Source organism: Saprospiraceae bacterium (assembly GCA_016712145.1).
Classification (GTDB): Bacteria; Bacteroidota; Bacteroidia; order Chitinophagales; family Saprospiraceae; genus Vicinibacter.
In genome coordinates this window covers 173,015-230,685 of the sequence record JADJRO010000001.1, presented here as the reverse complement: position 1 = coordinate 230,685, position 57,671 = coordinate 173,015, and the positions used below count along the sequence as shown (strand labels likewise).

Below are 57,671 nucleotides of genomic sequence, written 5' to 3'. Positions count from 1 at the left end.
TCAAACTTTATATCAAAGCCTCTGTTTATTTGCGATTTGGTTTTTTCGTTGGATGTCTCATATTAATTAGTGCGGGTCAAATGCCTTTGAGTTTACTAATGCTGGCAATTGTTGATGGATTGGGTGCTACGTGGACGGCATTTGCATTAAAATCAGAAGCAACAACATAAAACAAGCAGTTTAGTTTCCTCTAAAGCTCCTCTAATTATAAATATAAAAGATTGGAAAATTTACCACTCTCTATAAGTCTGGTCTTCGGATTGATCACTTTCTGTCTGGTGGGTCTATTCTACAAAGCAAGTCACTATTCTAAATCTACTTTGTTGTTGTTGATTAGCTGGCTCATAATCCAATCCATTCTTGGCCTCTCTGGATGTTTTCTTAAAACAGATGCAATGCCACCCCGGTTACTGCTTGCCGTTTTACCCACACTTTTGTTAATCTTTGGACTTTTTGCAACTACCACCGGAAGACAATTTATCGATCGCCTGGACCTTAAAACCTTGACCTTGTTGCACACCCTTCGAATTCCAATTGAAATGGTCTTGTATGGATTGTTTGTTTATAAAAAAGTTCCTGAGCTCATGACCTTTGCTGGAAGCAACTATGACATCCTTTCTGGAATTACAGCTGGCTTTGTCTTTTACTTTGGATTTATCCAAAAGAAATTAAGTACTAAAATTATTTTAATCTGGAATTTCATCTGCCTTGGACTTCTCTTGAATATTGTGATGCATGCGGTTTTAGCGGCACCTTTTCCATTTCAACAATTGGCATTTGAACAAGCCAATGTGGCTGTATTGTATTTTCCTTTTAATTGGTTGCCAACCTGTGTGGTACCGATGGTGTTATTTTCACATTTAGCGGGCATCAGAATCCTTTTAAACACAAAAAGTCAATAGTATATAATTTTAAAATTTTGATTCGAAACCTTTTCAATTAAAACCCAACAGCTCTATTTATGAAAACCTATTTTGTAGATTCATTTACCAATCAAAAATTCAAAGGAAATCCTGCAGCGGTTTGTTTATGCGAGCATGATTTAGAGCCCGGTTTAATGCAAAACATTGCAACCGAGATTGGATTTTCAGAAACTGCTTTTATTAAACAGCTGCAGGGGAATACTTACGGCATCCGATTCTTTACACCCAAACAAGAGATTCCTTTGTGTGGGCATGCCACCCTGGCAGCATCTAAAATAATTTTTGAATACAATTCATTTGAAACAATCGTTTTTATTAATTGCGAAAACATTGAACTTCCAATCAGCAAATACGAAGGTAAAATCGTCATGCAATTTCCAGTATATGATTTAGGACCTATAAATGTTCCCCAATCCGTGTTGGATGCTCTTGGTATACAAAACATAACAACCAGTTTTTATAACGAAAAGACTAAAATTATCTTAATTGAAATTGAAGATTCAAACGTTTTGGCAAAACTAAATCCGGACTATTCAGCCTTGTTAAAATCTCATTCAGGCATTAACGGAGTTTTGGTAACTTCTGTTTCCGCAACTCCGGATTACGATTTCCACTACCGCTATTTTTGGCCCTGGGCAGGAACCAACGAAGATCCAGTGACAGGAGGTGTCCAAACCTTTCTTACAAAATATTGGGCAACCAAACTACACAAAACGGAGCTGCAGGTTTATCAATCTTCACAAAGAAGCGGAACCATGTCGACAGCCTTAATTGAAGACAAGGTCTTCATATATGGTGAAGCGGTAATTGTTTTTGAAGGAGATTTTAAAAATTAATAACAAACAATTACCTTAGTTGGAGCTAGGATTGAGAAGTTATCCTTTTTTGCCTATATATGTTACAAATAAAAAGCAATGATATGATCAACCAACTAAGTCAACTTTGTTCCCGTTTACTTACCCTCAATCGAATTACCTTGCTCCTGCTGATCGCATCTCCTATAAGTATTGGACTCTATACAGCTACATCCGTTGAATATATTAGAACATACCCTGTTCTAGCCAGCCTGGGAGGACTCTTCCTATTAGCCTGGATCGTTGCTATTGGGCACAAAGCAAATGAAAAGCTTGAATCGCAAGGTATTGCTTCACCTCTATTTAAGTATTTCAATTTTAGTATTATTTCTGTTGTACTTAGCTATTTGCTTGTACTTATTTTTACAACTGATAAAATTACCAGTTCGAATGGCTTTCAAATTCATAGGTTAACACCTTGGTACTTTCCAGTTTTATTTGTACTATCTTATCTGATTGCTGTTCTCATTACATCAAAAACCTTGGTAAGTGCTGAATTGAAACGTGAAGCAAAATTCTCTGATTATTATTCAACATTGTTTTTATTTTTAATTTCTGCAATTGGTTTATGGTTTATTCAACCCAGGGTGCAATCGCTTTAATGACAAATTTGATTCAATAATTTTCAGCAATTCCAAATGCAATGTTTGAGAGTGGAATTTTTTCAACTAATTATTAGATCAACAATTAGTTTAAATAAACTATTTTTTATTCAATCCTTAATAAATCCGATATTTGATTGATTTATATTGTAAGCCAAGCAAAATAGTGATAACATATGAATGAAATCTAGCCCATGGAATGGTCCCTTATAATAAAAATTTTAATTGTCCTTGCAATTGCTAGTTTTTTCTACAGCTGTTTTGGAAAAAAGAAAAAGGCCGAAGGATTAGAAGCCTGGTTAGATACGCATTTTAATGATCAATTGTATATTGTAACCACGCAAACTGCAGATCCGATTCGCCATTTAAGTTTTAAGGTTAAAAACACGGTAGTGGCCCATAAGGATGACAGTTTGTTACAGATCTACATTCGTTGGGACAAACGACAAGCTGACTTAGGAATATCGCTTGAAGAAGTAAAAAATTCTTTGGCAAAAGCCGAAACCGAACTTGCAGATGCTCGTGCTTTGTTAAAGCTCATTAAAGAAACGGGTTTGACTTCATTCAGCTGCAGCATCCGCAATGGGTATATTCGAATCCTAATTTTTGAAGAACCAACTCCTGAAATCCGTTTACAACGTCTTGAGAAAATAGCTCCCGCACTCCAAAATTGGCCACAGGCGAAAGATTATGGTTTGGCCATCGATTTCATGGAACCCAAAACATTAAACACTGAATTTGGAGACATTGTCCCCTTAGCTCATTGGGAACGTGGAGACCGCTGGCAATTAAGAAATTCTATACTGTACCTTCGATCAGAAGTTGCTTACCCTGTAAATGTCAAAACAATTAACCAAGAATGGCAGTTTAACACGGAATCAGACCGCCTGTTGGAATGGATTGAACAATCCCGTATCCATGCAGCGGCATGGGCAAAAGACCACTTAAAAAAACCACATCAACTGCTTTCACAAGCTCAATACAGCGCACTGGACAAGCAACTGGGTGTTGAAATTCAAATTCCTTTTAACTATTCTACAAACTCAGAAGATTCATCCAGCATCGATGGTTACATCACCGGAAATTACTTGTTCGATGCAGGAAAATTAGGCCCATTGAAAGTCGTCAAAGAATGAGTGTGATAGATCAGACTAAATCAATTGGAAATTTTGAAATTATAATTCAATTTAAATCTACAGACTAAAAGGCTATAGACTTTATAGACATATATATAATTTCCAGATTATATTAATTAACTAAATTGGTTTGCAGCATTTTAGAATTGTAGAATTGTAACATTTTCTAAACGGACTCATCTCCTCTCTTCAAGGTGATTTCTGTAATCTCTGGCCATATTCCTACCCTACCTCTAAATCCTAATACCCCAAAGCCTCTGTTGATGTACAAGTTGCGGCCTGCTTCCTGGTAAAGGCCGGCCCATTTCGGGTATCGGTATTGGATAGGACTCCATTTAAATCCCGGTATTTCGATTCCCATCTGCATGCCGTGTGTATGTCCGCTGAGTGTTAAATGAATGTGTTGTGGGTGCATCTTAACTTCATTTTCCCAATGGGTTGGATCGTGGGATAGCAAGACTTTAAATTCTGATTCAGATACTTGACTCAATGCTTTTTCCAGATTTCCTCTTTTTCCAAATCCAACACCCCAATTTTCTACTCCAAGCAATCGAATCGATTGATTGTTTTTTTCGATTTTTATTGATTCATCTAAAAGCAAGCGAAAATCCATATCCGAGTGGTGTGCTTTTATAGCTTCAAAATTTTGTTGTTTGGCTGCTTCTGTTTCCCATTGGGTATATTCTCCATAATCATGATTCCCTAGTATAGAATATTGTCCATAAGGAGCTTTTAAATTTTTAAAATCTGCCACCCAAGGATCAAATTCAGTGGAAAATGTATTGACCAGATCTCCTGTAAAAACAATCAGGTCGCTGTTCAAAGATTTAATCAAATCAAGCCCTTTGATCACCCCTTCACGATCTTCAAAACTGCCACTGTGAATATCCGATATCTGGCAGATTCGGAATCCGTCAAATGCCTCTGGCAAATCTTTATAATAAACTGTTTGCTTGTGAATTTTGTATTGATATCGGCCTCGCAACAAACCATAGGTAAGTGACATAAAAGGGATGGAGGCTAAAAACAAGGCACCTTGGCTTACAAATTTACGCCGGGAGGCCATGGATGGACTTTGTTCTGTTAGTTCGTTACTAAAATAGTTGCTTAGCTTAAAATAAATCGCCTCAAAAAACCGATAGATGTCTTCTCCAAACAAGACTAAAATAAAGACCAACTTGGTCATCAAGAGTATAAACCAAATATTACCCAGAGTAACCCAAATGACTGGCATTTGATGGTTACGACGCATCTCAATCATACCAAATACAAACAAAGCCGGAAGCACGATCGAAATCAACCAATAACTCAGGTAAATATAATTTGCATGCTGCACGCTACTCGACAACAGGGTCTTTAAACCTTGGAAGGCATAAAAGTCGATAGCCAATATCAATAAAATTGGGATTAAAAAGCCCATAGATTAAGCGTATTAATTACGAGAAATAAAACACGAAAAACAACAGAAAGTTCCAATTTCAAAATGATTCTATCGTACACACAGGATCAAAACAAAGACTATTTTAGATGCCAAATCAAAATAAAAATGGATTACAACTATAAGTTCAAAACGGCTCTTTACATTTTATTTCAGAATAAATAACAAGTTGTAGATGCATCCAGATTGCCAGAATGAGCCTAACCGATCTAGCAAGTGTTTAATTTTTTATTACATAAAACTCAATCGGTTGAGCGAGAAATGAAATAGCCTCTTAAAAAATATGAATTCTAACTTTCCTTTTGACTTAAATACTTAACCCGATCATCAAATCCTGTTTTTTCTATTTGAACAAGATTGTCTTCTAACATCGTTTGGATTTCTGGTGGATGGGCTGTTGTCTTTTTTAATACTAAATCAATGTGCAAAAATCTGGACCACAATAAGGCCTTAAGCTTTGTTTGTTCATCATTCCACATTTGGTATTCCACAAGAATATCTTTCTCTGAACATCGAATGATCAGAGAACGAATCCACACCCATTCATTTCGTTTTGCTTCCTGCAAATAAGCTATTTCATGCTTAACCAATACCCAGGACTTTTTATTTTGCTCAGCATAATCCATTAAGTTTAATTGGTAATGCTCAAGAATTTGATCTTCTCGTGCTTCCAACATATACTCAATAAATCGCGTATTGTATAAATGGCCTAATGGATCGCAATCCTTAAATCGAATGCGATGTCTGGATTGTGGAATGGTTGTCATGGAACGGGCTTAAGTAAGGCAAACAATCCCGGCTTCAAATAGTTTAATGCTGTTAAGCTGTTAAGCTGTTAAGCTGTTAAGCTGTTAAGCTGTTAAGCTGTTAAGCTGTTAAGCTGTTAAGCTGTTAAGCTGTTAAGCTGTTAAGCTGTTAAGCTGTTAAGCTGTTAAAATTTGTTAGCAGTTTTTGCTTGTTAGCTTTTTAGCTTGTCAGCTTAACAGCTATTCCCCCCTCCACCAACACTACCAACATGTTGGAACAAAACTTTCCGAATTTGTAATTATTGCAGAATCGCCCGTTGCGCGAATTACAAACAAACCATTACGTTCAGCATAGATTGGACTTTCTTCGCTGGCATGTAAATAGGCAACTGCACCGTAAATTTTATAGCTGGCATATTCATCCAACCATTCTTTTGCATGACTTAATTCTTCTAAAAAATCTTTTATAGCTTTAATATTTAAATTAGACTTGACTTCGACAATAACCAATTCATTGCCATTCTTCGCAACGATGTCAAATTCAAATTGACGACCCATGTGAATACCAGTCCGACGCTGTGAAGTGTCATGCACATCAATTCCTTTGCCACGAAGCAATTGAATTAAATTTCCACTGACCAGACTTTCAACAAATTTTCCCCATTGGCTTTCAAATTGGTGAATCATTTTATTTAATTTCCGATCGGTTTCCTTAAACTGGAGTTCTGTCTCTTTAAATTTTAGATCGGTCTCCTTTTGGCTAATGACTAAATCCTTCAACAATTGTTTGATTTCTTCAAAGCTTACTTGCATTTCCATAATTATTTTTTTTAGGTGTTTTCAATTAAATATAGAGTAAAAATAATTAAAATTTAATGACAAAAATTAAAATTAGCCCTTAAATTCATTGGTACTATTAACAAATCATTTTGTCTTGGAGGGTCGGAAGCATTGAATCTGTAAAACATTCCCTTAACTTTGCACAAAATAAGGGCATGGAATTTTCACATAGGGAAATTGAAGAAAAATGGAAGCGATACTGGAATGAAAATCAGGTTTATAGAATAACCGATGATTTTAGTAAACCAAAATTTTATGTGCTTGACATGTTTCCTTATCCTTCAGGAGCAGGTTTACATGTGGGGCATCCGCTGGGTTATATTGCCTCTGATATTGTGGCACGTCACAAACGCATGTCTGGTTTCAATGTGTTGCATCCAATGGGATTTGATGCATTTGGATTGCCTGCTGAACAATATGCAATACAAACAGGAATTCATCCATCTGTTTCTACAGCACAGAACATACAACGCTATCGCGAACAACTTGACAACATCGGATTTAATTACGATTGGTCCCGTGAAGTGATTACTTGCGATCCTTCATATTATAAATGGACCCAATGGATCTTTTTAAAATTATTCAATTCCTATTACAATACCAGCGAACAAAAAGCAAAACCTATTGATGAACTGATTCAGTTATTTGAGCGCTTTGGAAACAATTCAATTCCAGCGCATCATACAGAAGATACTGTGTTTGATGCTGCTGAATGGAGTGCAAAAAGTCGCATCGAACAAGAACGCATCTTAATGAATTATCGCCTGGCCTTTCGCAAAACAGCTTATGTCAATTGGTGTGAAGCTTTGGGTACGGTATTGGCTAATGACGAAATCAAAGATGGGGTATCCGAACGCGGCGGGCATCCCGTTGAGAAAAAAGCCATGTTGCAATGGGCTTTACGGATCACTGCATATGCCGAACGCTTGCTGAAGGATATGGAAAATTTGGAATGGTCCGATTCATTAAAAATTATGCAAAGCAATTGGATTGGAAAATCATTGGGCGCTCAAATCTTTTTTAATATAGAACATCATCCAGATTCCATAGAAATATTCACCACGCGTCCAGATACAATTTTTGGTGCCAGCTTTATAGTGCTTGCTCCTGAACATCCTTTAGTATCATCTATCACTATTCAATCACAAAAAGACGCAGTTGAACAATACATCAACCACAGCAATTTGAAAACAGAACGGGAACGGCAAGCTGATAACAAATCGGTTTCGGGTGTATTTACCGGAGCATATGCCGTTCATCCATTAACCAATGATAAAATACCTATCTGGATTGCTGATTATGTTTTAATTGAATACGGCACCGGCGCCATCATGGCAGTACCCAGCAATGATAAAAGAGATCGGGTTTTTGCAAAACATTTCAATTTACCCTTCCAACAAGTTATAGATCAAACTGAATTCCCAAATGCCGATTTGGAAGATAAAGTGGGCATGTTGATTAATTCTGATTTCTTAAATGGAAAATCTGTTGAGCAAGCAATCACTGAAATTTTAAATGTATTGGAATCCAGAGGAATCGGCAAAACAAGAATTCAATACAAATTGCGCGATGCCAATTTTAGCAGGCAGCGCTATTGGGGAGAACCCTTTCCAATTTATTACGATGCTCAAGGACATACGTATCAGTTAGATGAATCAGATTTACCACTTGAATTGCCGCATATCGAACAAATCGAACCTGGCAAATCAGCAAAATCTCCTTTGGCTGCAGCAACCGAATGGGTAAACTGGCAAGGTTTTACACGTGAAACAGATACCATGCCTGGATATGCAGGTTCTTCCTGGTATTTTCTACGATATATGGACCCTAACAATCCCAATGAATTTGCTTCAAAAGAAGCATTGAATTATTGGAAAGAAGTTGACTTGTATATAGGCGGCACTGAACATGCAGTTGGACATTTGATGTACTCTCGGTTTTGGCATAAATTTTTATACGATTGCGATTTTGTAAATACCAACGAACCTTTTAAGAAATTAGTTAATCAAGGGATGATCCAGGGAATAATTGAATCTTTGCTTTTTGTCAAAGACAGTCATCCTCCCCTATTTATAGACGTAAATTTAAAAACAAACTACACAGACGATCAATTAGCGCGCATTCCGGTTCATATTGATTATGTTAGCGATTACAATACAGATCATTCCCATCTTTCCAAAGCTGGTATTTTGCAATTTGTAAAATGGAGGCCAGAATTTGCAGGAAGTTTATTTAAAAATGAAGAAATCACTTATTTGTTAAATGAGATTTCTGATGATTTTAAAATACATACACTTTCTGAAACCGGTAAAATGTCCAAGCGTTATCACAATGTGGTAAATCCAGATGATGTGATTGCGGAGTATGGTGCAGATTGCTTCCGGATGTATGAAATGTTTTTAGGACCGATTGATCAAGCTAAACCCTGGGATACCAAAGGAATTGATGGCGTTAGTAAATTTTTAAGAAAGTTTTACAATCTGTTTTACAATGCAACCGATCAGTTTAATCTTACGGATGAACCAGCGAATGCAGACGAACTAAAAATATTGCATACCTGCATCAAAAAAGTAAATCAGGACATCGAGCAATTATCATTTAATACGTCTGTCAGTGCATTTATGATTTGTGTTAATGAATTGAAACGAATCGGTTGTGCAAAAAGAGACGTACTAATGCCATTAGCGCAATTACTCGCTCCATTTGCCCCATTTATCACAGAAGAAATCTGGCATGCCGCAGGAAATACCGGAAGCATCCACCATTGTACCTATCCAATGGCTGATGAAAATCATTTAATAAAAAATGAAGTAAATTATCCTGTCAGCATCAATGGTAAAAAACGGTTTGAATGGATTGTTGCTAAAACATTAAGCCAGGATGAGCTACTGCAACAAGTTGTTGAATTGGATGAAATAAATAAATGGTTGGAAGGACAAGAAATAAAAAAAATTATTATTGTTCCCAATCGCATGATTAATATTGTTATCTAATAAATATGTTCGAAAATAAATCTAAAGCGGTCGTTAAATCTCAAATCTTTTACAGAAGGTTATTGAAATTTTGGATACTTGGCACTCTTATGATTTCTATTTCACTTGTTCTAGGTACCCTTGGCTATATGCATTTTGGAAATTTAAATTGGATCGATGGCTTATACAATGCCAGCATGATTTTAACCGGCATGGGTCCGGATGTGGAAAAACCATGTGATGAACTTAAATTATTTGCCTCCTTTTATGCCATGTATAGCGGCATCATTTTTCTTTCAAGTGTAACCATTGTTTTTGCTCCAATCATCCACCGATTTTTCCACATAATTCATGTGGAAGGAAAAGATTAGTTGTGGCTAACTTAGATTGCTCAGGGTCGCTGGAAACCGACTGAATTTTGGAGCAACGACCAATTCTTTAGAACCGGGAGTATAGCTATAAAATCCTTCACCGGATTTAACGCCCAATTTATTGGCAGTTACCATTTTAACCAATAATGGACAAGGTGCGTATTTAGGATTTCCAAAACCATCTTCCAAGACTCGCAATATGGCTAAACAAACATCCAGACCAATAAAATCTGCCAATTGCAGAGGACCCATAGGATGCGCCATTCCCAATTTCATGACGGTATCTATTTCTTCTACACCGGCCACTCCTTCATATAAACAATGAACGGCTTCATTTATCATAGGAATCAAAATACGATTGGAAACAAATCCAGGATAATCATTGACTTCAACAGGAACTTTATCAAGTGCTCTGGTAAGATTCATAATGGTTTCACACACTTCATCAGATGTATTATACCCACGAATGATTTCAACCAATTTCATTATAGGCGCCGGATTCATAAAGTGCATTCCAATGACTTTATCCGGTCTTTTGGTAATAGATGCAATTTTTGTCAATGAAATGGCGGAAGTGTTGCTGGCTAAAATCGTATTTGGTGCACACATTCGCTCGAGATCTGTAAATATTTTTAACTTAAGAGACTCGTTTTCGGTTGCAGCTTCAATCACCAATTCAGCATTTTCAACAGCAGATTCCAGATCTGAATTTAAGGTGAGCCGATTTAAGGTATTGATTTTATCCTCTCCGGTTAATTTGGCTTTTTCTACCATGCGATCCAGATTTTTAGTAATCGAAGCCAAGGCTTTTTCCAATGCCGGTGCTGAAATATCATTTAAGACAACCTGATAACCATATTGTGCAAATACATGAGCGATGCCACTTCCCATGGTTCCTGCTCCGATAACTGTAATATTTTTCATGATTTTTTTTGAATATTGCGCGCAAAGCTAAGCTTTGAGCAGTATTTAACAAATTGTAGAGTAAAAATATAAATCCTATCTTGCAATCCTATGGCATATAAATTAGTTGCTGATGCTGGATCAAGCAAGACAGATTGGGTGTTTTTTGGTGCAAAACAGAGTACCCATTTTGAAACCGATGGCATCAATCCAACAACGCAAGATCCAAGTTATTTGGATACCATTTTAGAAAAAACCAAATTCAATTGTCCGGATCTGCCCGCTGACATTATTTTTTATGGCGCAGGATGCAATTCACAATCGGCTAAAGATATACTTACTCTTTTGTTTGAAAAGCACTTTCCGAATGTACATCTGACGATTCAGTCAGACATTTTAGCGAGTGGTCGGGGGCTTTGTGAAGGAGCGGAAGGCATCGTTGCAATTTTAGGAACTGGCAGCCATGCAGCACATTGTGATGGCCATGCGATTGTCCACCAACTTCCTTCTCTTGGTTATCTTCTTGGTGACGAAGCATCCGGTAACTATTTTGGGAAAAAACTGCTCCAGCTTTATTTTTTAAACAAAATGGATGCCCAATTAAGACAGCATTTTGAAAATCAGTACCCGACATTAAATCATGATTTTATTTTTCAATTATATCATTCCCAAAAACCGGCTTCCAAATTAGCAGACTTTGCTCGATTTGCAATTCAACATAAAAATGCAGAATCATTAAAACCAATCATTAAATTTGGAATTGAAGAATTTATTGAAAACAGAATTTTAATTTACAAACCACTCCAGTTACCGGTACATCTATGTGGCTCGATCGGATATTACCTGCGAGATGAATTTAGAACAAGTTTGAATAATTATGGTTTACACTTTGGAAATTGCAGTCAGAAATTAATTCAACATTTATTGGCCTACCATTTAAAATATGAAACCCATTAAACGCATTGGTATTTTTACATCCGGAGGAGATGCTCCTGGAATGAATGCAGCAATTCGGGCGATAACCCGTACGGCAAATTATTATGATCTACACGTTTATGGAATCTATAGAGGTTTTGAAGGAATGATCGATGGAGAAATAAGCCGTTTGGAAACTACCGATGTCAGCAACATCATTCATCAGGGAGGTACCATATTAAAAACCGCACGGAGCAGCCGTTTTTTAGAAACTGCCAATCGCCAAAAAGCATTTGAAAATTTGCAAGCAAATGATATTGATGCAGTTGTTGCAATTGGTGGCAACGGTACGTTTACAGGGGCTTCTGTCTTTTTCAAAGAAACCGAATTTCCCATGATCGGCTTGCCTGGAACCATCGACAATGATTTATATGGAACCGATTTTACGATTGGTTTTGATACTGCGGTAAATACTGCAATTGAAGCAGTGGATAAAATACGCGACACTGCAGATTCTCATGATCGTTTGTTTTTGATTGAAGTTATGGGAAGGCATTCAGGTTATATTGCACTCTTTACTGCCATTGCTTCTGGCGCCAGTGCCCTATTAATTCCAGAACATGATGAAAACATTGATCAATTGGTTGCTGAGATTAAAAAAACCCTTAAGCGTAAAAAAGTTATTCAGCTTAGTCATTGTTGCGGAAGGAAATAAAATTGGCCCAACCCCTGTTATTGCCGAATTGCTAAAAGAACGGGTTAAGGAATATGAAATTAAAATGGCTATCATTGGACACATTCAACGTGGTGGATCACCCAGTGTTGCAGATCGAATACTTTCCAGCCGACTGGGACATGGTGCCGTCGAGGCTTTATTAAAAGGGAAACACAATTGCATGGCAGGCATTGTCAATGATAAAATAGTTTTTACTGATTTCGATCAAGCCGTTCAACATCAAAACGCTCCGGACGAAGAACTTATCAAATTAGCAGACATTCTTGGAAGATAATCATTCAGATTCTTTTTATAACTAACGAATCTTATTTTCCTTTTGCATTTAAAATTATGAGTATCTTATTTTCCTCCGCCTATATTACTTAATAAGGCCAATCGAATGCTTGACTTTTGATAGTCCGAACCTTCAAATGCATGAACCCAATCCAGGCGAAAGACTCTAAATACTTTATAACCTATATTTCCAAATCCAATTGAATATTCTGAATACGGCTTATTTCTGTCATTGATAACTGATGAACAACGTATCAATTCTTTTAAACCCAATTTATTAATTAAAGGAATCCGGTCTAATAACTTTCCTTGTAAATCCCATTCAAGAAACCAGGACACTGCATGTTTATTCGTACTGTGTGCATATGGATTTAAACTTAAAAATACATCCGGATCATTCGGTTTGTTGTAAAAAATATAAGGATTCCCTTTTTGAAAAATCCATTCAGATGGATCCAATGGTTTTTTATGGAAAATTTTTGTCGCCTTCACTAAATAGCTTAGTTGGCCCCAATTCTGCAAGGACTGGTCATTATAAATACTGGTGCCAATTACATGAAACTGTTCTTTTGAATTTGGATAAACACCCCAAGTATGTCGCAACCTTACTACCGGCCATTCACTCTCAAGATAATCCGTTGCATTTGGGGCTAACCACACTTTAGTTCCCCGACGCCACCGAATCCGATTGGTAAAACTGATGTATTCTTTATGATTGATCTTCAAACTATCATTGAAATCATCACTGCTGCTATTTGGAGCATACAATCGATCTTTTTTAGCAATGCTGTAATTTGAATGATTTGTCAAATTAAACCTGGCATTGTAATTCCACTCGCCAAACCATAAAAAGTCATAGGCTATATACTGTTTATAATTTAAACCGATCATTCGATTCTCATAAAATTTGTTGTAGTTTTTCTTAAGCCACAAATTTGCAATTTCCTGAATTATAAGAGAACCGGGGTTATGATCATAGGCTTCCAATTCGATGCCTGTCCTAACTGAAAACTCAGCTTTTCTAAATTCATTAAATCGTTGCATATAACTAAAGGTTGGCCTGAAAACCTTCTCTGCAAAACCATAATCCAGTTTAGATTCGATACGGTATTCGTTGTATTCATTTTTTAAATGTTGTTGTTGATTAAACCGAAGAATGGTTCCTAAACTCCAACCTTGCACTGGATTAAAATGGATAATTTCCAAAGGGGAGGCAATGGAATATGAACGCTTCTTATAGGTGTTGTGAAACGTATAGCCAGTAAGAAAATGGATGGTTTTAAACTCATTCCGTTGTTGGTCTACTGAATCTTTATAAACTTTAGAATCTCGGATTATTTTCAAACTATCCTTGGATTGATAGTCGGTGATTTCTTCAGTTGTTAATGGAACCGGTCGGATTGAATCCCAATAAAGGACTTCCTTTGTATTGGCTCCATCCTGAATTCGCAACAGCACCCTTTCATCTTGTGGCTCTGAAACTTTTTCAAAATCATAATCTGAAAACACTACAGCAAATTTGCCTTCTAATTTTATAACAAACAATGCGGCTTTAAATCCAAAAACCTGCGATTGCAATTCAAAACGATCGGATCCTGTCACAGGGATAAATACCTGGCTGAGATAAATGCTATCAAACAATTCCTGTTGCACCTGTTTGCCTGAAATATGCAGATTTAATTCATACAAATTCCAGGAGTTTTCTTGTATCGTAATGACACCCGACCAGGCTGGAAGGCTGTTGTTTTTTGGAATGATCCGAATCCTATGTAAGATTACCTGATCCGTCTGAAGTGTGTCTGTACTTAATAAATTGTATTTATAGTAATCCAACGCAAAATCTGCAATCGGTGAAACAATGGCCCTTCCAAATTCATTTGTATTTTCATACAAATTAAACAAAGCTGAAGAAGCTCTATTAAATGAAAAACCATTATCCCGACCTGAGATTCTCGAAGATATCATTTCTTCATAAAAATGATCTGGTTTCTTAAAATTAAGTTTAGACACGGTCTCAGACAAATAAATGATCCCTTTTCTATTTGAATCCAGATTGCCATCCAAATTGCCAATTTCTTTTCCCAATATTTTTTTTGGGATATCCAGAATTTTAATTGACCCTTTTGTATATGCATTGCATTGAAAATCTAATTTTCCGGAATAATATAAATTTCGCTTTGCAATAGCTTTTCGAATGATTGCATAGGCCGGGTCTTCCTGATCCGAAGAAATAACAATTTCGTTTAAATTATATGTTGAAGGTTTTAATTGAATATTCAAGAGCAAGGGACCGGATAGATAATCTATTTCTCGCTCCTCAAGTTGATATCCTAAATAATGAAACACAACGATATTCTTGCCAACAGGCAATTCCAAGGTATAGGATCCGTCTTTATTGCTGATACTTCCTTTTGTTGTGTATTTAATATAAATTGAAGCAAAGGCTAATGGATTTCCTTCAGGATCCGAAATTGTTCCTTTCAATTGGGTAAATGAACTATTCAAAAAAGCAAACCAACAAAATACAACGAACAAAATCTTCATGTTGCCAACCAATTTTCCAGCAGTTCTTTGCCAAGTTTTGTTAAAAATGATTCCGGGTGAAATTGAATTCCTTCAATATTGTATGTTTTGTGTTTTATACCCATAATGATCTGATCTTCAGATATGCAGGTAACATGTAATGAATCAGGCATGCTTTCTGCATCAATTGCCCAGGAATGATACAATCCAACGTCAAATACTGCAGGCATGGTGCTTATTATAGAATTTAAATGCGTAGCCTTGTTAATGACTTGTTTTACCTGACCGTGTTGCACCACAACTTGTTTAAATAATTTTGCCCCATAAAATTCTGCGATGGCTTGGTGCCCAAGACAAATTCCCAAAATACGTTGCTTGCTTTGATAATTTGACAAAATAGATTTCATGGCAGGAAAATGATCTGGTATGCCCGGCCCCGGTGAAAATAGAATTTTCTCAAACTTAACTACTTCATTATCAAGATATTTCAAGGAATCCAGGATCCTCGGCTTTGCATGCAAGCTCTTCAATAAATGAACTAAATTGTAGGTAAATGAATCCCTGTTATCAAGAAGTAAGATCTCTTTATTTGAATACACAATAAAAGCTAATAACTTTCGGACGAAAATAGACAAAGATTCGATTGCAAAAGCCATTTAGAGCGCATTCTTCAGTTATTGAGCGTATGAATTCATTTAAACAGGATGAGCGGCCTTTTCTGTTTGTGATTGACTATTTGAAAACTTGTGGTATTTGTGAACCACTCGATGAACTGAATGATGAACAAATAAAATATTCTATTTGCAATGAAAAACCAGTCGAAAAATTAAATCACTCCTTTAGGTTTAAGCCTCTTCCCGTATCCTATAATTCTTACAAAATCAAATTTGATTTGGTTTATCAAGCCATTCAAAATGGGGACAGTTATTTGTGCAATTTAACTCAAGCAACTAAACTGGAGACCAATTTGAGTTTGAATGACATCTTCCAATGCACGAATGCCGCTTACAAACTTTATATAAAAGATACTTTTGTAGTATTTTCGCCCGAATCTTTTGTAACAATCAATGGGAGTCAAATAAATACCTTTCCAATGAAAGGCACTAAAAGGGTTGTAGACGATCCGGATGGTTTTCATTTATTGAATGATCTCAAAGAAACGGCCGAACACAATACCATTGTTGACTTATTGCGAAATGATTTGAGCATGGTTTCTGATCATGTTGCCATCAAACGTTATAAATTTCTGCTTAAGGTGAAAACACACAATGACGAATTATGGCAAATGAGTTCAGAAATCAGTGGAACCTTACAAAATTATTATTTAGATCATCCAGGATTCTTATTTGATAAAATTTGTCCGGCAGGATCCATTTGTGGCGCACCTAAAGAGAAAACACTGGAACTCATTTCTAAAACTGAAAATTACAATCGGGGATTTTATACAGGAGTGTTTGGCGTTTACAATGGCACCAATTTGCAAAGTGCTGTGATGATCCGATTTATAGAAAAAACCAATGATGGACTTGAATTTAAAAGCGGGGGTGGCATCACATTTCATTCTGATTCCCTGCAAGAATACCAAGAATTAATTCACAAAGTCTATGTACCGATTTTTTGAAAGCATTTCCATCCTGGATGGAGTTCCCCAAAATTTGTATTATCACCAATTGCGAATTGATCATACATTTAAACAATTTTATCCGAAACTGGAAACCCCACATCTGGAATACCTGATTTCTAAAAATGTTCAAGTTCGATTTCCTCTTGTGAAATGCAAATTCAGCTACAATGAAACATCCCATCAGTTTTTTTGTCTGGCCTATAATCCAAAAACCTATAAGAAATTTCACCTCATACATGACAATCAAATAAGCTATAACTACAAATACATTGACAGAATGTGTTTTGATCAATATCTTAGAACCATTCCATCAGACCACCAGATCCTTATTGTTAAAAATGATTACCTGACGGATTCAAGTTTAAGTAATCTGGCATTCTACGATGGCTATCGATGGCTTACTCCGATTGATCCTTTGCTTAAAGGCACCATGCGTGCTTCTTTAATAGCAGACTGGAAAATTCATGAAGAAGCAATACAATCGAAACATTTGCCTTTGTTTAAAAAATTCAAATTGCTAAATGCGATGAATCCATTGGATTCAACTACTGAATATTCAATGGATTTAATTTCTTAAGTCTCAATAAACCATGGATCTAACCAACTATAATCAGATTTTAGAAACACTTAAGCCATACCATGCACAATTAATTGCTGTAAGCAAAAATCAGAGTACCGAGGCAATTCTTAGTTTATATGAAGCTGGTCAAAGAATCTTTGCAGAAAACAGGGTACAAATGTTATTAGCACGTAAAACAGAATTGCCATCGGATATTGAATGGCATTTAATTGGAAGTCTCCAAAAGAATAAAGTAAAAAAAATAGTTGAATGGATCAGCATGATTCATTCCGTTGATTCTTTTGAATTAGCAGAAACGATTCACAAAGCTGCTATCCAATACAATCGGGTGATTCCCATTTTACTTGAAATTAAAATTGGAACTGAATCCGAAAAACAAGGTTTTGAATACACGAACCTCCTGGCCTCTTTAAGCACTGATCCGTGGATAAATTTATCTGGAATACAAATTTCAGGATTGATGGGAATGGCAAGCTTTACAGAAAACTCCCATCAAATTCAAAGTGAGTTCAGAAAACTCAAACTGTATTTTGAATCAATAAAGAAATTGCATCCTGAATATACCGCATTCAAAGAACTCTCCATGGGGATGTCTTCAGATTACAAAATCGCATTGGAAGAGGGTTCCACTATGGTACGAATTGGCAGTAAATTATTTAATTAATTTACGATCACTAATTTACTGATAAAAGATTTATTACCCTCAAGAATTATTTTTAAATAATAGATTCCGGAATTCAGGTACAGGTCTAAATTTTCCTGATTTTTCCCGGACTTAAAATCTGATAAAATAATTCCATTTAGATCCAGCAATTGAATTAATTCCATTTTGTCTTTTGACGTTATGCGAATAAGTCCGCTTGAAGGATTTGGGTAAACATTGGCCAATTCAATCGCATTGTTTGAAATACTTGTTACACGACATTTATCCTGTTGGTTTAATTCCAAATCATTTAAACTGCAATCAAGATCTGCTAATTGCAAGTCCAATGCTTTTGAATTAAAAACAATATCTGTTATCTTGATTGGGTCCTTAGCAACAGTATAGCTAAGGTCTTCACTGCAATCATGATCCATCAAACCACTATTCTCCAATAAAACCAAATAATTTTCCATGCTGCCATTGGGTTTTATCAAAGACCATGTTTTGTCATTTCCACGATCGTAATTAATTGAAGACGAGGTTGCAATGCTTGAGTTTTGTAAACTCTCTTTAAAATATTTATATTTCTCGATGATCGCATTGGTAGAATTGATTTTCATTAATGTATACCCCTGAAAGCCATTTTCAACTGGCGCCTGACCTCCGATATAAAAATAAAATCCATCAGTATTAATTGCTTCTACTCGGATTGGTGCGGTATAATTTCTCCAGGTTCTAAGCGTCAATGCAGCATCAAACCAAGAAATCAATACTGGCCCTGGTTCAGAACGACCTACAACGGATTGCGAAAACATAAATATATTGGCACCTTTTGGTTCGATAGATGTAAATCCAAAACGATGGTTATATAACCCATCCGCACTAAAGAGTTCTACCATTTTTAATGCTACCGGTTCTCCTTCTGTAGAGACTTCGGCCAACATCATTCGAAAAAAATTATCCCCTACCGGTCTGATGGTTCCGGATATCAACAAATCGTCATTGGGACCCAAAGCTAAGGAAGCAGGAGATTCAGCGTGTATGGGTGCCAGGCTGTTGTAAATTCGGGACCAAATAATTTGCGACCCATCAAAAGCCATTAAAACGATTTTATTGTTTTGTGCTCCAAGATAATTTAATTCAGTCTCGACCAACAAATAGTATATCCCTCTGATATTGATTACATCTACTGGATTTAATGTTCGGCTTGGTTCAATTAAGTCTGAAATTATTTTCACATACTTCAATGCGTTTATTTTAAAATTAAACAAACCTATAATCAGATAATTTCCACCTCCTGTAACCAAATAATTTCCAATAAAAAAAACTTCATCCGCACCTGTTGCTACAATTTTCTTTATCTGAATGCTTCCTGATTTTTGTCCAATGAGATGTCCTGATTTAAGATCTCCTGCATTTTGAAAATTTAGTATTAGGGCCTCCGTTAAATTTTTCTGGGTATTCAAAACATTAACTGCATAAATTTTAGACGCTGGTACGGATCCTAAACTACCAAATGAACTGCTGCTTGCAATTTCTAAGAATTGAATGGGACTGCTTGAATCAGCCGTAATTTTCAACAAACTCTGAGCATGCATTAGGCCACAGAAACATGTAAACAGAAGCGAAATTTTCAGATTCATAATTTAAATTTTAATCCATTTGTAACAAGTTAATTTGTTACCATTTATTAGTTGACCAAATAAATTCCATTTTCAAGTTCTTCGAAATTAAAGCGAATTTCACGATCGAAATTCAATTTTGTATTAAATACCTGTTTGCCCTGCATGTCAACTAATTCCATACTTCCATGAATCCCATCTGTGGAAGTTAACTCCAAAAGGCCATGAGATGGATTTGGACTTAATATGATTTCATCCTTTGAAAGAACATGGGTTGAAACGGTTCCATCGGTTTTTAGATTGCTCCCATAAATTGCAATGCCTCCTCGTGAATTTCCAGTGGCTATATCCAGGATTCCATCGTTATCAATATCTGCCAAACTTACAGTCAAACGTTCTCCTTCCAGTATTTGACCATAATGTGGGTTTAACATACTAAACGTGCCATCCAGATTGCCATCAATACCTCCAATCATTTTTAATTCACCATAAATATTTCCACTGAATAAACGATAGTTTCCATTGAAGTCAATAATTTCAGGACAAGTATAGGATTTGGAAGAAATTGAATTGACAATAATTTTTCCAAGACAATTGGTATTGGGTGATTTATAATAATCCGGATCAAAGACCGGAGCATTTAAAATTCCTTGATTTTGAAAATAGTAGAAACTTCCACAAGCCTGATTGTTTGCATTGTTGGTATTTACTTTGGTACCACTGACAATATCAATCAAGCCATCTCGATTTAGATCTACTAAGAATGGTGAACTATTACTTTTAACACTTAAGTCTTTGTATGGGTAAATCGGTTTTTTAAATTTAAATTTTGTTTTAGGTCCTGCAGTATTTTCACAATAAAAAAACTGACCTTGATTTTCACCAACCAACAAATCTAAATCGCCATCACCATCCAAATCACCAAAGGAAGGCGTAAAACTATGATGTGCATCTGCATTCAATGAAAATTGGTTAAATTCCAGATAATTTGAATCAACCAGTTTAAATTTTGGATTGTTTTGTGTTCCAATGTTCTCAAATAAAAACAAACGAGCATCTCTTAAATTTGTCCCACGCACAAAAATCCCTTCCGATCCAATCACAAGATCCATCAAACCATCCTGATTGTAATCAACAAAACAAGGATCGGATCCTGAACCAACATCTACCATTTGTTCGCCAAATAAATCCTTTGTTTGTAATTGAAAGATTGGTTGATTGCTTGTACCCGTATTTTTATAATACCACAAATTAGTTACATTATCTGAAATTCCACGTTGGTTTGGTGCAATCAACACATCTCTTAATCCATCATGGTTTACATCCACGTCAAATGCTCCTAAAAAAATTGCCATATTCACAGAATCTTGTTTAGCAGGCCAGTGCGTTAGGTGTTGTGTCAGCCAGGCTTGATTCTTATTTCCTCCATTGTACAAAGCTATTACTCCAGTATTGGTAAGATCCCCAATCAACACATCCCGCAATGCATCTCCATTTAAATCAAGACTCAAAATAGTAGATCCCGCATGCCGTGAAGTAATAACCGGAGCAAATAAACTGGCACAAGTATCCGAAGAGCCACTCAATTTAATTTCAGAAGTAAATCCACTTTCAACAAAGCGACCGTAACAATTATCAGAATAAACGTAGGCCAGCGTATCCATTGAAAATCCACGTTCTTTTACGACATTTTGAAACCAGGTCACTTTGTTATTACCCGGTTCATACAACACAATATCCAAATCCCCATCTCCATCTACATCATCAAAAGCAGGAAGGTCAGAATAATCTACCGGTATTTGTACATTGCTATTCCCGATCGGAAAATAAAGTGCTTTAAATTGTTTCTTCATGTCAAATTTATCAAAGCGATATTGACCTTGATCGTTAATTGCTTTGTAAACTTCGATGCCCGGTATTCCTTCTGTATTAAAACAACTCCCAAAAAGATCCATCGTTCCATCCAGGTTATAATCCCGGGTAATTAGCCAATCTTTCATTTTTGGAAACATACGCTTGAATTTCGGACTGTATTGATAGGTTCCAGATTGCAGATCAAATCTGAAAGGCAAAAGGATATCTCCAGCACGATCAAACAGAATAAGATCCTTGGTCCCATCCATGTCCAAATCAAATTCATTAACTTGTACATTATCAATTCCTCCCACATGAGCAAAGTCTAAGACCTTGCCATCCATAGATTCAAATGGAACCTGTTTAGGCTCAAAAATCTGGGAGAAGGATTCTTTTGAAAAAAGAATCAGGGTGAATAGAATACAGTATATTTTTCTCATAATAAATAGCTCATGAAGGTAACGAATAAAACCAAGAATTTGCGCTTTTATAAAGTTCAAATATTATAGCTATAGCCACCAAGTTGTTTGCATTCAATTACAATATATATTTGCATTAAAGGGCTAATCAAAATATTATTATTCGCTAATACAAATATTTTTGTAATTTATAAATGTATAATCTCATATTTACAAAATATTATCTATGTGTTTTTTGTAATTAAAATACATCCTTGAACATCAAGCATGCGCAATGCTTTTAATCATTTAAGTGAACAAGCAAAATCAAATCTGTACCAGTTCAAAATGGAAATGTCTTTTTGACCATATCTGGAAAATTGAAAACCTATCAGAAGGCCGTGGCCGGATGATAAGAATGCAACGTCGTTGCAATCGTTGCCGGCAGCGTCATATTTTAACTATTAATGTAAGTAAAAATGGATCACAAAGATTGTTCTGGATTAATGGGTAGGTGTAAGAATTGTAATCATTACTGTCCCTTTTCTGCAGTTCATAAATATGGAACTTGTGCATTGGTTTACGCTAACCATCTTACATCCGGTGACATGCCTTTTGCGCAAATTATTCACATCGAACAGGAGTCTTTGTTTTTCACCAAAAGCAAAGTGTATGTTATGGAAGATTTTGGATGTATTCATTTTCTAAAAAAAACAAGTGAGCCATTAGTAGTAAATAGACTCACTTGCTTCTATGAACACATTTGTGGAATTACTTAAATTGAAATAATCTATATGATAAGGACAGATTTCCAACTGAATACAGATAAGCATCATTTTTATTAAAATACGACAACAAACCGCCAAACAAATAGGAGGCATCTAGGCTAAATCTATTATAGAATTTAAATCCAATTGTCGTCGTAAAATCAATATCATACTTTCGTTCCTCAATCCTGTGGACCACTGGATGGCCAAGATGCGAAACAACTAATCCTATTCCAAATGAATATCTATCTTTATAAACTCTATTAATTATAATAGGCATTTCAAGAAATTCAGCAATTAATTTATCTCGCCTTTCAACAAATGGATTATCTACACTACCTCCCCTTTGAGAATAAAGCAATCCTGATTTAATAAAATAATTTTCCGAAAATTTATAACGAATATCAATTCCACCTTTATAACTAAACATATTGTAATAAGGTGCAAATGAGCCGCTATAGCGAGTATCATAATTGCCGTAATTCATTCCAAAATTCAAGTAAATTGAAATTTGACTGAATAAACTGAATTGTGAAAATAAAAATATAATTAATAGATGTTTATTCATAATTTTTATCTGATTAAATCTAAATACATTGTACAGCCTCCACTACATGAATTGTTCTTCTTACATACTCTAGCAGTGACTGCTGATACACAATCATTCATATTTGTAGGCCACAACCAAGCCCATCTTTCCTTCCTTAAATTTGATACTGTCCAATCTGGTTGATTAACACCATATGCGGTTCTCATTTCCCAAATTTGCATATAATGCCCACTTGTGTTAAATTGATACCTTCCTGGGTTTCTAAACAATACAAATTGTATCACCGCTCCATTACCAGACCAACCGTTTGTGTCATAAAAGTACTTTGCATCGTAAGATTGGTGCATTTTAAAAGAAGATATTCTATCATCCCATGTAGTAGAGGGATAACTTACATACAATTCACGTAAATCCGGGATCATGTATTCGTCATTACAAGTGTTTCCGTTTGTATAATTCCTCAATGACGGATAATTTGGAGTTAAATTAAAACTACTTCCACCAAAATTAACATCCTCATAATATGTAGCTAAAACTGGAGGGCTCATAACAGCAGATGTCCATGTGCTATCTTCTTCTTCTAATGCATCATCAACATTTGTTATAAAAACGGTATCTCCGCTTTCATATATATAAGTTGTAAAAAATTCATTGCTACCAATGGCATCAATCAATTCATCCTCAACATCTGTGTTTAAGGGATCTCCAGAATCATCTTCTGAGTCAAAATACAAAGTATATGTAATATCGTCATATACATAAACCTCTGTAATAGTGTCAGTTCTTTGGGTTAAATCCCTTTCTTTGTTCTGCATAATGGTTTCCGTCTTGTTACAGCCAAATTGTAAAATCCATAATAGAGTTGTCAAAACTAATAATTTTTTCATAATAAGAAAATTTAAAACGTTACAAAATATTGTTTAAAAAACTGCAGTTTAACAAAGAATACATATATTTGAATTAATTATAAATCACTTCATATGAACACAAATTCGCTCCATGCCTTAGTGCTATTTAGCTTAACTTTAATTCAAATTTGTTTTTCTGGATGTAATGATGATCTTACTTATAAAAAAGTTAAGCTTAAGCAAGTAAGAATACATGATTTCCCAATGACTAATGGAGGCGAACCCTGGGATTCATTAGATGGCCCTGATTTGTATTTTGAAGTTTATTTAAATGGAATTAAAAAATACAATTCAAATATTAGCCAGTATATGAACATAGTTGCCGCTCCCATTACTTTTCAAATAGATAGTGAAATAGTTGCTCAACCTGGCAAAGATCAACTTACCTATAAATTATTTGATTTAGATTTGAATTCAAATCAACTTATCGATTCTTTGAAATTTGATCCACCGGCTTCTAGGTATTATCCTTTTGATGAAGTCCTTCAATGGGGAATAACTCAATGGGAATCATTTTATGTTGAGCCTTAATTTAGCTCAATAAATTCTTGTAACCCAGATGTCCCTTTATGCTTGATAGGAGAATATTAAAATCAATATTCAAATAGTATAATTCTTATCCAATGTCAAGTTTTTACCTCAAAATTCAGGGTTTACCCTGATAAAAATCAGGGTAAACCCTTAGTGAAAATCTCAGAATCCTACCATATCACACACCACCACATCCCACAAAATTTTAACTTTTCATTTCAACTCCCACGTAGTAAATATGTACCGACTGTTACTTTCTATCTAAATGAACATAATCAAGAAATAAATATTATGATACACCGGAAGGCTTGAAACCGTAAGGTCCGGCGATTTCTTGCTCATGCAGGAAGTGTCAGTCACTTCCGGTATTGATAACTTTTTAATTATGTTTTTATGCTCGACACACAATTGAATTTTAAACCAGCAAACCTCGGGCCGGATGTTGCATTGCAGCTCATTGAGCGGCTTTGCGATGTTTCTAGTCCGGACATTATGGCTACAGAGTTGGAGGAGATTTTTTTCACAGCGCTGTCTAGTCCGGATTACACCGAGCTTTCTACCTCAACCCCGGGTGAGCTGGTGTTTGCGCACCGCAAAATCATTGAGTTTTTGCGAGATCTTCACAAAGCCGGTTGCCAGATTGAAGCTGGCCAAGCTGCTTGATTTATGGTTTGTTTTTAGCTTGACCTTACTGGCCCTGGTAGATTTTCTAAAAAGGCTTTTTGTTTTAAGCTTTATGGTTGCTAAATGGATTGTAGGCTGCTAAATTGCCAGCGCTTAGGGTGATTTCAGACAAGGCAAAACCACTAGATTATATGCTGTTGAAGGTAATGTTCTAATGCTGTCCATTTTTTTATTTACCTTAATGTTTCAGCTTTTATTCTAATAGGATGATATTATTTTATTTTTTTCTAAATGAACAAAAGACTCAATCGTTAAAAAAGCCTTAAAATCACTGATTTTAAGGCTTTTGTTTTTAGTTTGAAGAAACTATTTCCAGAAGCAATCGTTTTATTCTTCATGCGACTGTGCTTTTTTCTTTTAATTTCTATCAGTTTCCTTTCTAATAAAGCTACTTCACAAGCTGTAATTGGTAGGGATGTGCTTCAAAAATTGATTAATAAGCAAGATGACACTTTGCGAATTTTTAACTTTTGGGCCAGTTGGTGTAAACCCTGTGTTCAAGAATTGCCTTATTTTGAAGAACTGAATGCAACGAACAACACCAAAAAACAAAAGCTGTATTTGATTAGCCTTGATTTTCCTGAAAATATTAAACGCAAACTGGTACCATTCATTAAAAACAAAGGCATCCATTCCGAAGTAATCGTATTTGATGGGGGGAATCCCAATGTTTGGATTAGTGAAATTGATACCAGCTGGTCAGGCTCTATTCCAGCTACCTTGCTTAGTTTTCAGGGTAGAAAACAGTTTCAAGAGGCATCTTTTGATTCCACTGAGCAACTTCAAGAATTTATTCAAAATTTTATAAATCGTTTTAAATCATGAGATCATTAGTATTCAGTGTTTTTACTTTATTCATTCTTATAGGGTCTGTAAATTCCCAGGCATATCAAATTGGCCAAGCGGCTGAAGACTTTAGCTTAAAAAATGTCGATGGCAAAATGGTGAGCCTTTCAGATTATAAAAATGCCAAGGGGTATATTGTTGTTTTCACGTGCAATCATTGTCCGTTTGCACAGATGTATGAAAAAAGAATCATCGAACTTCATAAGAAATATTCAAAAAAAGGTTATCCTGTAATTGCAATTAATCCAAATGACCCAGAGGTAGTGCCAGAAGATAATTTTGAAAGCATGCAGAAACTTTCAAATAAAAAGAAATATCCATTTGCATATTTGTTTGACGAAGGACAAAAAGTATATCCAAAATTTGGAGCTACGAGAACACCCCATGTTTTTATACTCGATAAAAATAAAGTGGTCAAATATATTGGCGCAATTGATGACAATGCAAAGGATGAAGCAGCGGTTCAAATTCGTTATGTTGAAGATGCAATTTCAGCTTTAGAATCAGGGAAAGATCCAAATCCAAATACAACCAAAGCGGTTGGTTGTAGCATAAAAAAGAAAGCTTAGGCACTGGCTAAAACATATTAAAGCATTTCGTGATATTTTAGAGCCTAGTTGGATCGATTCATCTATCTTTGCGGTTTCTGAACAAAATCTATTTGAATGTCTTCAACCGGACTTGAAACCGCAAAAAAGCTAGGCTTACTCGATACCGAATACGAAAAAATTGTTCAGGTCCTAGGGCGTGAACCCAATTTTACAGAATTGAGTATTTATTCTGTAATGTGGTCTGAACATTGTTCGTACAAAAATTCCATTTTACAATTAAAAAAATTACCTCGTAAAGGTTCGCGGCTTTTAGTTGAAGCAGGTGAAGAAAACGCCGGACTCGTTGATATCGGCGATGGATTGGGTTGTGCTTTTAAAATTGAATCCCATAACCATCCTTCTGCCATTGAACCTTACCAGGGGGCAGCAACCGGGGTTGGTGGTATCCATAGGGATATTTTTACCATGGGTGCACGTCCAATTGCCGCTTTAAACTCCCTTCGATTTGGAAATTTGCATAACAATCACACCAAACAATTGATGAAAGGGGTGGTTAAAGGAATTGGCAACTACGGCAATTCTTTTGGAGTTCCAACTGTTGGAGGAGAGGTTTATTTCAATCATTGTTACAATCAAAATATATTGGTCAACGCAATGTCTGTTGGCATCGTTGAAATAGGAAAAACAGTATCTGCACGAGCTGACGGACCTGGAAATCCTGTATTTATAGTAGGCTCTGCCACTGGAAAGGATGGAATTCATGGTGCAACCTTTGCATCAGCAGATTTAACAGAAGACTCGGCTTCCGATTTACCTGCTGTTCAGGTGGGTGACCCCTTTCAAGAAAAACTATTGCTTGAAGCCAGCTTAGAGGTAATTGCCACTGGGCAAATTGTGGGCATGCAGGATATGGGGGCTGCTGGAATCACCTGTTCGACTTCAGAAATGTCAGCCAAAAGCTTGACCGGCATGCGAATCAATTTAGATTTAGTGCCTACCCGTCAAAAAAATATGCAGCCATTCGAAATCCTTTTATCAGAATCACAAGAACGGATGTTGGTAGTATGTAAAAAAGGCGGTGAAAAACAACTCTTGGAGGTATTTGATAAATGGGACTTAGAATGTGTTCAAATAGGAGAAGTCACAGACACTGGACGCCTCGAATACTTTATGCATGGAGCTAAAATTGCGGATGTGCCCGCTGAAAGTCTGGTTTTAGGAGGAGGCGCTCCCATCTATGTTCGAGAGGCTGTCAAACCTGCTTATTTTGAGCTGATCGATGCTTTTGAAAATACCTTGATTGAAGAACCCGTTGATTTAGTCACAGTAGCTAAAACGCTAATCGCTTCTGAAAATATAGCCAGTAAAAACTGGATTTACGAACAGTACGATAAAATGGTGCGTACCGGCACCATGACTTCCGTCCAATCAGCGGATGCTGCATTGGTGCGAATTAAAGGGCATTCTCAGGTTTTGTGCCTGACCACAGATTGTAATTCTGCCTATGTTTATTTGGATCCGCACAAAGGTGGGATGATTGCAGTAAGTGAATGTGCCCGCAACATCAGTTGTTCCGGGGGTATTCCGGTTGCAATTACAAACTGCCTGAATTTTGGAAACCCTTACAATCCAGAGGTTTATTGGCAATTTGAACATGCCTTGAAAGGAATGGGAGAAGCTTGTTTGAAATTCGATACTCCGGTTACAGGGGGCAATGTCAGTTTTTACAATCAAACCGTTACTAAAGATCGTACAGAACCTGTTTTCCCAACTCCAACTATTGGAATGCTGGGAATTATGGAAGACGAACGCTTTGCTACCACGCTTGAATTTAAATCTGAAGGCGACTTAATTTATGTTTTAGGAGTTCAGAGCAATTTCATTGGCTATTCAGAATATTTACACATCATTCATGGGATTACGCATGCTCCGGCGCCCTATTTTGATTTAGAAGAAGAATTTTTACTTCACAAAACGATTCAACAGCTTATTCGCAAATCCTGGGTTCAGTCTGCTCATGATATTTCAGAAGGAGGTCTCTTTTGTTGTTTGGCAGAATCTTGCTTTTCAGAAAACCAAAAAGGTTTTTTCATCGAAATTCCTGAAACCAACCGAAAGGACATCTTCTTGTTTGGTGAAAACCAAGGACGGGCCGTTTTGAGTATAAAACCTGAGAATAAAGCAGAATTTGAGTTATTTTTGCAACAAAATGGACAAAAATTCCATTATTTAGGGGAAGTTACAAAAGGAGACCTGGTAATTAATGAGCAAAATTTTGGCGCTACCCGGGATTACTTTGAACTATACTCTAAATCCATTTCAAATCAGTTTTAACCGAATATAATTATTACAAAAATGAGAGGACAACATTTTTCATTGCTTTTTTTATTGCTTGCTTTGTTATCCTGTAGTCAGGGCAAACAAATCACCGGAGATTTTAATAATGCACCCGATTTAACTGTTAGCCTGGACCGGATTGGCTTAGACAATTCTGGAACTCCAATCGATAAGAGTGAAATGAAAGGCGGCAAATTCAAATTCAGCCTAAAAGAAAGCCCAAAGCCAGGTCTTTATAAAATTTCTATGGGGCAACAAAATTTGATTTTTGTTTTAGACGGCACAGAAAGTACTATTGATTTTAATGGCAACTTTAATGAATTGGGAACCGGCAAAGTGAATGTTAAAGGTTCAGATGCTTCTGATGAGGTGTTTGATGCAATTGCAGAATTTACAGGATCTCAACCCACTGCCGAAAGTGTAAAAAAATAAAATAACGACCATTAAAAGTCCATTGGCAGCTGGCCTTGTTGCAATTCAATTTTTAGGATTCAGACCTGATTTTCTTGCAACCCACAAGGATATATTAAAAAATCTTCAATCAAAATATCCGGATTCCGAATTTACAAAAACATACGATGCCTTTGTAAAGCAATCCGAGCAAATGATGGCATCGCAAGAAGCTACCGAATCAATAAAAGTTGGAATGCCTGCACCAGACATCAATCTTCCATCACCAAAAGGAAAATCTTATAAGTTGTCTGATTTAAAAGGCAAAGTAGTTTTGCTTGATTTTTGGGCTAGTTGGTGCGGACCTTGCAGGAGAGCCAATCCACATGTTGTTGAAATATATAATAAATATAAATCAAAAGGATTTACCGTGTTTAGTGTATCGCTTGATGGTGTAGACAGCAGAACCAAACAACAATTAGGATCAGAAGCGCAGGTTAAAGAATTTTCAAATCGTGCCAAAGAAGCTTGGGTAGCCGCTATCGAAAAAGATAATTTAACTTGGGATACTCACGTAAGTGATTTGAAAAAATGGGAAAGCGATCCGGCTAAAATATATGGTGTGCAATCCATTCCTAAAACCTTCCTCATTGGAAAAGATGGAAAAATCGTTGCTGTGAATCCAAGAGATAATCTTGAAGAAGAAATATTAAAAGTGCTTTAAACTTTATTATAAAATTCAAGAATTTCTGTTTTAAAAACAATTTTAAATCCTTGTATTAAAAAATAAAATTTTGTATTTTTTAATACAAGGATTTTTTATTTTAGTACTATTGCCGATCAATGAATTTAACATTAGTGACCGCAATTCGATGTGATTTAAATTAAGCTATTTGTTGGGAATCGGATGGAATCCCAATTGATTTATACATTTTTCCAAGACATTAAAATAGAAGCCGCGATGGCTGCATTTAAAGATTCCGATTTAGAATCACTTGCTTTGGGTATGCTGATCTTATAATCACACGATTTAATGATCTCTTCTGAAAGACCATTGGCTTCATTTCCAATGCAAATTAATTGAAGATTTTCTTTTTCAAAACGGGTATATGGATCACCATCCAGCACTGCTGCATACTTTAAAATCCCAGGATGCAATTCAAGCAACTCTATCCATGATTTTTGAATGACTTCTACCCTACTGACTCCAGACATACTTGCCTGAACACATTTGTTATTAAATACATCAACCGAATCCGGGGAACAATAAATCCGGTATAAACCAAACCAATCCGCCGTCCGAATGATGGTTCCCAAATTCCCAGGATCGTTGATTCGATCCAAATACAATATATATGGCTCTTTGTATTGATGTAAATGTTTAAAATCCGGCCATTTCATCACAACTACGACTTCTGTGGTTGTTTTAAGCGTTGAAACCGCTTGCAAATGAGTTTCTGACAATTCAACAATTCGTGCGCTGATTGACTTCTATAACCGACTGTTTCTTTGAATCCATTCTGGACTCGCTATTAATTTGTAAACCTGATCCGGTACAGAAGCCAACAAATCCAATGCCAGCCGACTCCCTTCAGCCAAATACAATTGCTCAGACAGTCTCGATTTTCTATCTTTTAACGAATTTATTAGTGATTTTTCTGATTTACTTAGCATCTTTGTCGGGGTACATGCATGAACATTCACAAATTTATCATATTAACTGGAATCAGTCTATTACTAAGTGCTTGTAATACCAGTAAAGTATTAAAACCTGATGAAAAGCTTTTGCATGCAAATAAAATTCAGATAGAAGGCAAACAAACCATTGAAAACAAACTGACCCTAAATCAACAGTTAGTTACCCTTATAAAACAAAAGCCAAATCGCAACTTTTTTTTAGTGTTTCCACGAGAATATTTATACTATAAATATGTCATTAAAAAGAAAAAATCTAACTGGATTACCAATTCCTTAGCGAAACAAAGTGAAAAACCTTCTGTATTAGATACTGCTCTATGCAGAGCTACCCAATCAAATATTTTTAACTACCTGTATAATCAAGGCTTCTTTAATGCCAAAAGTTATTACACCATTGATACAAATAAATTTAAAGTAAATGTAATTTACAAAGTAAATCCTGGTCAGCGCTATTATATAAATGATGTAAAATTTATTGCAGAGGATAAATCAATTCAGGAGCTCTTACTTAAAAATTCAGATGCAAGTTTTTTAACGCCTGGAGAACCCTTAGACAATAGTCTATTCCAAAATGAAAAAGCCCGTATCAGCGATCTATTATTTAACAATGGTTTTGCCGAGTTTAATCCTGTTTACATTCAAACTTTAGATGCAGATACGGTACACCTAAAAGCAAACATCATTTTAAAAATCATTAATCCTGAAGGAAAAAGTAGCCATCCAAGATATTCCGTTAATTATATTTCAATAAATCCTGCTTTTACACCCAGTGATTCCATACCTCCATTAAATATTCTGTACGATTCGCTAATTTTTCAAATTAACCCAGAACATCGTTTCATAAGACCAAAAGCCGTCGCAGCGAAAATATTATTTCGGCCAGGACAACTTTCTAATAAATCATTGGTTGATGAAACGTATAATCAACTTTCCAAATTAGGCACCTACCGCTTTGTAAATATTGAGGCAAAAATAGATAGCGTTGACCGAACTAAAATAAATTACAACATCCAGTTGACTCCTAGTAAAATTTGGGTTTTTGATTATGGTTCAGATCTAAATTACACTTCCATAAAAACAGCCAGCAAAACACTTTTTGGAATTTCTGGATTTGCATTTTTAAAAAACAGAAATTTATTTAAAGGCGCTGAAAGTTTTACAACCCGTTTTGAAGTAGGCACAGAATTAAATGTATTTAAATTAAACGATTTTAATTCATTGAATATTCATTATAGCAATGAATTGTCATTTCCAAGTTTTTATGATCTTACAGGAAGTATGCATTTGGCGTCTTGGTTGGCTCGACCATTCATTCATTTTAAAAACAAACCTGACAGTCGTACAAATATCGTTGCCGGATTGGATTATGAAAATCTGGTACAATTGTATCAATATTTATCATTCAACACCAATGTAAGTTATGACTGGCAAATAAAACGTCGCAAGCGAATTTCATTGAATACTATAGGTTTTTCGTTATACCTGCCAAAAACAACTCCTTACTTTAATGAAATTCTAGATTCTAATAAATTCCTAAAAAATAGTTTTATCGGAAGGCGTTTATTTACTTCTTTTCTGCTTGATAATCTTACATTTTACTATCAGGGTAAAATCAAAAATAAATTCCAAAATTCATTTATTGCCAGCACAAATATTTCTGGATTTGAAATAAATTTAGCAAATCAACTTTATAATATTTCAAAATCAAGAAAAGACACGTTTTCGTTTGGAGAATATGAATTTTCTAAATTTTATAAAACCGAATTTGATTATCGTGCTTACTATTCACTAAATAGCAAAAGTAAATTGGCCGCACGATTTTCAATTGGACTAGTAACGCCCTTTGGAAATAGTTCGGCAGTACCCTATATCAAACAATTTTATGTCGGTGGCCCTCAAAGTCTTCGTGCGTGGAATATTAGGGAATTAGGTCCCGGCAATTTAAATCTCAGCGACTCTCTTGAAAATCGACAAACATATTATGCTGCCGGTGATTTTAAACTAGAGAGCAGTGTTGAATATCGTTTTGATGTGATCTGGCGACTTAAAGCTGCCTTGTTTTTGGATGTTGGGAATATTTGGCTTCTTCCTAAAACGAGCACTCAAAAAGGAGATGGATTTTTAAGTACTAATTTTTTAGATCAAATAGCTGTAGGCACCGGTTTTGGCTTGCGATTTGACTTAAGCTATTTCTTATTTAGAGTGGATATTGGATTTAAACTTCGCAATCCCTATTTAAACAATGAAAACAGGCACTGGATTTTTTCAAGTACCTATCCTGTAAGCCTGGATAATTTATTTGAAAACTATGCAATTCACATTGCATTAGATTATCCTTTTTAATTTTTACCAAGGGGATTAAACAATTTGCAAATTTTACAATTTTCCAGTAAATGTCCACGCGCCGGGCAATAAGTTCGTCCATAATAAATCATTTGTAAATGAATTTTATTCCAGACATCCATTGGAAAGCATTTTTTTAAATCCATTTCAGTTTGGTTGACATTCTTACCACTACTAAGACCCCAGCGCTTAGCCAGTCGGTGAATGTGTGTATCAACCGGAAAAGCAGGAATCCCAAATGCTTGGCACATAACTACTGAAGCTGTTTTGTGCCCCACTCCAGGCAATGCTTCTAACTGTTCAAAGGAAGTCGGCACCTTTCCTGAATAATCCTTTATTAAAATATTAGATAAACTGGAAATCGCTTTGGATTTTGCAGCTGATAAACCACAAGGTCTTACAATATCCTGAATTACTTCAACAGGAATTTTTGCCATTGTATATGGATTATCTGCAAGCTTGAAGAGTTCTGGCGTTACCATATTGACTCGCAAATCGGTACATTGAGCAGAAAGCAACACCGCGATCAATAAAGTATAAGCGTCTTGATGTACTAATGGAATTTCAGGATGTGGAAACAATTCATCCAAAATTGATTGAATTTGATTGGCTTTTTCTTTGGCTGAAATTCTTGGCATGTCACAAATTTGCTAAAAATGAAATGGTATCCAAATTATCCTGGTAACTATCTAATTCAGGATATTGACTCTTGCCAAATGGAATTACTGGGAAGGCTAAGGAGTTTATATTGCTACAGATACATTGCAGACGACCCATCCAGGAAGTAATTATTTCATTTAATTGATCTTCATCTTTGTAATATGAAAAACACAAACAAGCAATTGGTGGATTTAATTTGTTGCTTTCAATCAATAAAATACTTTCAGCTTGCAAAAAATGAGATCGACTCAATAATTGGGATGCTAAATAATAGTCGTAATTATTGCAATACTTATTACATTCCTTTACATAAATAAAGTTCAAATCAAAACGATCCAATAATTTATCAAAGTTATAACCAGCAGGGACCAATAAATGATGCACATTTCTGCACCCAAGTCCATAATATGAAAATACATCTTTACCTAGATTAAAAAAGTCATCTTCTGATTCATTGCCTGATAAAATCGCAATAGAATTGCGATGACCTCTGATCAATGAAGGATATTTTTCAAAATAGGATTTAAAAACTTGGCTCGCCTGATGGCCACCTGTAGTAATCACGGCATCAAACTGAGTCAGTGTTTCCACAATCTCAATGGGATGATTCTCATGATTTAAAAATTCATTAATTTTTTGAACAAGGTTTACAATAAGTGCACGATCCTTTGAAGAAGGTTTCAAAGCAATTCTAAAACCAGCTGCTAAACAACACCAGATATCATGAAAACTTACGTAAGGAATATTGCCCGCCCCTATAATTCCAATTCGCGTTTCTGAACTTTGGAATTCAACTGAAAATGAATGATACCAATTTCGAATCTTGTCTTCATCCAAATAATTCATTCGAATGCTTTCAATCATTCGATCGATTTCCCGAGAAGTAAAAAAGGGATTTTCAATGCCAGCTTGAGATTTGGCGCGTTCCAAACTTAGATCTGAACTCTGCAAATAGTCATTTAAATACACTGCCAGAGAACATAATTTATTTAAATGGTTCGGATTACTCATCAACTTCTACCAATTCTTTTCGGGAATTTGTATAATTCCTCCATTTATCCAATAATAATTTAAAGTCATCCGGAAGATCCAATTCAAAAAACATTTTCTTTGAAGTTACTGGATGAATAAATCCCAGACTTCTTGCATGCAATGGAAATCTTGGAAGTAATTTGTAACAGTTTAATACAAATTGCTTATATTTATTGAATACAGTCCCTTTCAAAATAGTATCGCCTCCGTATTTCTCATCATTAAATAAAGGATGCCCTATGTACTTCATATGTACACGAATCTGGTGGGTTCTCCCGGTTTCCAGTTTGCATTTTACCAAACTTGTATAATAGTATCCTTCCACCAATTCGTAATTTGTCGAAGCTACTTTACCTGACAATCCATCTGCAAAAACAAATTGACGTTGTCTGTGAGCTGGGTCGCGGCCAATGTTGGCTTCAATTCTCCCCTGCGGTGGATTGGGTTCGCCCCAAACCAGTGCTAAATATTCCCTTTCAATGGTATGATTAAAAAATTGTTTTGCGAGATGCGTATGTACAAAATCTGATTTTGCAACTACCAACAATCCAGAAGTTTCTTTATCAATTCGATGCACCAAGCCAAATCGTTCCTTCTCAACAGCTGCATTCGGATCTTTTTGCTGCTGAAAATAATATGCCAATGCGTTTACCAGGGTTCCGCTATAAACTCCTTGTGCTGGATGAACGATCATTTCAGGTTTCTTATTGATGACCATCAAATCAGGATCTTCATAAATCACATCGAGAGGAATATCTTCCGGAATGATTTCCGAATGATCCTGAACTTTGGGTATCCTTAATAATATGGATTCAGAACCCGATATTTTATAACTTGGCTTAATTATTTTTCCATTTATTAAAACAAGTCCGGCTGAGATGGCATTTTGAATGCGGTTTCTGGATACTTTTGGCAATCGGGTTACTAAAAAATGATCCAGACGGATACTGGATTGGCCCTTATCAACTTCAATGGTTATTTCATCCAGGCTTTCGTCATCATTTAATTCAAATATTTCAGTTACTTCACTCATATCAATTCAACAATAATATAGAAATTTGAACTTTGTAAAAATTATGGAATCTATTAATTTCAAGCATTTAGAGAGCCTTTGCGCTTCAGAGGCAAAAATACAAACAAGCACGCCAGCTCACAAAATTCCAATTGTTGCAAGTTCGGCATTTAAATTCAATTCCATTGAAGAAGGAATAGAAATTTTTAAAAATCAACCTGGTGAACATGTGTATACCCGGTATGGCAATCCCACAGTTGAAGCGGTAGCTCAAAAAATTGCCGATTTAGAGGCCTTCGGATTAAACCTGCCTGCTTTTGGATTGCTCACGAGTAGCGGTATGGCTGCTATAAATTTAACAATCCAAACTCTGTTAAATCCAGGCGATCGAATTATTACACAGGGTAATTTATACGGAGGCACAACGGAATTGTTTTTAAAGATCTTTGGAAAACAACAAATCGAAACAATTATTTCAGATTTTACAAATCTGGAGGAACTTCAGAATTTAAAAGCAACAGATCCAAAAAGCAACACATTGGTTTATATTGAAACCCCTGCCAATCCGACCCTCCAATGTTTTAATTTGGAAGAAATTGGTCAAGCCTGTCAAAACCTTGGCTATTATTTTGTTGTGGACAATACCTTTGCCACACCAATACTTCAGCAACCCTTGCGATTTCATGCGGATGTAGTTGTACATTCTACCACTAAATACCTGCATGGACATGGCACATCTACTGGGGGAGCTATCATTACCAGAGATCGCAATTTGCACAAACAAATTTGGGAAACTTTAAAACTTACAGGAAGTAATTCAAATCCCTTTGACGCCTGGATGATCAATATCGGATTAAAGACATTGAGTCTTCGAATGTTAAAACAATCTGAAAATGCTTTTCAATTAGCCACAAAACTGGAACAACTCCCAAAAATAAAACGGGTATTTTATCCGGGCTTACCTTCTAATAAAAGTCACGTTCTGGCTTCAAAACAAATGAAGGCTTATGGTGCCATTGTAAGTTTTGAAGTTGGAGATACACTTGAAGAAGCCATTCGTTTTTGCAATGCTTTAAAACATTGCGCCATAGCGCCTTCTCTTGGGGAAACGGATACAATGATTTTACATCCTGCAACAATGAGTCATCTTAAAATTCCTGTTGAACAACGTTTAAAATACGATATCAAAGATTCATTGATTCGATTCTCCATTGGATTGGAGCATGTCGATGATATCCTAGCAGATATTGAACAGGCATTAATCGTTGTGTAATTCAATAACTTCCATATTGCGGATGTTTTTATTGTCTAATGTAAATCGGACAATCGTTCTTACTTTATGAAACCCAGATTTCCCACATGCACCGGGATTAATATAAAGCGTATGATATACTGGATCATTTGCGATTTTTAGAATATGTGAATGGCCACATATTAATATATCAGGCTTATGCAATTTCAATTCATTCCGTAGTTCTGGTTTGTATTTTGAAAAAGGCCCTGCAATATGAATCATCAGTACGTTGAAATTTTCAATTTCAAACAATTGAATTTCAGAACTATTCATCCTGATTTCGGTACCGTCAATGTTCCCAAATACTGCACGCAATGGTTTGAATCGGATCAATTCATTCAACACATCAATTGAACCAATGTCACCCGCATGCCAAATCTCATCACAATCCTTAAAGTATTTGAAAATTTTTGGATCCAAAAAAGAATGGGTATCTGAAAGCAAGCCAATCTGCTTCATCTGGATATATTCAATACGATCTTTCCAAATTGTTGTTTGGATTCCATGCGCTTAAAAGCGGAATTAAAATCTGCCATATTATAAACACTATCAACGATTGGAACAATTTTATTTTCATTAATAAAATCCAACATATTTGAAAACTCAGATTGACTTCCCATGGTTGAACCAAAAATAGAAATCTGCTTCCAAAACAATTGTTGTGGACTCAAATTTGAAATAATCCCATTGGTGCCACCATATAAAGTAATCCGTGCTGCGGGTTTACATAATCGGGGAAATTTTGAAAACGAGTCCCCACCTGCACTGTCAATTATCATATCAAATCCACCAGTTAATTCCATTAGTTCTGAATCCCATTCAGAATTTGTATAATTAACACCCCCGAGGGCACCGATTTGGATAGCTTGGTCAATTTTAAGATCATCAGAAGAGCTTACATAAACATTCAATTTCAAAGCCAATGCAAATTGTAAAATTTGCAATGCGACTCCTCCTCCAATTCCCGTAATCAGTAAATTTTCACCTTGTTGTGGTTTGCATTTTGATACCAATGCTCTATAAGCAGTAATCCCTGCTAAGGGCAAGGCAGCAAGTTCAATGTCACTCAAATGCTCAGGAGCCATATAAATATAAGGTTCAGGAACTGAAACATATTCTGCAAAGCATCCATTTTCAGGCAAGCCTAATATTTGAAATGATTTGGCTTGAACGCGAGGATCATCTCCCCAATAAAAACCTGGATTGACTAGAACCCGACGGTTCTCATCGTCATATCCACTCAGATCTGAACCGAGGATAACCGGATACTTGATTCCGGCATACCGGCCTTTACTAATCCATAAATCCCTGTGATTTATGGCGGCATGACTGACCCGAATGATCTTACAAGAATCTTTCTGATCGGGCAATGGCCAATCTACCAATTGCAATCCTTCATTTTCTGATACAAGTTGTATAGCTCTCATGGTGTAAAAATAAAAAAAGTGTCCTCCGAAGAAGACACTTATAATTATTAAACCGATATAAAAAAATCTCTAGTTAGTCAAAAGCAATTTACGAGTTCCAACAAAGTTCTCAGTTTCAAGCTGGTAATAATAAATACCCGCACGTCCAATCTCTTGTTGTTGTAATGTTACTTTGTTTTTACCCTTTTCTGCCATGAACTCCTTTTTTAACATGACATGACCTCTTGCATCAAATATTTTCAATACCACCAATTGTTTTTCAGGAACCTGAAATCCAATTTGAGTCTGCTCATTAAATGGGTTTGGCTGATTTTGATAGAGTTCACAAGCCAATTTGTTAGGATCTAATCCACGCTGAGCTATTGCAATATTCATAATTTGAATTTGATCATCATAGGCTTCTGCTTTCAAAATAGTTGGATTTAATTCCACCAATTGAAGTGCATTGCAAGGGCTAATTATTTTAAAGTCCATATAAAACAAGGGCTTATCAGTAGCTTTCAAAGGTAATTTGCTGTCCCAGCTTATTAAAACCTGAGCATTTTGGCCTTCGATTATTTTGTAATTGGTTGCATTAATTTCAAGTTCACCAGAGCGTAACTGGATGAGACTTCCATAATCAGCATTGTATTGGAGTGCGAACTGAAATCCATTCAAATTCGATTTCCAGGTTCCATATACTGGAATTTGAACGGATGCAGCTGGAGTTAAACTTGATTTATCCAAACCAATTACCAGGCGATCGCCTGAGCGACTTTCTCCTGAAGTTGATAATTCAGTTGTTTTTGCACTGTAATTGACATCACCCATTTTAATTCCCATAAAATCCATAGAGCTATTAACACCCTGTAAATCTTTTAATTCATATTGATTATCCCAAGGATAATTTAACCATGGATTCTCCTGATCTGTAAAGGTCATGCTGTTCTTAACAAAGGTCCATGAATTGACTCCATCCTTAAATGAATCTGTAATACCCAGAATTAATTTACGCAATTCTGATACATCCGCTGCTGTAATCGACTTAGAATTATTTACATCCGCTGCAATGTACTGGTAAACAGAAGCAAATTTTTGAACACCTAAAATATGTTTTTGCATTAAAACAATGTCAGCAGTAGATACTCCATTTGCAACATCATCATTCTTGTTGGGTGTCAATTTGTAATTGTCACCTTCAGGTATGTCTACAAATGTAAATGACCCGGTTTTTTCTGAATTTATAGAACCAAACATTACATCTGATTTCAATAAATCCAAATGAGCATTTTGCAATACCGAACTGTTATTGGTACTAACCAATCCGGAAATTATACCTCCGTTTGTAAATTTATCTGGACAAGCACCAGTTGGTAAATTCTGAGACGGATTATCTTGTAAAAATAATTTCGAATCGCAGAAACTCTGGCTACCAAACAAATCTGTAACATACATTCGGATCGTTACAGAATCCAATTTTCCATTACGAATATTGGCACATGTAAAGGTGCGCAAAGAATCAGCAGGATCAATACTATATGAAAATCGCAATAGATTTTGAGGCGTACAATTGTCTACACTCTTTTGGTCAAATGTTCTTGCAGGAACAGTTATCGTTCCATTTGAAGGCATTACCACAGTAATAGCTCCTACTTTACATATTGGAGTCGGTGCTTTGCAATCCCTAATTGTAAATAATTGGTTACAAGTTGCAGTATTTGCACATGAATCCGCAACCGTCCATTCAATTTTATGTGTACCTGCGGGGTATGTTCCGCTGGCATTATTTCCTGGATTTGATGCACCATAGGTACCATCATTATTTAGATCTACCCGATAAGACCATATTAATTTAGTGGCATCGGTACAATCATCTGTTGCACGACCTATCAATTCGATCGGGCCATCACAAGTTAAATCATTTGCACAAGCTTCCTTAGCTGAACAGGTACTGTTTTCTAAAGTGGGTGCTACTTTATTTCTTAAGTAAATTAATTGATCTCTTGTGAACAATCCTCCATTGCTTGGATTGTTGACATCATACAAACACCAGTCAATCACTCTCCAGTGACGGATGATTTTGATACAATAACCACCGATGCTGTAAAAACGCTCATCGGTATATCCGCTGATCAAGTTGCTACAAGCCTTTTTTGCTGGCGGTATTGGTTTGCCTGCAAAATCAGGATGTGCATCCGCAGCTTTACAACCATCAATAATAATATCCGCAGGCCATGTAATGGAATCTATGGTTACTGGATGTTGATTGACAACTGTTATGTATTGATCGCAAAAAGTTGCAATTCCACCGGCAGTGGTTGCTGTCCACCGTCTTCTTATAATTCCAGTTCCACATTTCCAGGTTACATAATCATCCAATTTAGTGATCGTTGTATTGGCACAGATATTTGTTGCAGTTGCGCGACCTAAAAGATTCAGATCTTCTAGATTTACATCACAATCAACTGTTATTGGATTTGGACAAACAATGGCAGGTGGTGTTTTTTCTTGAACAGTAACTTGAACCATGCAATCATTAAAATTTCCTTTTTTATCCCAAACACGGAAAACTACCATATGGGGGTTGCGAGTTAAATCTTCGCAACAGAAAGTCACATAGCGTCCAAAGGTTGTATTGCTTGAAATTCCGCACCAATCATTCATTCTACGAATGGCCATTGAATCTAAATCACAGTTGTCATAACTGCCTTGATCTACAGAAGTGGCATACAATTCACCAACACCTTGATCATTGATCGACACTACTGTATGTTGATCACAAATTGCAACCGGATCTAAATTGTCTACGATTAAAACTTCAACACGGCATTTTGTGCTGTTTCCACATGCATCAGTAACAACATACTGAACCCAGGTTGTATCCTTTGGCAATCCTGTAATGATTGCGTTGCCACCTTGGTATGTTATATTATCTGTGCGGTAATCCCCATCTTCCGGTTTTCCATCAGGACCTGCCAACTTATACTCAACAGTAAAACTAGTAGCCGAACAATCCTCAATTATATCTGGTGGAGGAACCGTAGCCGTACCGGTACATTCATAATAATCAGTAGGGAATGTTATGTAGTTTTGGCTGCAAGAAACTTTTGGTGCGCGATCGTCTGTTACTTTAATAAACTGAACACATTCCGTCAAGGTACCTGTACACCAATCAAATATTTTCCAATTGCGTAAAAGTTTAAATGAATTTCCGCAAACAGGAATTCGTATGTCTCTAAACGTTACCGCAATATGATCACAACTAACTCCTGCTGGAACCCCTGTTCCTCTCCAGATCAACTTTCCATCTTTGTAAAAATCATATGGAGAAGGATTCCCATTATCTAAAGCATTCCAACCAGCAGGATATGGACCAAATGGATATTTGATACTATCACACTGAAGTGCCGGCCTTTGAAAACCATCGTAATTAGGAGGGCAAACTAAATTTGCCAAGGTAGCTTGAATAATATAAATCGAATCTGTGCAATCTGTTTTATTTCCTTTACAGTCTGTAGCAACCCATTTACGCTCAACCTGAGCATATGGGTAATTGTTACAACCATTTTTAATATATGTATCGGTATAACACAATTCAACATCACAACACAAGTCAAAATTCTTGATAATATAACATTGCTGATGCGTTGGATGTGCTGTATGTGTTGCACCCATTGGCAATGGAAATCCTATCGTGTCAGGTGAATAATCTCTATTACAAGCTACGATATATGGACTTGGATTGCATGTTAATTCAGGTATGAATTTATCTTCCACATAAATCCGACCCCAGCATGCTACTCCGGAACATAAATGACGTACATGTACTTTTAAGGTCTTACCCAGATGACTGTAGTCAACTACATTGCCAGGAATTGGGATGTTGTTGATATTATAAACTGTAACCAAATAAGAATCATCAGGGTACAATTCACCTTCCAACATTACGTCTGGTGTAATTAATGCCTTACAATTTCCATTTAAAGAAACATTGACAAGATCATCACATGCGAGAGAAAAATCTCCCTCTACATATACATGTTGGCTGTAAAATCCACCGATGCCGTTATCCAATCTAAGGATATAAATTCCCGGAAAAGTTCCCCATGCAATGGTAAAACTATTTAATGGGCCTACTGGTGATATTAAAGTACCGCCACCGGTAATTAATTGAATGGTCCACGGTCCGCCACTGAAATTATAAGTTACAGTGGTTCCAGGACATACACTGGTGTCTCCGCTTACATACTGCGCATTGCTTAAGTTTGCGAAAGCAAAAAGCAAAGCTATTGCTAATTGTAAACGCATTTTTTTACCAAGCACAGTAAGAAGTAAAAACCCTTGAAGAGTTTGGAAGATCTCTTTCATAATACTATTTTTTAATGGTAACTTCTTGGTCATGATTAAGAAATTTTTATATCTGTTTAATTAATTTTAGATCTGGAATTTGGCTTTCATCCGGAAACGTTTGATTGTCCCCGGAATCAGCCTAATTACCCAAGAACCGTTTATTTTAAAATAATCATTTTTCGCGTTGAACTAAATCTGTCCGCATCCAGCTTATAATAAAGTACTCCATTTGAGTTGAACTCTTCACTTTTTACTTTAAGCGTATTGATTCCTTTTTTTGCTGCTATCTCATAAGATTTCAACATCTTACCAGAAATATCATAGAATCCAATCATCACATGCTCTTCCTCAGGAACTCTGAAGTAAATATTCGTTTCACTATAAAATGGATTCGGTATATTCTGGAAAAGCTCATACGATTCATCGACTTTGTTATTGCTTGAGCGGTACACCATTGCGATCTCAAAATCACCACCGAGGGTATAGGCTTCTGCGGAGTAGTCTTCTTGAATTACTCTCAATGAATTGTAATTAATTTGTCCAACTTGTTTTGTTTGACAAACCAAATAGAACAAACATTCCATGTTGGAGATCAACTTTGGTTGATTTCCATTCCAACTCAGTCTGATTGTACCATCACCCATTACATTGTAATTTGATGGATCCATTTCCAAACCAGCACTTTCAATCGCAATAAATTCAAGTGCTCTTGCATCAAATTGCATTGCAAACTGCAGTCCGTTTAAACTAAAGTCATTATTAATACTACGAATTGGTATTTTAATCAATTCATTTTTATCAAAATTTGTTTCTCCAACCTCAAGGACTAAATTGTGATTTGATCTACTCGCCTGATGTTGATTTTGTAAACCGGTATTGGCTTCACCAGTAACATCACCTGTTTTTATTGATATAAAATCAAAATTCATTGCATTCTGGTTAAAATCATTCAACTGAATGTGATTTTTATAGGATGCGAAATTATCAGCAGTAATTGCCCAATTCGCATCAACAAAATTCCAGGATTTATTATTTTCAAAATTATTGTCAATACCTAATATCAATTTACGCAACTCGCTTACATCTCTTGCTGTAATACTTCCTGAACGGTTAACATCAGCAGCAATGTATTTGTAAGGTGAATCAAGAATCTCCAATCCTAAAATGTGTCTTTGTATTTTTACAATATCTTTTGTTGAAATTCCATTTAATGGATCTTTATCAAATTCAGGAATCAACATATAATCTTTATGCATATTCAAATTGCTGAACACATAGCTTCCGGATCCATTTGTATTTCCAGATGTTATTGGGCTTCCAGCAGATTGTACATTTACCAATACTTCAGGCGAAGGATTCTGATTGTATCCTCTGATTGCACCACCCAGGTTTCCAAAAGTGGGTACATCCGGACAAGCATCCTGATTGTCCTGAAGAATAATATTGGTTCTGCAAAAATCTTGATTGCCTGCTAAATCTGTAACAAACATCATAACTTCAATGGTGTCTGCTTTGCCATTTGCAAGATCTGCACAGGTAAATACTCTTGAAATATTATTAACGTCACTTGAAAAAGAATACCTTAACTCTGGCTTTTCTGTACAATTATCAAATGAACCTGCATTGAAGTCATTTGCCCAAATCGTTACGGTACCATTGTTTTGCATGAGCACTGTAACAATGCCAGGCAAACAGTATGGTGTTGGTTTCTTACAATCAACAACTGAAATCAAATAACTACAAGTCGATTTATTACCACACTGATCTTCTACTGTCCAGCTAATTCTATGTTCGCCTTGTACTAAATCATAATAAAACTTATTGTTCGTGCCCGTGATGATTCCTCTGCCATCATTATTGATATCAAACTGATAGCTCCAACGCAATTCATCCTGTGGTGTGCATTTATCTGAAGCAGTTGCTTCCAACAATACGTTGATTGAACAATCTGCTGTTATGCAATACTGTTTGTTTTCGCATGAACTTGTAAAATTCGGAGCTTCCGTATTGTTTATTTTAATAACCTGGGTATGATACCATACTCCAGTAGGATTAGGTAATGCAGCAGGATTATAAGTACACCAGTCTATTACAGTCCAGGTCCTTAATATCTTATAACAAACTCCTTCAACATAATTAAACGCCAGATCAGAATGTGAAGAAATTGGCTGATTGCATGCATCTCTATTTTTATAAGTTGGTTTGCCAGTAATATTTGGATCCGGACTATCCGTACATCCTGTTAGCAGTATATCTGCTGGCCAAACAATGTCGCTTCTTGTAAACGGACTATTATCATAAACTGTAATGATTTGCGTACAGGAATCTCTTAAACCTCCGTTATCTATCGCAACAAACTCCCTTACAATGGTTCCAACATTGCAACTTGACAAATTATTTGAAACTCTGGTTTCTAATCGTACCGTGCAATTATCTGTAGCGGTTGGCACACCAAATACATTCAAATTACTCAAATCCGTTCCGCAAATTACTGCTACATTTTTTGGGCAAGTAATTTTAGGCGGTAATTTATCCTGAATAAAAGCATCAATCATACATTCGCTGCTATTTCCTGCAGCATCAATGACTCGTAAAACAACTCTTACTGGAACCGTTGCAGATACATCTGCACAACAAAATTCTTGTTCAGTTTTAAACGTAGTTGTTCCGCAAGGTCCAGGATCCATTCTTCTAACTTCAAAATGAACTGGTCCACAATTATCATGACTGCGATCATTAAACACTGCAGCAGGAACTATTGCTTTTCCATTTGAACCTAATGAAATGACTGTTTTTTGCTGGCAAACCGCAACCGGTGGCGTATGATCTGTTACTACGATATCAAATTGACAAGCTGTAGAATTACCGCAACCGTCCGTAATTATATAATAAATCCAATTACAACCTAATGGCATATTATCTACACGGTATCTACCATCAGCAAGTTTTGTAATATTTTTTGTATCTCCCTGTCCAGGGATTGGCGTACAATCCGATGGATTTGTTGCAGGTAAATGTTTAACATAATAGGTCCAACCAGAACAATTTTCAATAACCAAAGGAATGGTATTGGAATCGATCGCAGTTGTAGGCGTCCAATCGATCGGTACTGGTAAAATTAAAGATCCTGTACATGACCAAGGATTGGTATTAACCGTATAATTTTTAGGACAGGTTACTAAAGGTGGTTGATCATCAACAACTTTTATTTGTTGAATCCAGTCTATTCTAAATGCCGGATTACACCAATCTAAAATTATCCATCTGCGTAATAATTTATAAGTTCCCTTACAAACTTGTAAGGTATCATCCGTAAAATCATATTGAATGTTTCCACAAAATACACCAGAAGGACTTCCTGTTCCTGAAGGAGAGGTATCCGGGAATCCATTGCTTAATTTTGTCCAATTACCATCGCATTTTAACATTGGCAAATTACCTGGTTGACCATCATAATGTCTTGGCAAGGTAATATCAGCTAGTGTACCTCTGCGTAAATTAATGGTATCATAACAACAAGCTGTAAAGCCTCCTGGATCTCTTGCACACCATTTACGATAAATGGTTGCACTCAGTGAATCATTGGTGCAATCATATTTTACCAGGCTATCCTGATATGTTAAGTAAACAATACCACATGAATCTATGTGACGAACTATGTAAGGATATACACTTTGATCAACAAAAGATTTATTGACCGGAAAGCCCAATGCTTGGGGTGTTATATTAGCTGAACAACTTACTGTAGTATCACGTACCCGGCAGTTTAATGCTGGAGCTGTTTTATCCTCGAGAATCATGTAGCCCCAACAGTTATTGTTGCAAACAACGTTGCGAACATTAACTTTTAATTTTTTATTTAAATACGACTGGTCTAAAGGAAGATTAACCTTTTTTGTACCATCATATATTGTAACTTCAAAAAATCCAAGATCAGCACAATCTTCATACTCCCCTTCCAAAATCATTGCAGCAAGTATTTGTGCTTCACAAACACTGTTTACTGAAATTTGAACCTGATTATTACAAGCCAATTGACAGTTAGTCCAACAATCAGGAATGCTTACAATGTTTGAGTTTATAATGGTTTCAGGTGCAATCGGACCATGACTAACACGGAATTGATTGTTTAAAGGAGATGGAGCACCTGCTATTCGTGGATTGACTTCATAAGTAACACTGTAAGTCACTTCTGAATATCCTACAGGAATATTAAAAAACACTCCTGAACCATCGGTTAAATTATGGTTTGGAGCGATGCCTGTATATCCAGGATTAATGGTGCCTGCATTCATCGGATCGGTTGCTGAAACAATTTGAGGTGTTCCAACTACACGAATAAAGGCAATGCCCAAATTTGATGGTAATGATGGTTCATCATAAACATCCACACTGGTAGTAACCGGACACGTGTTTCTCAGATGCAAATGATACGTGACATCAATGTTCCCAACAATACCACTGGAAGCTGGTGCAACACCAATCAATGTTTTCGTCAAATCTAAACACTGAGCATCGGCTTGCTGCATGGCTGCCCATGTTAACAGCAAAACTGCAATCATTTTCTTCATCTGAAACAAGCTAAAAGCCTGACTCCAGATCGATAATTGCTTTGGGTAAAATAATTTGCTCATCTTGAATAATTTATTTGTTTTAGTATTTATCTTTTTACAATTTGAATGACAATTTTTGAGATCCTCAAACGGTTCTTTGAGGGTATAATGAGTTTTGATTATTAAAACTTTGGGGGTAAAAACGGGAGTATAATTAGAAAACGATCTCTTTATTCAATAAGAAGCATCTTCCGTATGGCTCGATGTCCCTCCATTTCCAATTGGTAATAAAGTACACCAGCCCTGTTAAGTTCCCGCTTATCGATTTCCACCGTGTGGAAACCTGATTTATAGAATTGGCTTAGATTCATAAGGATCCGTCCATCCACATCTGTTACTTTCAATCGCACTTCACCGTCGCGTGGAAGCTGAAAAGAAATATTGGTGGATTGACTAAATGGATTCGGTTGATTTTGAAATAAATAGAATCCATTGGTCGAAACATTATTGTTATCGTAGAATTTTAAAGACAGATCAAATGCTTCGGTGTTTTCTCCATATGCTTCTGCTTTAAAATTGTTATTCATTAAGGTCATGCTTCTGCTAAGCTCTCCTTTTCGGTTTGCTTTAAAAATCAAGGTAAATAACGTTTGTGTAGCATCAATTCCGTTAATCTGCTCCCAGCTCATCCGCATTTTACCATTTGCAAAACCATTGCTAATAAAATTAGATGCATCCAGTTTAACAGCACCTGATTCAATATCTACGAAACTTAAACTGGAAGGATCGAAATTGAACTCAGATTGCATACCATAAATGGTATGTGCTGCATTTAATTTCACCGGTACACGAACCAAATCATTTATGGAGAAACTTATATCAGGAACCGCTAATTCCATAACATTTGAATTTCTGGATTGTGAATTACCAAATTGACTCGTACGAGCATTTCCACTCACATCCCCCATTTTAACTGCGATAAAGTTATTGTCTAATTTATCATTACTAAACTGATTAATCGCACTGTTATCATTATATGGCCATGGATGATTGATGTCAACAAATACTTGGCTCGCATTTACAAATTTCCATGATTTATGATCTATAAAATCTGTAGTGACTCCTAAAATCAATCGTCTCAGATCCGAAACATCTTTAGCAGTAATTGACTGTGAATTATTAACATCCGCTGCAATCAATTTATAAGGTGAATTCAACAACTGCAATCCTAAAATATGTCTTTGTATTAAAACAATATCTTGTGTGGTTACTCCATTCAATGGATCATCTGTTTTTTCAGCAGATAATATATAATTCTCATTCAATGGAATTTGAATAAATGAATACTGCCCATCAGGTCTGGTCATTTCATACTTTGTCATTGATGGAGAAATTGAATTTAATGTAACCATCGCATTTTCAACTTTGCTGTTTGCTTCATTGAAAATATTTCCTGCAAGATTACCCGTAGAACCTCCTCCGGTCAAATTATCTTTACACGCATTTCCTAAACCATCCTGTATGATCACTTTTGTATCGCAATAATCGTAGTTACCATACTCATCTGTTACATAAATGCTTACATCAAAAGATTCTGATACACCATTTTTTATTTGCGAACAAGTATAAGTTCTTGATTTATCTGAAGGATCCACCGAGAATGAATAATTCAATCTTTGAGGCAGTGTACAATTATCAAAGCTTTTAGCATTGAAATCCGAAGCCCAGATTGTAATTTGTCCATTTGATGGCATAATCACTGTTATAATTCCAGTTACACAAACCGGTGATGGTTTCTTACGATCCAAAATCGTAAATAAATAATTACATAAGGTTGAGTTTCCGCATTGGTCGGTTACCGTCCATTTGATACGGTGTATACCCACTGGATACGTACCGCTTGCATTATTGCCTATTCCTGTATAATCGATTGACCCATTATCACTTAGATCAATCTCATAGTTGTAAACCAATTGAGCTGGCTGACAATCATCTATTGCGGATGCAACTAAGGTTGCAAAACCATTGCAATCTGATGAGACGCTCTCAAAGGAAACATCTGCACAACTGCTTGTAAATGTTGGTGCAATTGAATTTTTTACTTTTATAACCTGAGTAAAAGACCATCTACCATAACCTGTTTTACTGTCATAAATACACCAATCAACGACAGTCCATTTACGCAATACTTTAAAACATACATTTTCAACGATACTAAATACCTGATCGTCATAGGTAGCCAATATATTTGAACAAGTCAAATTGGTTGGCCAGCTAGGCTTGCCCGTGACATTTGGATCAATGGCTGCATGGCAACCATTCACTTCAATTGGTGAAGTTGGCCAGCTAATCGAACCATTAAAAGGAGTTGAATCAACTACAGTGATATACTGATCACAAGTAAAAGGCGCATTAAAATCATCGTAAAAAGTATATCTGCGTAAAATGTTACCTACGCCACAATGATTTAATGCAAAACTTACAGATGAATCAATATGAAGGTTGCAATCTTCAATTACGAGTCCATCGTAACCCCATAAATGAGGTTGAACAAATTTATCATACGTTGGATCAAATAGTTTAATAGCTCTTCTTTCTGCTGCAGTTCTTCTATAGGTTCCAAAAACAGCTAAATTTGAATAATCAAATTCACAACTGATTGTTATATTAGGCAAACAATCTACAACTGGTGGTTTTTTATCTTGAACAATTACACGGACCATGCATTCATTTGTATTTCCTGCAAGATCTGATACCTCCAATACAACCAAGGTTGGATTATTTGGTATGTCGTTGCAACAAAATTCTACAAAAGGGCCGTATTGATCATCGGCTTTAATTGGACTCGGACAATTCCCTGGAGTCATACGTCGAACGCGGAATCCTCCCATGGCACAATTGTCATGCGAACCGTCATCAAATGTCTCAGCATAAACTTTTGCTGAGCCATCATCTGTCAATGCAACAACCGTTTCCAAATCACATACTGCAATCGGTTTGGTTTTTTCAATTACAGTTACTTCTGTTGCACAGGTATCGCTATTTCCACAATTATCAGTACCAATAAATAATACCCATGACAAACCCACAGGTATGTTTTTTACTTTATATAGGGTCTCACTTAATTTTATAATACCATCGGCTGATGCATTTAATGCTGAAGGAGGGATTGTGGTATCCAATACACCTCTTTTAATTAACACTTGCCATGTAATGTGGGAACATTCTTTAAATGCTTGTGGCACTTCAATGGTGGTCTCTCCTTCACAACTGTTTGGCAATGTTACAATGGTCTGATTCAAAGAACAGGTCAGAATTAAACGATCATCAATAACTTTAATTACCTGAATACAGGTTGTGGTTCTTCCAGTACACCAATCAGCGATGATCCATTCACGTAAACGCCGGATGTTGAATGTTGTCAAAATTTGGAGGGCAGATAACTGCTGTTATATCTCCTATCCTTATCAATATTGTATCAGAACAATTCGTAATGTTTCCATAAGAATCGATTGCAGTCCAATCTCTAAATACTGTATCAATGTATGGAACAGGCGGCGGACAATTTGCATGGACCAATCGATCTACATAACTCAATGTTACCGGACCGCAATTATCATATGCTGAATTGGCTGTGTAATACGTTCTGGGGCCAATGGGTGTTGGATTAACTCCTCCTGGTGGAACAGGAAAACCTAAATTTTCAGGTGCATAAGCTGCGTCACAATTAATTGTGTACGTTGAACAAGCCAATTTTGGTTTTATTTTATCTTCAACCAAAATATAACCCCAGCAATAATTGCCTGAACAAATATGCGTAACATAGATAATGTAGTACTTTCCTATATTAGCTCCATTGACATACGGACTTGAATTCAATGGCACTCTAGTGATTGCATCAACAATTGTCAATGAATAATCCAAAGAATCAAAGGGACCTTCTAAAAACATACTTGGATAGATCAATGCACTGCAAAATTCATCAAGCGATACATTCACAGTATCGTTACAATTCATTTGTGGTGCAATCCTATTTGAAAGATGTATATTAAAGGTATCCGTACAAGCATTGCCCGGAGGATTAATTACTTGAAAATACATGCTGTAATTTCCTGGTGTGTTTCCCCAAACTACTCTAAATCCAGGTATAGCAGGATCAAATGTAGCTGAAGTAAAACCCCCAATTGGTGAAATTGACAATTGATACGTAAAGGCAGGATTATACGTACCAAATCTAAATCTGAATGTATCCACTTCACTATTACATACAACTGATGTAACACCCGTTAATGGAGAAGGAATCCCGCAAGCTTGTTGTGCTGTGGAACTATTTACTGCAAAACTTATAAAAAGTAAAAACTGCAATAAATACTTTCCCAAGGCAAACTTAATGTCTCGTGTAAGAACTCCAAAATATAAACAACTCATTATCAAGCCTAAGTATAAAAAAAGGGCGCAAGGAGTCCCTTGCGCCCTTAGGCTTAATATAACTTTAAAAGGTTTAACCTTAAATTAATCCATAACCAACATGCGTTTTGTAGCCGTAAAGTTTATAGCATCTAATTGATAGTATAAAACACCACTGCCATTTAGCTCTGTGCGGTTTATTTTAACTGAATTTAAACCTTTTATACCATTCAGCTCATAAACTCTAAGCACTTTACCTGTAACATCATATATACTCAATTTTGCAGGGCCCGCTTCTGGCAATCTATAATTAATTACTGACTCCTTAACAAATGGGTTGGGTGTATTTTGATATAACTCAAAGACACCGCTTTCTACAAGTCCTTTTTCAGTACGGATATTTAACAAGACATCTTTTAATTGCAAGTTGCTACCATATGCTTCTGCAGAAGTAACATCACTGGTGATAGCCAATAAATTACCGATATGAGCAGAACCTGTTGCGTGGAATACGATTGCAAACAATGTGGATTTTGCTTCTAAACTCACTGGAGTTTTGTTATTCCAGCTGGTGGTTAGAATACCGGATTCCACACGGTTAAGTCCAAAATTGGATTCGTCTATCGCTAATGCACCTGCCTCAACTCCTGCATAAGTCAAAAGATTTGCATCAAATTTCAAAGCAAACTGATATCCAGAGATGTCAGTAAAATCACTCGCTTTAAATTGAAGCTTATAGATTTCACCAGCAACAACAGGAACATTGTCAAGTTCAAAATGAAGCTGGCTATTGTTACGGCTGGTTGAACCACTGAAATTGTGTCCGCGGGCATTGTTATTCACATCACCCATTTTAACAGCTATAAAATTTTCAATCTTTTCAGTTGCAGTTGGCATTGGAACAATTACTTCCCGTGGTGCATTCCAAGGATTGGTAGCATCCATAAAATGGTCTTTAGGAATAAAAGTCCAGGAATCTGCCTTGCTGAATTGATTTGAAACACCTAAAATCAACTTTCTGATTTCAGAAATATCAGCTGCTGTAATTGATGAACTGTTATTTACATCAGCAGCAATCAATTTATAAGGACTGTTCAAGTCTTCAATTCCTAAAATATGGCGTTGAATTTTTACAATGTCTGCTGTTGAAACACCATTCAACGGATCATCTGTTCTTCTTGGTTTGACGACATACTCCTGAGCAACTCCATAATTCAAATCACCAAACAAGTAGAGTCCATTGCTGGATGTCGTCATTTGTTTTTTCATTACAGCTGACTCAATCAACTGTACATCTGCATCCTGCGTTCCTTCATCATTCAATGTTTTTAATTCACCGGTAATTCTTCCGAATGAACCCACATCAGGACAAACATTGTGTGGATCCTGGATAACAATGGTTGTTTTGCAACAATCTTTATTTCCTTCTTCATCTTCAACACATATAGTAACCGGAATAATTAATTCATCATTTATTTTACTGGATACAAAATCTTCACAGCAAATCGTAACGCTGTCTGAACCAAAATCATCAAAATAAATTCTTAAATCTTCAGGATCTGAACAGTTATCATAACTACCTGCATCCAAATCTCTTGCCCATAATGTGACACAGCCGCTACTTGGCATTACCGTAGTAATGACTCCAACATGACAATAAGGTGTTGGGGCTTTGCAGTCTTTAATTTCAAACAACTGGCAATTAGCTGCTAAGTTTCCACAACCATCCTCTACATACCAACATATTTTATGGATACCGATTGGATAGCTACCACTTGCATCAAATGGATTGAATTCATCATCAGCTAATGGATTGTGATGCTTTAAGGGCGTACGGCCAGCAGCGTATTCTTTTTTAGTTAAAGGTCCAACGGCATAATCAAAGCCAGAGTGTACCCCTATTCCATCGTTAAAAATATCAATTTTATAATCGTAGAATAACCAATCAAGTGGACTGCAGTTATCTGTTGCATCAACTGTAATCGTGATGTGACCATAACAAATATTATTTGCTGCATTTTTTACTGCAGGTTCACAATCTCCAATTTCAACTGAAATAACCGGTTTATCTGTATCATGTACTTTTATAATTTGCAAATAAGACCAACGACCTTTTACGGGATCAATGCTTGGATCGTATTGACACCAGTCAATTACGGTCCAATGACGTAATACTTTAAAACAAGCATCCGGTTCAATTGTAAATATTTCGTCTGTATATTCAATGCTGATCAAAGCGCATAAATCATCTGCATTGTTTTCAATCACAGGTCTTCCTAAGAGTGGATTATCTGGACTAATATCAGCTCCACATCCATCAATAGTAGTTGCTTGACCTGTGCAATTGCCTGGCCAGGTAATATCATCATCCGGATCGCAATTATCGGCACGGTTGATATAAAATGGATCACAATCAACCACCCAAATAATTTGAGTTCCAGTAACACTGATGCCATTAGGGCCTCTTGCTACAATGGTTCTGGTAAGCTGACCTTGACCACATTCGCGATTGTCATTAACCGATATCGAGTAATTGGTTCCACAAGCACCTAAAACAGTTCCATCAAATCCCCAAACCAATTCATACTTTCTGTCATAATGTGCTGTATCAAATAGAAAACGATAATACTCACATGCACGATTCCAAGCAGGTGGGTTTGAAGGCGGTGCTCCAGGCACATAACCTGGATACCCTGTAATATCATTTCGAACACAATAATTATAGCAAACCAAATCATGGGTTACTACTTTATGTCTTTGACTTAAATCATTTACAACTCTACCAAAAGTTGCATCGTTTGGATCTGATAATTTATCAACATCAAACCAGAACCAGCAACTCACTACGATATTTGGTGGAGGAACAACCGTTGGAACACTTTTGTCTTGTACTTCCACTTCTATCATGCAATCGCTGAAGCGATTGAACAGTGGTCCGCCTGGGTTCATTCTGTTTGGAGCGATGGGGCCTGCGCCCGGATCTCTGTCAAACACTCTCAAAACCACCATAATCGATTTACCAACATCTGTGCAACAGAATTTAACATGATCATCAAAATAAATTTGATTTCCGTCTAAAACTGCATTGTCGTCTCCATTTACAGAAGCGCAATTCGTTCCATTATCTGCTTGGTTTGCATTGCTACCGTTATTCGTTCCACGCAGTTGCTCCATGCGTATTACTTTAAAGAAGATATGAGGAGCACAGTTGTCAAAACTACCTTGATTTAAATCTTTAGCAAATACTTTTCCAAAATTTTCTCCTGGACTTTGATTTCCATTGATACTTACAACGGTCTTTTGATCACAAACTGCAATGGGTGGTACATTATCAACCACATTAACTGCAACTCTGTGCTTTGTAATATTTCCACAACAATCTTCAGCAACTATATAACCATTCCATACGCCTGGTTCAATTCCAATTACAACATAACCAGCATTTTCATCTCCTAACACGGTTCCATTATCAATTTCGACTGTATAATGAATTTCATTGCTGCAATTGTCCAACAACCATGGTTTTGGAACTTCCCATTTACCGGTACAAGTCCAAACCTCCATATTCACATTTACAGTGTCTGGATATAACACTTGCGGTCCATATCTGTCAATCACTTTAATCACTTGATTGTGACCTCCAACTATTGAAGTACACCAATCAAGAACGGTCCATTTCCTCAATACTTTATAACAACCGATTGGACCTGCATCGCATCCTGGTTTTGCAACATCAATAATGATATCCTGGAAGTTGATTCCTAAATTAGAACAACCACTACCGGATGGATACCCTGTACCTGCCCACATAACAACTTCGTCTGGTCCCCAACAAACAGGATTATTAGGTCTCCAGCTTGGATGTGCAGGATAATAAATTGGCCATGGACTAGGATGTCCAACATACAATCCAGTATCAATGCAATTCCAACCAAGAACTCTTGGCAAACGTTCACCGGCTAAATCTCCATTTGGACTTGGTAAAAAGCCACCTGTAGCAAACCAATGTGCTGAATCCAGAATGTATCCATCTACACAATAAGGATATGCTAAATAATGCGGTGTATAATCTTTTGTCGTATTTATTTTTTCATCACAAGCCAAAGCAGGCTCTTCCAGATCGTCGTAATTTTTAGGTACAGCAACACTGTTTAAAGTAGCCAATCCTACTGTAATGGTTTGAGAACAAACCGCTTTATTACCTGAACCATCAATGGCAGTCCAGGTACGCACGATACGTTCTTCATAACCAACTGCACATCCACCTTGCGTTACAACATCTTTATACGTTAATGAATAACCACCGCAATTTTCAGTAACGCGTGTAGTTCCTAAAAATGCCGGAGTGAGTTCTGTTGTTCCACAAGTAACGCAGGTATCTCGTGCACAAACTAAAATTGGTGCAATTTTATCTTCGATTGTTAAATGACCCCAACAAGAATTCCCTGTTGCAGGATCTCTAACCGTTACTTTTATTTCTCTTCCAATATCTTGTACACCCACTTGAACACCAGGTACATTGGGTTGACGATCAATCAATATATTGGTAATCCAATCTCTTAATTCTACTATGTATAAATCATAACATTTATAAGGTCCGCCTGACAATACTTCATCGGCGCTTATAGTTGCAAAACAATTTTCATCTAAACTAATCTGAATTTCATCATGACAAGTTAATTGAGTTACCGTATTCGGATAAGCACGAACGCACACATCGAACTGACAGGTTGAAGTATTTCCTGCAGCATCTGTTGCTAAGTAACACAAGGTTTTACAACCAACAGGGAAATAAGATCCTGGACCATAAGGTTGACCGCATGTTTGTACAACAGGCACCATTCCCAAGGTTGCTGGATCAATTCTAGAATATAATACGTCTCCTGGAAATCCAAATGGATTGCAAGCAATACCAAAATTAGCACCCGCCAAGTTGACTGAGATAACACCAATTCCACCAGCAGGCGTATTATGAACCGGATTGATCGCGATGATACTGTCTCCATAATTTCCAGCAGAACAGGTACCAAATCCAGGTAAATTCATGCTAAATCCAGAACCTATTGTTCCTAATATTCCAAATCCTCTAATCTCACCAGGATTTAACAACAATCCTTTATCATCATTTGCAACTTGAGCTACATTGCCTGAATTATTACAAATAGGAGCATTCCGACTTCCTGCAACCGGTTTAGATAAATAAATTGTGTCCTTAAACAAGCCAGCAGTTCCAGCTGTCCAAGCAGAAGTTCTAACTGAATCTGCCACACCAGTTGTTTTTAAAAGACTCCAGGCTGATTTAGGCATATTGTTTAAACAGGTATTTCCAGTCGGCCATCCACCTGTTGGTGCAGCTCTCCAGGAAGTGTTTGCCGTATTTCTGGTATAAACTTCATATG

At 36.3% G+C, this 57,671-nt stretch carries 43 protein-coding genes and 1 pseudogene (2 of these 44 running past the window's edge); 22 read left to right on the top strand and 22 right to left on the bottom strand.

Translation table 11 applies throughout. From position 1 onward, the window contains the following. The 5 genes from IPK91_00955 to IPK91_00935 form a co-directional block, all read left to right on the top strand. Positions 1–170 carry the end of a hypothetical protein gene (locus tag IPK91_00955; GenBank protein MBK8295866.1) on the top strand. 193 nt of this gene lie to the left of the window's left edge, so only the last 170 of its 363 coding nucleotides appear in the window; its start codon lies off the left edge, out of view; its stop codon occupies positions 168–170. A 51-nt stretch (positions 171–221) separates the two neighbouring features. Then, on the top strand, positions 222–902 hold the full coding sequence (locus tag IPK91_00950) for a hypothetical protein (GenBank protein ID MBK8295865.1): 681 nt from the start codon (positions 222–224) through the stop codon (positions 900–902). Positions 903–961: 59 nt separating this feature from the next. Next, on the top strand, positions 962–1,759 hold the full coding sequence (locus IPK91_00945) for a PhzF family phenazine biosynthesis protein (GenBank protein ID MBK8295864.1): 798 nt from the start codon (positions 962–964) through the stop codon (positions 1,757–1,759). A gap of 83 nt (positions 1,760–1,842) precedes the next feature. Continuing rightward, positions 1,843–2,379, top strand: a complete 537-nt coding sequence (locus IPK91_00940) for a hypothetical protein (protein MBK8295863.1) — start codon at positions 1,843–1,845, stop codon at positions 2,377–2,379. Positions 2,380–2,573: 194 nt separating this feature from the next. Next, positions 2,574–3,515 carry a hypothetical protein gene (locus tag IPK91_00935; GenBank protein MBK8295862.1) on the top strand — a complete coding sequence of 314 codons (942 nt, stop codon included), beginning with the start codon at positions 2,574–2,576 and terminating at the stop codon, positions 3,513–3,515. 166 nt (positions 3,516–3,681) lie between these two features. Here IPK91_00935 and IPK91_00930 read toward each other — a convergent pair whose 3' ends face one another. The 3 genes from IPK91_00930 to IPK91_00920 all read right to left on the bottom strand — a co-directional run bounded on the left by IPK91_00930 (position 3,682) and on the right by IPK91_00920 (position 6,512). After that, positions 3,682–4,935: a metallophosphoesterase gene (locus IPK91_00930; protein MBK8295861.1), complete on the bottom strand. Its 1,254-nt coding sequence runs from the start codon at positions 4,933–4,935 to the stop codon at positions 3,682–3,684. A gap of 308 nt (positions 4,936–5,243) precedes the next feature. Next, positions 5,244–5,720, bottom strand: a complete 477-nt coding sequence (locus IPK91_00925; protein MBK8295860.1) for an acyl-CoA thioesterase — start codon at positions 5,718–5,720, stop codon at positions 5,244–5,246. A 240-nt stretch (positions 5,721–5,960) separates the two neighbouring features. Further along, positions 5,961–6,512: a hypothetical protein gene (locus IPK91_00920; GenBank protein MBK8295859.1), complete on the bottom strand. Its 552-nt coding sequence runs from the start codon at positions 6,510–6,512 to the stop codon at positions 5,961–5,963. A gap of 182 nt (positions 6,513–6,694) precedes the next feature. Between IPK91_00920 and IPK91_00915 the strand changes: the two genes are divergently transcribed. Continuing rightward, a complete protein-coding gene (locus IPK91_00915) occupies positions 6,695–9,532 on the top strand; it encodes a leucine--tRNA ligase (protein MBK8295858.1) in 2,838 nt (945 codons plus the stop codon). A gap of 5 nt (positions 9,533–9,537) precedes the next feature. Continuing rightward, positions 9,538–9,882, top strand: coding sequence for a hypothetical protein (locus tag IPK91_00910; GenBank protein ID MBK8295857.1), 345 nt, complete (start codon positions 9,538–9,540; stop codon positions 9,880–9,882). A 6-nt stretch (positions 9,883–9,888) separates the two neighbouring features. Here IPK91_00910 and IPK91_00905 read toward each other — a convergent pair whose 3' ends face one another. Continuing rightward, positions 9,889–10,806 (bottom strand): 3-hydroxybutyryl-CoA dehydrogenase, encoded by a 918-nt coding sequence (locus IPK91_00905; protein ID MBK8295856.1) that lies wholly within the window; start codon positions 10,804–10,806, stop codon positions 9,889–9,891. Between the two features lie 90 nt (positions 10,807–10,896). Here IPK91_00905 and IPK91_00900 point away from each other — a divergent pair, with 90 nt between their 5' ends. Both IPK91_00900 and pfkA read left to right on the top strand, forming a co-directional pair. Next, positions 10,897–11,742 (top strand): hypothetical protein, encoded by an 846-nt coding sequence (locus IPK91_00900; protein ID MBK8295855.1) that lies wholly within the window; start codon positions 10,897–10,899, stop codon positions 11,740–11,742. Continuing rightward, positions 11,729–12,710, top strand: a pseudogene (pfkA, locus tag IPK91_00895) (6-phosphofructokinase). The gene IPK91_00900 and the pseudogene pfkA overlap by 14 nt, the downstream one beginning before the upstream one ends. A gap of 65 nt (positions 12,711–12,775) precedes the next feature. Here the strand turns inward: pfkA and IPK91_00890 are convergent. Then, positions 12,776–15,253: a carboxypeptidase-like regulatory domain-containing protein gene (locus IPK91_00890; GenBank protein MBK8295854.1), complete on the bottom strand. Its 2,478-nt coding sequence runs from the start codon at positions 15,251–15,253 to the stop codon at positions 12,776–12,778. Then, a complete protein-coding gene (locus IPK91_00885; protein MBK8295853.1) occupies positions 15,250–15,888 on the bottom strand; it encodes an aminodeoxychorismate/anthranilate synthase component II in 639 nt (212 codons plus the stop codon). Before IPK91_00885 ends, IPK91_00890 begins: the two co-directional genes overlap by 4 nt. A 29-nt stretch (positions 15,889–15,917) precedes the next feature. On the opposite strand from IPK91_00885, the gene IPK91_00880 reads away from it, so the two are divergent. Genes IPK91_00880 through IPK91_00870 form a run of 3 tightly spaced genes read left to right on the top strand, consistent with a single transcriptional unit; the run spans position 15,918 to position 18,100 of the window. Beyond that, complete coding sequence (locus tag IPK91_00880) at positions 15,918–16,853, top strand: aminodeoxychorismate synthase component I (protein ID MBK8295852.1); 936 nt, start codon at positions 15,918–15,920, stop codon at positions 16,851–16,853. Beyond that, positions 16,837–17,433, top strand: coding sequence for an aminotransferase class IV (locus tag IPK91_00875; protein MBK8295851.1), 597 nt, complete (start codon positions 16,837–16,839; stop codon positions 17,431–17,433). The genes IPK91_00880 and IPK91_00875 overlap by 17 nt, the downstream gene beginning before the upstream one ends. Before the next feature lie 13 nt (positions 17,434–17,446). After that, entirely contained in the window at positions 17,447–18,100 is a 654-nt protein-coding gene (locus tag IPK91_00870) for a YggS family pyridoxal phosphate-dependent enzyme (protein MBK8295850.1), read from the top strand. Here the strand turns inward: IPK91_00870 and IPK91_00865 are convergent. Both IPK91_00865 and IPK91_00860 read right to left on the bottom strand, forming a co-directional pair. Next, complete coding sequence (locus tag IPK91_00865) at positions 18,097–19,722, bottom strand: T9SS type A sorting domain-containing protein (GenBank protein MBK8295849.1); 1,626 nt, start codon at positions 19,720–19,722, stop codon at positions 18,097–18,099. The genes IPK91_00870 and IPK91_00865 overlap by 4 nt on opposite strands. A 47-nt stretch (positions 19,723–19,769) precedes the next feature. Then, positions 19,770–21,995, bottom strand: coding sequence for a T9SS type A sorting domain-containing protein (locus IPK91_00860; GenBank protein ID MBK8295848.1), 2,226 nt, complete (start codon positions 21,993–21,995; stop codon positions 19,770–19,772). A 437-nt stretch (positions 21,996–22,432) separates the two neighbouring features. Here IPK91_00860 and IPK91_00855 point away from each other — a divergent pair, with 437 nt between their 5' ends. Further along, complete coding sequence (locus IPK91_00855) at positions 22,433–22,732, top strand: hypothetical protein (protein ID MBK8295847.1); 300 nt, start codon at positions 22,433–22,435, stop codon at positions 22,730–22,732. On the opposite strand, the gene IPK91_00850 is transcribed toward IPK91_00855, so the two are convergent. Then, complete coding sequence (locus IPK91_00850) at positions 22,725–23,288, bottom strand: hypothetical protein (GenBank protein ID MBK8295846.1); 564 nt, start codon at positions 23,286–23,288, stop codon at positions 22,725–22,727. The two genes, IPK91_00855 and IPK91_00850, sit on opposite strands and share 8 nt — an antisense overlap. A 5-nt stretch (positions 23,289–23,293) precedes the next feature. Next, the gene (locus IPK91_00845; GenBank protein ID MBK8295845.1) at positions 23,294–24,085 is read right to left on the bottom strand and encodes a hypothetical protein; all 792 of its coding nucleotides are present in this window, start codon (positions 24,083–24,085) and stop codon (positions 23,294–23,296) included. Between the two features lie 165 nt (positions 24,086–24,250). Here IPK91_00845 and IPK91_00840 point away from each other — a divergent pair, with 165 nt between their 5' ends. The 7 genes from IPK91_00840 to IPK91_00810 all read left to right on the top strand — a co-directional run bounded on the left by IPK91_00840 (position 24,251) and on the right by IPK91_00810 (position 30,241). Next, a complete protein-coding gene (locus IPK91_00840; protein ID MBK8295844.1) occupies positions 24,251–24,709 on the top strand; it encodes a hypothetical protein in 459 nt (152 codons plus the stop codon). Between the two features lie 393 nt (positions 24,710–25,102). Next, positions 25,103–25,372, top strand: coding sequence for a hypothetical protein (locus IPK91_00835; protein ID MBK8295843.1), 270 nt, complete (start codon positions 25,103–25,105; stop codon positions 25,370–25,372). Positions 25,373–25,690: 318 nt separating this feature from the next. After that, positions 25,691–26,218 carry a TlpA family protein disulfide reductase gene (locus IPK91_00830; protein MBK8295842.1) on the top strand — a complete coding sequence of 176 codons (528 nt, stop codon included), beginning with the start codon at positions 25,691–25,693 and terminating at the stop codon, positions 26,216–26,218. After that, positions 26,215–26,808, top strand: coding sequence for a thioredoxin family protein (locus IPK91_00825; GenBank protein MBK8295841.1), 594 nt, complete (start codon positions 26,215–26,217; stop codon positions 26,806–26,808). Before IPK91_00830 ends, IPK91_00825 begins: the two co-directional genes overlap by 4 nt. 96 nt (positions 26,809–26,904) lie before the next feature. Further along, the gene (gene purL / locus IPK91_00820; protein ID MBK8295840.1) at positions 26,905–29,124 is read left to right on the top strand and encodes a phosphoribosylformylglycinamidine synthase subunit PurL; all 2,220 of its coding nucleotides are present in this window, start codon (positions 26,905–26,907) and stop codon (positions 29,122–29,124) included. 21 nt (positions 29,125–29,145) lie between these two features. Then, positions 29,146–29,559, top strand: a complete 414-nt coding sequence (locus IPK91_00815; protein ID MBK8295839.1) for a DUF4369 domain-containing protein — start codon at positions 29,146–29,148, stop codon at positions 29,557–29,559. Positions 29,560–29,731: 172 nt separating this feature from the next. Further along, complete coding sequence (locus IPK91_00810; protein MBK8295838.1) at positions 29,732–30,241, top strand: TlpA family protein disulfide reductase; 510 nt, start codon at positions 29,732–29,734, stop codon at positions 30,239–30,241. 200 nt (positions 30,242–30,441) lie between these two features. Here the strand turns inward: IPK91_00810 and IPK91_00805 are convergent, their stop codons facing one another. After that, a complete protein-coding gene (locus tag IPK91_00805; GenBank protein MBK8295837.1) occupies positions 30,442–30,981 on the bottom strand; it encodes an RNA methyltransferase in 540 nt (179 codons plus the stop codon). 27 nt (positions 30,982–31,008) lie between these two features. Next, the gene (locus tag IPK91_00800) at positions 31,009–31,221 is read right to left on the bottom strand and encodes a hypothetical protein (protein ID MBK8295836.1); all 213 of its coding nucleotides are present in this window, start codon (positions 31,219–31,221) and stop codon (positions 31,009–31,011) included. Between IPK91_00800 and IPK91_00795 the strand changes: the two genes are divergently transcribed. Then, positions 31,210–33,558: a BamA/TamA family outer membrane protein gene (locus IPK91_00795; protein MBK8295835.1), complete on the top strand. Its 2,349-nt coding sequence runs from the start codon at positions 31,210–31,212 to the stop codon at positions 33,556–33,558. The two genes, IPK91_00800 and IPK91_00795, sit on opposite strands and share 12 nt — an antisense overlap. Here IPK91_00795 and nth read toward each other — a convergent pair. The 3 genes from nth to IPK91_00780 are packed head-to-tail and all read right to left on the bottom strand — an operon-like array spanning position 33,555 to position 36,283. Continuing rightward, entirely contained in the window at positions 33,555–34,196 is a 642-nt protein-coding gene (gene nth / locus IPK91_00790; protein ID MBK8295834.1) for an endonuclease III, read from the bottom strand. The two genes, IPK91_00795 and nth, sit on opposite strands and share 4 nt — an antisense overlap. A 1-nt stretch (position 34,197) precedes the next feature. After that, the gene (locus tag IPK91_00785; GenBank protein MBK8295833.1) at positions 34,198–35,229 is read right to left on the bottom strand and encodes a hypothetical protein; all 1,032 of its coding nucleotides are present in this window, start codon (positions 35,227–35,229) and stop codon (positions 34,198–34,200) included. Continuing rightward, entirely contained in the window at positions 35,222–36,283 is a 1,062-nt protein-coding gene (locus IPK91_00780) for an RluA family pseudouridine synthase (protein ID MBK8295832.1), read from the bottom strand. The genes IPK91_00785 and IPK91_00780 overlap by 8 nt, the downstream gene beginning before the upstream one ends. A 43-nt stretch (positions 36,284–36,326) precedes the next feature. On the opposite strand from IPK91_00780, the gene IPK91_00775 reads away from it, so the two are divergent. Then, positions 36,327–37,535, top strand: a complete 1,209-nt coding sequence (locus IPK91_00775) for an aminotransferase class I/II-fold pyridoxal phosphate-dependent enzyme (protein MBK8295831.1) — start codon at positions 36,327–36,329, stop codon at positions 37,533–37,535. On the opposite strand, the gene IPK91_00770 is transcribed toward IPK91_00775, so the two are convergent. The 7 genes from IPK91_00770 to IPK91_00740 all read right to left on the bottom strand — a co-directional run. Then, positions 37,521–38,015 (bottom strand): metallophosphoesterase family protein, encoded by a 495-nt coding sequence (locus IPK91_00770; GenBank protein MBK8295830.1) that lies wholly within the window; start codon positions 38,013–38,015, stop codon positions 37,521–37,523. The two genes, IPK91_00775 and IPK91_00770, sit on opposite strands and share 15 nt — an antisense overlap. Continuing rightward, positions 38,012–38,983, bottom strand: coding sequence for a zinc-binding dehydrogenase (locus tag IPK91_00765; GenBank protein ID MBK8295829.1), 972 nt, complete (start codon positions 38,981–38,983; stop codon positions 38,012–38,014). The genes IPK91_00770 and IPK91_00765 overlap by 4 nt, the downstream gene beginning before the upstream one ends. 69 nt (positions 38,984–39,052) lie before the next feature. After that, a complete protein-coding gene (locus tag IPK91_00760) occupies positions 39,053–43,330 on the bottom strand; it encodes a T9SS type A sorting domain-containing protein (protein MBK8295828.1) in 4,278 nt (1,425 codons plus the stop codon). Between the two features lie 140 nt (positions 43,331–43,470). After that, complete coding sequence (locus IPK91_00755; protein ID MBK8295827.1) at positions 43,471–47,946, bottom strand: HYR domain-containing protein; 4,476 nt, start codon at positions 47,944–47,946, stop codon at positions 43,471–43,473. Between the two features lie 149 nt (positions 47,947–48,095). Beyond that, entirely contained in the window at positions 48,096–51,290 is a 3,195-nt protein-coding gene (locus tag IPK91_00750; protein ID MBK8295826.1) for a hypothetical protein, read from the bottom strand. Then, positions 51,259–52,293 (bottom strand): hypothetical protein, encoded by a 1,035-nt coding sequence (locus IPK91_00745; GenBank protein MBK8295825.1) that lies wholly within the window; start codon positions 52,291–52,293, stop codon positions 51,259–51,261. The genes IPK91_00750 and IPK91_00745 overlap by 32 nt, the downstream gene beginning before the upstream one ends. An 84-nt stretch (positions 52,294–52,377) precedes the next feature. Further along, positions 52,378–57,671 carry the 3' portion of an HYR domain-containing protein gene (locus IPK91_00740; GenBank protein ID MBK8295824.1) on the bottom strand. It continues 1,036 nt past the right edge of the window, so the window shows 5,294 of its 6,330 coding nt (coding positions 1,037–6,330); the start codon falls outside the window, past its right edge; it ends in the stop codon at positions 52,378–52,380.

Excerpts from the sequence above, each read along its gene's own strand:
- IPK91_00945 (MBK8295864.1), top strand. The coding sequence starts at position 962 with ATGAAAACCTATTTTGTAGATTCATTTACCAATCAAAAATTCAAAGGA.
- IPK91_00940 (MBK8295863.1), top strand. The coding sequence starts at position 1,843 with ATGATCAACCAACTAAGTCAACTTTGTTCCCGTTTACTTACCCTCAAT.
- IPK91_00935 (MBK8295862.1), top strand. The coding sequence starts at position 2,574 with ATGGAATGGTCCCTTATAATAAAAATTTTAATTGTCCTTGCAATTGCT.
- IPK91_00930 (MBK8295861.1), bottom strand. The coding sequence starts at position 4,935 with ATGGGCTTTTTAATCCCAATTTTATTGATATTGGCTATCGACTTTTAT.
- IPK91_00925 (MBK8295860.1), bottom strand. The coding sequence starts at position 5,720 with ATGACAACCATTCCACAATCCAGACATCGCATTCGATTTAAGGATTGC.
- IPK91_00920 (MBK8295859.1), bottom strand. The coding sequence starts at position 6,512 with ATGCAAGTAAGCTTTGAAGAAATCAAACAATTGTTGAAGGATTTAGTC.
- IPK91_00915 (MBK8295858.1), top strand. The coding sequence starts at position 6,695 with ATGGAATTTTCACATAGGGAAATTGAAGAAAAATGGAAGCGATACTGG.
- IPK91_00910 (MBK8295857.1), top strand. The coding sequence starts at position 9,538 with ATGTTCGAAAATAAATCTAAAGCGGTCGTTAAATCTCAAATCTTTTAC.
- IPK91_00905 (MBK8295856.1), bottom strand. The coding sequence starts at position 10,806 with ATGAAAAATATTACAGTTATCGGAGCAGGAACCATGGGAAGTGGCATC.
- IPK91_00900 (MBK8295855.1), top strand. The coding sequence starts at position 10,897 with ATGGCATATAAATTAGTTGCTGATGCTGGATCAAGCAAGACAGATTGG.
- IPK91_00890 (MBK8295854.1), bottom strand. The coding sequence starts at position 15,253 with ATGAAGATTTTGTTCGTTGTATTTTGTTGGTTTGCTTTTTTGAATAGT.
- IPK91_00885 (MBK8295853.1), bottom strand. The coding sequence starts at position 15,888 with ATGGCTTTTGCAATCGAATCTTTGTCTATTTTCGTCCGAAAGTTATTA.
- IPK91_00880 (MBK8295852.1), top strand. The coding sequence starts at position 15,918 with ATGAATTCATTTAAACAGGATGAGCGGCCTTTTCTGTTTGTGATTGAC.
- IPK91_00875 (MBK8295851.1), top strand. The coding sequence starts at position 16,837 with ATGTACCGATTTTTTGAAAGCATTTCCATCCTGGATGGAGTTCCCCAA.
- IPK91_00870 (MBK8295850.1), top strand. The coding sequence starts at position 17,447 with ATGGATCTAACCAACTATAATCAGATTTTAGAAACACTTAAGCCATAC.
- IPK91_00865 (MBK8295849.1), bottom strand. The coding sequence starts at position 19,722 with ATGAATCTGAAAATTTCGCTTCTGTTTACATGTTTCTGTGGCCTAATG.
- IPK91_00860 (MBK8295848.1), bottom strand. The coding sequence starts at position 21,995 with ATGAGAAAAATATACTGTATTCTATTCACCCTGATTCTTTTTTCAAAA.
- IPK91_00855 (MBK8295847.1), top strand. The coding sequence starts at position 22,433 with ATGGATCACAAAGATTGTTCTGGATTAATGGGTAGGTGTAAGAATTGT.
- IPK91_00850 (MBK8295846.1), bottom strand. The coding sequence starts at position 23,288 with ATGAATAAACATCTATTAATTATATTTTTATTTTCACAATTCAGTTTA.
- IPK91_00845 (MBK8295845.1), bottom strand. The coding sequence starts at position 24,085 with ATGCAGAACAAAGAAAGGGATTTAACCCAAAGAACTGACACTATTACA.
- IPK91_00840 (MBK8295844.1), top strand. The coding sequence starts at position 24,251 with ATGAACACAAATTCGCTCCATGCCTTAGTGCTATTTAGCTTAACTTTA.
- IPK91_00835 (MBK8295843.1), top strand. The coding sequence starts at position 25,103 with ATGCTCGACACACAATTGAATTTTAAACCAGCAAACCTCGGGCCGGAT.
- IPK91_00825 (MBK8295841.1), top strand. The coding sequence starts at position 26,215 with ATGAGATCATTAGTATTCAGTGTTTTTACTTTATTCATTCTTATAGGG.
- purL (MBK8295840.1), top strand. The coding sequence starts at position 26,905 with ATGTCTTCAACCGGACTTGAAACCGCAAAAAAGCTAGGCTTACTCGAT.
- IPK91_00815 (MBK8295839.1), top strand. The coding sequence starts at position 29,146 with ATGAGAGGACAACATTTTTCATTGCTTTTTTTATTGCTTGCTTTGTTA.
- IPK91_00810 (MBK8295838.1), top strand. The coding sequence starts at position 29,732 with ATGATGGCATCGCAAGAAGCTACCGAATCAATAAAAGTTGGAATGCCT.
- IPK91_00795 (MBK8295835.1), top strand. The coding sequence starts at position 31,210 with ATGAACATTCACAAATTTATCATATTAACTGGAATCAGTCTATTACTA.
- nth (MBK8295834.1), bottom strand. The coding sequence starts at position 34,196 with ATGCCAAGAATTTCAGCCAAAGAAAAAGCCAATCAAATTCAATCAATT.
- IPK91_00785 (MBK8295833.1), bottom strand. The coding sequence starts at position 35,229 with ATGAGTAATCCGAACCATTTAAATAAATTATGTTCTCTGGCAGTGTAT.
- IPK91_00780 (MBK8295832.1), bottom strand. The coding sequence starts at position 36,283 with ATGAGTGAAGTAACTGAAATATTTGAATTAAATGATGACGAAAGCCTG.
- IPK91_00775 (MBK8295831.1), top strand. The coding sequence starts at position 36,327 with ATGGAATCTATTAATTTCAAGCATTTAGAGAGCCTTTGCGCTTCAGAG.
- IPK91_00770 (MBK8295830.1), bottom strand. The coding sequence starts at position 38,015 with ATGAAGCAGATTGGCTTGCTTTCAGATACCCATTCTTTTTTGGATCCA.
- IPK91_00765 (MBK8295829.1), bottom strand. The coding sequence starts at position 38,983 with ATGAGAGCTATACAACTTGTATCAGAAAATGAAGGATTGCAATTGGTA.
- IPK91_00760 (MBK8295828.1), bottom strand. The coding sequence starts at position 43,330 with ATGAAAGAGATCTTCCAAACTCTTCAAGGGTTTTTACTTCTTACTGTG.
- IPK91_00755 (MBK8295827.1), bottom strand. The coding sequence starts at position 47,946 with ATGAGCAAATTATTTTACCCAAAGCAATTATCGATCTGGAGTCAGGCT.
- IPK91_00745 (MBK8295825.1), bottom strand. The coding sequence starts at position 52,293 with ATGAGTTGTTTATATTTTGGAGTTCTTACACGAGACATTAAGTTTGCC.